Raw genomic sequence first — 57671 nt, 5'->3', positions numbered from 1 at the left:
AAGCGTCGAGGCTGCTGGAGTCGAGCTTGTAGACCGGGGGCAGCGCCGACCAGTCGTAGGCCAGCCCGTGATGCCCCGTTACCCGACCGATGCGCGGATAGATCAGCCCGTGCTTTTCCAGCAGGGGCGCGTTCTTGTGAAACATGTCCTGAATGGTGGTGGTGGCCGTTTTGTGCGTGCCGATGTGCAGGACGACTTTAGACATCACCGTGTTCCTTACCTGTTTTTTGCGCCAGTACACGCAGCGCCATATCACCGTAGACCGAATTCGGCTCCATCACCGCCTTTTCGGCCCATTCGTTCCATGCGTTCACGAACAATTCGCGGCGGTAGGAGCCGGCGATCCGGTGCCGCTTTAACGCGTCGAGCCAGACACCGAAGCGCGCGGGGTTCGCGCCATAGGCCATATGCGCCTGGAATCCGCGCCGCGCGGAGTTGTCCCAACTGGGCATCACGCCGCAGATCGTATTATGGGGCAGCCCTTTGACATAGGCCTTCGACACCGAATTCTCGATCACCTTGTTATAGTCGTAGACCAGCCCGCGGAAGCCGGTGTGCACCTTGCGCCCCATCGTGTTGCCTTCGGGGCCGCCGAACAGATAGTCGTCGGGCGTCACGATCCCGTGCGGCGGCATCTCGATCCAGAAGTCGAACAGATCGTCCGCGACCGGATTCTCGCCGTCGACGTGGAAGCACACCGCACCCAGTTCGACCTCGCCGATGCCCGCCGCGCGCCAGGCCTCGCGCATTCGCGCGACACTGCCGGCCGGATCGGGCATGTCCTCTGGGCGGTAGATGACAAAACGGGGCCGCGTCCCGTCGGGGCGCATGTAGCGCGGATCGTTCATGTATTTCAGGCTGTCGTCGACCAGCGCCTGTTCGAACCCGTCGCGGTAGGTCTGCTCCAGCAGGACGGTCCCTGACAGCCCGTCCCAGTTGCGCCGCCAGCTTTCGTTGGCCCAGCACAGGTAGAACGGGAAATCGACCTCGGGTCTCTCCAGCAGCTTGTCGAGCGGGGTTTCCAGCACGCGTTTGCCGTCGAACCAGTAGTGATAGACACAGAATGCGTCGATCCCCGCGCCGCGCGCCAGTGCGGCCTGTTCGCCCATGACTTCGGTGGCGCGCAGATCGTAATAGCCCAGATCGGTGGGCAGCAAGGGCTGGATGTGGCCCTGGTACATCGGCTGTGCGGCGACGGTGCCGCGCCATTCAGTGAATCCCTTGCCCCACCAGGCGTCGTTCTCGGGGATCGGATGGAACTGCGGCAGATAGAACGCGCTGACGAAGGCGGGCGTCGTCATTTCGCCCGTGTCAGAGCCTGATTTCAGCTGTCCCGCGCGCATCTGCGCCACCTGCGTGGTCTGGCGGATTTCCAGATCGGCGGCATCGGACAAAAATCCCATCGCGCGTTCGAGCGCGTGCGCCAGCGTGCCGTCGACCTGCGCCATTTCGGGATCGAACTGTTCGGTTTGCAGCTTCATCGCGCGCAGCAGATCCACGATTGTGGGCTTCATCCAATAGATTGACCCGGCCGGAAACGACAGCCGCCTGGAAGAGATGTCCACCTCGATCCGGCGCAGCAGGCTGCGCGTGATCTCGAAATTGCTGCCCCACCATTTCGTATCGTTGAAATGCTGCCCGTCGGCGACCCAGAACGAGGCTTTGTCATCGGCGATAAACGTCTCTAAGAGGCCTTGCAGACCCTCATCGGGCAGCACGCCGTCGATCAGATGGCGGCGCCATTTCTCGCCGTCCTCGCGATGCGGTGACTTCTTGGTGTGGATCTTGCAGACCGCTTTGTACCCGGTCAGCGCGCCCGCGTTCACCAGCGCCAGAAACGGCAGGATGTCGCGTCCGCGGTTTTCAAGCGGGACCACGGTGGCCTGTGGCAAATCGGCGCGGATCTCGCGGGCCAGTTCTTCGGTCTCGTCGCCGCGGTAGGTCAGCGTGACATAAAGGTCGTGCGCGATGTCCAGGCTGTCGATCTTAGCTTTGAATTCGGGCCACAGGTCGGGATAATAGATGTGCATCACGATCGCCACATCGGCGCGCGGGCGGTCGGGATCAAAGCGCAGCTTGGGGGCCAGCACTTCCGGCAGCTCCTCGACCTTGGGCAGTTCCTTGGTAATGCGCGCCTCCTTGTGGCCCGAGCGGGCGTAATGCAGGAACGGCGAGGTCCCCTCCGACGCGACGTCCGGATTATAGCGCAGATAGGCCGAGGGCGAGAAATCGGGATTGGGCCGATATCCCATGCGTTCGCCGTAGACGACATAGTGGCGCAGCAGGAAGGGCCGGAACAGCGCATGGATCTGCGGATAGGCGCCGGCGTAATAGACCGGATCGAACAGCCCGCTGTCGCGACCCGCCCTCATCGCTGCGTGTTCCTGTGGTGTCAGAAAGAAGATGCGCGAAAACCGCATCGCGCGCGCCACTGCCGAGCCTGGAGACATGCCTGAATTCCTAAATTTTGACCCGCATAGCAACTCATGCAGGGCGGTGCAATTCGCACGCCGCCCGGCCTTACAACTCAAGCATGTCTTTGTGGTAACGGTGCAGCATCAACATGCCGAACACCGCCGGCACCAGCGCAAAGCCGAACGCATAGCTGGCAGAGGCATAGGGCGCGTCGTAGGTGGCGTAGAACCCCGACCGCATCATCGACAGTACATGCACCAGCGGGTTGTAGAGCAGGATGTTGCGGTACTGCTCGGGCAGCGGATCGATCAGAAAGAAAATCCCCGAAATCAGGAACATGGGCCGGTTCAGAACCGCCCAGAGGCTCGACCAGATCGGGAACATGGTGTTGAGGAAACTGTTGGTCAGTCCGACGCCGAGACCAAGGGCGACCGCCATGCTCGCCGCCAGCGCGATGGCCCCGAAGTCAAAGCTCACCGCCTCGTCGGTCCACCAGATGATGCAGGTGATGATGATCGCCCCGACGATGATCTGGGTGATCGTTTCCAGGATCAGCCGCGCGATCAGCGCGTCGATATAGGTGACGGACGGATAGGCCAGCAGCGGTCTGGAGAACCGGATCGCCGAGGCGATCTTGGCCGAGACGGCCGTGTAGGCCAGAAACGGCAGCATCCCGGTGGCGTAGAACAGCAGGAAACTCGATCCCAGCGGCGGCGTGCGGAACAGAAAGGAGAACACCAGCGCCAGCATCAACAGCCCGCCCACCGGCTCCACGATGGTCCAGATATAGCCACCCGGCGAGCGGCCGTAGGCTGTCGACATCTCGCGCAGGACAAGCGCCAGCACGGCCCGCACCGAGGCCCCCCTGCGCCGTGCGGGCAGGCGCACACCTTGCGGGGGCAGGCCGGAAGATGCCGGGGATGTCGTCTCTGTCATGGCCGTCTCGCGTCGTTTGGCCCCACGGGCGTGTGCCGTTTGGTAAGAGATTTTTCCTTGCATAGCGAGGCGTAAAATCAGATGCATCTTTCAGCAGCTTCTTCTCGCCCGTTACAGGGGCGTGGCCAAAAGGATAGTCCCATCTCACAGCAAACGCCCCCTCCTCCCGCTGCGAATGCGCCTGGTGCCAAACCCGCCCCCGGTCCGGCAAAGGGCGGTCCCAAGGTGGCCGGCCCCGGCCCGGCCAAACGCAAGGGTGTCCCCCCCAGCGCGCGCGCCGCGCGCCCGCGCAAGCGCCACGCCATGATGCTGGCGAGCTTCGTCGTGGTGGTGCTCGTGCCGCTCGCCGTGACCGTGTTCTATCTTTTCGCCATCGCCTCGGACCAGTACATCTCCAGGGCCGGCTTTGCGGTGCGCTCCGAAGAGCTCAACTCGGCCGCCGATCTGCTGGGCAGCCTGTCGAGCGTGTCGGGCACGTCTTCGTCAGACACCGACATCCTCAACGAGTTCATCCACAGCCAGGACATGGTCGAGCGGGTGATGAACCATATCGATCTGGTCGAGGTCTATACGGTGCCCGCCTTCGATCCGGTCTTTGCCTACCGGTCCACCGGCGAGATCGAGGATCTGGTGGATTACTGGACCCGCATGGTAGAGCTGCACTACGATCAGGGCACCGCGCTGATCGAGTTGCGCGTACATGCCTTCCGCCCACAGGATGCCTATGTCATCGCCGAGCGCATCGTCGAGGAAAGCTCGCTGCTGATCAACCGGCTGTCGGCCATCGCGCGCGACAACAACACCCGCTACGCGCAGCTTGACCTGGAAACCGCCCTGACGCGGCTGCGCAACGCGCGCGAGGCGCTGACCAAGTTCCGCTCCCAGAACCGGACCATCGACCTCGAAGCGGCGGTGCAGGGACAGATCGGCATCCTCAACTCGCTCGAACAACAACTGGCCGCCGCCAAGGTCGAGCTGAACCTGCTGCTGTCGGAAGGGCTGAACGACAATGACCGGCGCATCACCACCGAACGCCGCCGGATCGAGGTGATCGAGGATCTCATCGAAATCGAGCGCGCGCAATTCGGCACCGCCTCCGAGGGGCGCGGCGGCGGGCTCAACTTCTCCAGCCTCGCTGCAGAGTTCGAGCGGCTGACCGTCGATCTCGAATACGCCCAGCAGACCTATCTCAAGGCGCAGGCGGGGCTCGACACGGCCATCGCCGAGGCCGAGCGCCAGAACCGCTATCTTGCCCCCTACACCCAGCCCAGCCTGCCGCAATCGGCGCGCTATCCCAACCGGGTGGTCTTCAGCCTGATCACCGGCTTTTTCCTGCTGCTGATCTGGAGCATCGGGGTGCTGGTCTACTACTCCGTCCGCGACCGGCGCTGAGCCATGGTCGAGCTGCGCGGCCTGCACAAGAGTTACCGGCTCAACGGTCTGGAAAAGGTCGTGGCCCGCGACATCAACTTCACCTTTCCCGCGGGGGAAACCGTGGCGTTGATCGGGGGCAACGGGGCGGGCAAGTCGACGATGCTCAAGATGATCGCGGGGTCGGTTTCGCCGGACCGCGGCGAGATCGTGCCGCAAGGTTCGGTGTCCTGGCCCGTGGGCTTTGCGGGCTCGTTCCACGGCGATCTTACCGGCGCGCAGAACGTGAAATTCGTGGCCCGCATCTACGGGGTCGATACCGACGAGATGTGTGCCTTCGCGCGCGAATTCTCCGAGCTGGGCGCGCATTTCGAAATGCCGGTGCGGACCTATTCGTCGGGGATGAAATCGCGGCTGGCCTTCGCGATGTCGATGGCGGTGCAGTTCGACACCTATCTCATCGACGAGATCACCGCCGTGGGCGACGGGTCGTTCAAGGCAAAAAGCGAGGCGATCCTGGGCGAGCGGCTCAAGACGTCGGGCGCGATCATCGTGTCGCACTCGATGGCCCAGCTCGAGCGGATGTGTACCTCCGGCGTTGTCTTGCAAAAGGGGCGGTTTTTCTACTACGCCCGTGTCGAGCGCGCGATCGAGCATTACCAGCACATCATGCGCGGCGCGCTTCCGCCCTGGATGCGCTGACCCGCATTTGCCTCTCCCTGCGATGCGATGGCTTGTTCAGGGGATGCGCGCGCGATAGCTTCGCCCCGAAACCCCGAAAGAGAAACACCCATGACCGATACCGATTTCATTGATCTGCTGCTGGAGAAAATGGCCGACGGCGGTCTGCCGCAACCGGTGATCGATCTGGTGGCGGGCAATGCCGGCCGGATCTACCAAGGCTACACGCTGCACGATCCCCATGACATCGTGATCCTCAACAACAAGATCATCTACCTGCGCGATCTCGCCGATCAGGCGGGGATCACCGACGGATCGGGGCCTGTCCCCGCACCGACGGCCGGCATGATGTTGCAGGTGATGCGCAGCAAGGCGTGATGGATGGTCACGCGCACCTTCCAGACGGTCAATCAGTCGTCGCGATCAAGTGTTGTCTTGTCTGTGCGTGCCGCGTCATCAGATGTCGTCACAGAACCGCCACCAGTTTTCAGCGAAAATTTCCAGCTTGTCCAATGCGCGTAAAAGGTCGGAAATTTCGGATTCCAGTGCTGCGGCAATGCCACCTGGTCCCGCATGTCCTACAATGTTGAAAAACCGCATCCCGATCACCAGCCGCAAAACGGCGCGCTTGTCAGCGCCCTGCCCCAATGCCACAGGTTGCCCGATATGAAACTGCTGTCCGAGGACTGATGTTTCGGCCTGATCCGCCTGCGGCAACAGATGGCTGGCATCTTCATTCAACAGCTCGAATATCTTGCGACACCGCGCCTCGTCCAGTGCCTGTTGGCTGCCGTCCCATTGCCGTGCCATGATCTGGAACGAGATGATGGAATGGCGTGCAAATTGCAGGCTGTGTGATCCTTCTTCGGTCTCGGGCGCGCGCGGCAGGGAGCGAAACGCATTGCTGCGCGCCAGTCTGGCGGTGACCTCTTCGCGGAAGCGGTCCAGTATGTGAGTGCGCAGCGCTTCGGGAACATGGTTCAACAGCTTTGCTTCAAGTAACGCAGGCAACCAGCGGAACGGTGCGCCGAACTCCGGCTCTCCTTGTGTAGCTGGCATCTGCGCAACCCATTCAGCCGACCAGTCTTCAGCATATCCGATACCGGGGCGCATCAACTGGATCACGCCCTGCATACGGTTGCGCAGGGATGTGGGAAACAGCATTGCACCTGAAAACGGTGGTCCGGTCAGGGATTTTGATCCCGACACCTGCACCATCCAGCCCCGTTTTACACAGTCTCCCAGCACGGAATAATCCACACGCATCTGGCAGGCATCCACAACCACATCCACACGCGAGGGGTCTATCGCAACCAGCTCTTCGATGGCGGCGTCCGACGGTCCGGAAAGCCCCGTCTTGGAGCCGATAAGCACATGGGCCAATACCCGTGCGCCGCTTTCAAGCGCCGCGCGCCCTGCATCCAGGAACATCCGGTCCAGATCAGCCATCGCAAGGCGGCTGCCGTCCTGCGCGCGGACAGGAATATCCAAGACATCAATATCCGCGCGGGGCCATATTTCACTGTTCATCTCGATATGCGCACCCGTGGCGCTGACCGGATCGAAATACAGCCCCTTGCCTGCCAACTTTACGCCGCGCCCCGTTTCTTCGGGCGATATCAGGATATTGACCAGCCTGGTGTCGGGCGCGGCGGCCCGGGCCATCTGTACCGCCAGCACTTCGGTGTCCGTACCCGAGGGTGCGATCACCCCGTCGACTTCGCTGGCATCAATGTCGATGAGCTGGGCCAGTTCGCCCACAATGGCGTCCGACAGCGCCGCGCGGGTTTCGTGCAGACCGTGATCTCCCTCGATGATATGGGTCAGCAGATCACGGCGCAGGATATCACAGAACAAAAAACCGTAGTCCGAAATCGACGAGGCGGTAGAGGACGAGAAGTGCACCGCTTCGGGGCGCGGACGTGGCGTGGTGCCGTATTTGTTTTTCCCCGTCACAGCGTCCACCTTGAGCCGTGAATCCCCGTTCGAGATCAGCAGTTTTTCAACCGGTACCTCCAGCGGCAGACCCCGTGCACCGTCCTGTTCGCTGATATGGCCCTGATTGCTTCCTATCAAACCGGACATCCACTCCAACAGCGTGGCACTTGGCGGCTCGAGCGTACCGCCGACCAGCTCTGCAGAAATCCCGCCCGAATTTGCCGACAGCAACATTGCACGATCTTCGAGCGAAAGCTGACGGATCAAGGCCGCACCATAACGCACAAGTGAGGCCAGACGCCGGGTGCTGATCCCGCTGACCTGTTGCTGGGCAAAAGAAGCCTCCATCCCCCAACGGGCAGCAGCAGCCAGGGCGGCCGGGCTGCCGATCAGACTGGGTGGCAAAAGCAATAGATCCGCGCCTTTCAGCCGGAAGGGGAAATCATCTTGCTGACCCAGCGCGATGCTACACGGTGCCCCCGCCATCAACGCTTGCATGGAAGGATCGCGTTCCATCATATTGCGCAGGTGGGCATGAGGTACCAGCGTTGTCGCCGTTTCAAGTCCCAGCTTGGCCGCCGATACAGTACGCGCGCCCATGCGCGCGCCGAATGCATGGTAATCATCGGTCAGGATTTGTGTGCGCGTCGGGTGTGCAGCGGCGGCCGGCACAACCTCTCCGATGTGACTGTCATCTTGCAGATATGACAGCGGTACGCGGCTGAAGGGCAACTGGGTATGGATAATATGACGGGTTGATCTCATCGGCAAAAGTGACCCGCTTTTGCAGATATCCCAGATCATTTCGGGGGTATAGGATATTCCGGGTCGCCAGCTTTTCAGTTCGACCGCCGGATCGTCGTAATCCAGTAAAATCACCGGCACGGCATACAGTTCAAGGGCCCGCGCAGCATGATACCGGTGATGCCCGTCCATCAACGCATGAGCTTTGCTGTCGACCAGCAGGGGATGGGTCCAGATGCCCGTGATCTCGATCTCTTCACGCAGATGTTCGGCGTGGGCCTGTGCGTATTCTTCTGTTGGTTTGATCTTGTCGAAAGGGAAAATCTCAATGCGGTAAAAATGTTTCTTGGTCATGCGATGTCCCATCAGTTTATAAACCTTGCCTTTTGTGTGGGCTTAGCTCTTGCTCTTTTTGCGTGCAAAATTTCCGTCTGGACCAATATGAAGTCCACATTCCGTCTTGTCAGGCGTCCCCGCCCAACGACCTGCGCGTACATCTTCGCCCGGCTTGACAGCGCGCGTGCAGGGCTGGCATCCGATCGACGGATAGCCCTTTGCCTCCAGAGGGTGACGCGGCAAGTCATGCTCGAAAAAATATGAATCTATATCGTGCTTACTCCAAAGCGCGAGGGGGTTGATTTTGATCTTGTCGGTGTCGCGCTCCAGCACCGGGATGGCGGCACGGGTAGACGCCTGAAACCGTTTGCGTCCCGACACCCAGCTGTCATAGCCGCGCAATGCATCTTGCAACGGGAAAACCTTGCGCAGGGTACAGCACATGTTCACATCTATGTTAAAGAGGCTGCCGTAGGGGTCTTCTTTGGCAAGTTCAGTTTTATCGGGCTCTACATTGACAAGGTTGAGGTTCAAAGCCTGTGCAACAGTGTCACGGTATTCAAGCGTTTCACGAAAATGCTTGTGGGTATCAATGAATAATACGTCAATATCAGGCACAAGGCGCGACACATAGTGCAGCAACACCACGCTTTCTGCCCCGAAAGACGATACAATAGCCCGCCGCCCCAACCGCGTGTCACATAAAAGCCCACCCAGGTCGTAGTCTGAAATTTGCGGTAAATATTCTTCCTGTAGGGCTTCGATTACAGGGTCCAACCCACCAATCGGCCAAGCGGGAGACGTCGGGAGTGCCATAGAAATCATCCTCTAAATCAAGATCTCCTGATGAAGGAGAAACCTGATCCTGAAAACCAGGTGTTATGGGCAACCACCGTGCTGCGGCTAGAGCTTGCCACCGTAGCTTGGATCTGTCCCGGCCAACATCTGGCTTGCGGGTATACCGGGACCGCTGTTCAAACCTGCCTTGACCGCACTTCGAAACATATCAAGATCACGCAGCTCTGTATCGCAGCGGCGGGTCCGGCTGCACAAGGCCTTTCGAGCAAATTCACTGATTGATGCATACTTACCGTCGGCAACAGTACGGCGCAATGTCTCGGCCATATCGGCTGGCATCGTAATGATCATTCGTTCGATTGAAGGCATAACGTGTCATATTTCTGATCGACATACATTGAAGTGGTCCGAGCTTGCCGGCCGAAGCTTTGCTGACCTGGTTCGGGTGCAGCCGGTGCTTCGCTGCGACCTCCTGCACGGTCTTGTCGCCCCGCCCCGCAGCGCTTCCAACGCCATCCTGGCCTTGAACTGATCTGTAAAATTCCGCCGCTTTGCCATTTTCGTATCCTTCCGAAAGGGTTGGATACACCTTAGCTGACTGTCCGGATTTTCGGGATCACTTCACTGCGCCCAACCATTGAGGTGTAGCTGATGGAGGGAAAGGGGCGCATTCTACCGCCATCCATTGATAGACAATATATTTCCTATTAACAGGTAGTGAGATTATTTGAGGCGCGGATAGATGCAGATCATCAATGCGAGCGTGGTCGTCCTTAAAAACAGGCCGATGAGCGCACAAGAACGCGAAGGCAAGGATCGGGCTGCCAAGAGCCTACCCGAAAAATATTCGGTCTTCATCGAAGTGATCGGAGACGATGAAGGCGAAGTGTTCGCAGGACTTGGCGAAGCGCGCCCAACAAGAGCGAGCGACGAGACACTTGCGAGTGCGACCCGGTATGCACGCAAGATGGCCCGTTGCCTGGTCGGACGGACGCTCCGGAAAGATTCTGAATCCCCGGTTCGTGAAGTCAATGACATCACGGACGAGATCATCTGCGATATTTCCGGTATCGGGAACAACGGCATCATCGAGCGGCGTCCCAACCCTTCGGTGTGTTTTGCCGCCGAGTGCGCCGTTTTGGATCTCATGGCCAGACATCGCGGCGTTTCCATAACGGAACTGGACGCTTGTCCCAATAAGGGAAGTGTCCAGCGCAATGTGTTCAATGATCCGCTGCGTGACATCGAAAAGCTGCTGCCGGGCATTGACGATGGCAAACAGCTGCAAGGCTGGTTGCGTCTTGGCAGGCGTATCAGCGGTGACGAGGCCGCCGCTTTGATCAACTCCCTGATGTTTACCTTGGGAGACGGATCGCCCGATCTGTCAGGTATCATCCTGAACGCCGGTCAGCGCTGGTCTCCTGCCGAATGGGAAGAATTTTGTGACAGCCTGAATCTTACCGACCTGTTGGCAAAACCGAATGTTTCGGTGGTGGTTGAAGATCCGTTCCCGGAAGATGCCGATACTTTTTATCAGCAGGCTTTTGAAAAGATCGAGGGATCACCGATACGCATCATGCTGTCGGCGCCCGTCTGGGGGCCGGAAAGCATCAAGAAGCTGGCGCCTTACTTGCCCCACGTCGATCTCAAGGTCATTCCGCAGCGGGTTGGGGGCTATCACGACGTTCTGGAGGCCGAACGCGAGGCGCAAGCGCACGGGTTCAAGGGCGGAATTTTCCTGGCCGGCGTCAACGGCACCACCAATCTGAACACCCTGGCGATGGTGTCGCTGGCGGGCGCAATGTGTCATTGCCGCTACTTCTCCACGTCCTTCAGGAAAGAGGATAAGGTGCGTCTCGTGTATCCGCATGCAGAGCTGGATGACAATGTCATCCGGTTGCCAGAGGGCCCCGGCTTTGCTGCGAACCTGTGCCGCTCCGGCGTACGTCGCCGTCTGGTCAGCATCAATGCTTATGATGCGGATGGCAGTATCAGGGCCGGCAGCGCAAGGCGTGCACTTCTGGAACGCGTCTACGATGATCGCGCCTTGCACCCCGAAGTGAGTGAAAAATAGTATCTTCGCTACAGCGATCATAAACTGGGCCAGGTCCAGAAGCCCCAATAACCGTTAGTGATGCCCGAATGCCAAACGAACCTTTCCATATCAGCCGCATCGAACTGGTCGCCTATGACAGGCCAAGTACCGAGACACTGCTCCCCCCTCGTGCGGTCGTAGACGTACAGGGCCGGGCGAATTACTATCTGAAGATGACTGCGTCCCGCGGCGGGATTGAGCGTGCTGTCGCCGTGGAAGGGCTGTTGGGTCATCGCGAAGGCAGACCCATGGTGTTGCGTTACTGGGAGTATCTGCAGACAGTAGCCACCCGATTGATCGGGAGCCGGCTCGAGGAGCCGAATTTGCAAAACGAGGCGCCTGGCAGTGAATTCCATGTGTGGGTAGAGCCCACGGAGCAGTTGATCGACAACGCCAGCCCGCTCAACCTCACAGAATGGCGTAAGATCAACCGTGCGGTCACCAGCACGCAAAAAACGCTGAATCAGCTTTTCCAAATGCTCGAAGAACCCGCATCTGCCGATGCGGATGGCGCAATGGACGAAGCTTTGATGGAAAATCTATTCGCGCGCGCAAACAAGGTACTGTACCTTCCGGAAGCTGAACCGCCCGTCTATACCTATCAGCCGACAGTCAAGGGCGTACTACAGAACGCCTCACCGACGCTGACTCCCAACAGCTCGGACGACACCACGTTGATGATGCCGCTGGGCACCATGGATGCCAAGAGCCACCTGATGGAGCGTGAATGCGTGCGTCAGGGGTTCGATATCTTGCGTACGGGCAAGGGTGTATTTACGGCCCGCAAGGGCGACCAGACCCTCTATTTCAAACTGAGCCGTTCGCCGCTGGTCAGTGTGGATGCCATTTCGCTTTGTACGCACAAAGAGGCGACCCGGGAATTTCTGGCGCCATTGGGGTTTCCAACCCCCCTTGGGCGCATGTTTCCTCCCGGCGACTACGACAACGCCACACGCTTTGCGAACCTGATCGGCTATCCGGTCGTGGTCAAACCCGCCACCGGCGTGCGGGGCATCGGCGTGGTGCCGAACATCCGCAGTGACGCAGAGCTCAGCAGAGCCTTTCATGTGCTCGAGAGCAGCCAGCTGGGTCACGACGACTTTATCGTCGAAAAGCACATTTTCGGTGAGGATTACCGGATCATGGTGATCGGCGGCAAGGTCGTCGCCGCGACGCTGCGCGCACCGGCCAACGTGGTCGGGGATGGCAAACACAGTGTGGCCGAACTGATCCTGATCAAGAACCGCTATCGTCAGGAAATCCCGCATCTCAAGTCGCGCCCTATCAAATTCGGCGAAGCCACGTTGTATCAGTTGGAAAAGCAGGGGCTGAGCCAGCATGATGTGCCGGAGGCGGGACAATCGGTGGTTCTGTCGGGGTCGTGCAACCTGTCGCAGGGGGGCGACAGCGTCAACATACTGCACGAAATGCATCCCAGCATCATCAAGGTCGCCGAGGAAGCCGTAAAAGCCGTGCCGGGGCTCGACTATTGCGGCATCGACTTTCTGATCGAGGATCACCGCAAACCCGTCGGAGAAACCGATCTTGGTATCTGTGAGCTGAACGCCCACGCGGCGATCGGCACCGCCTGTTATACGATGTTCGGTGAACCGGTGAATGTACCCCGCGCGGCAATCGAGGAAATTCTGCGTCAGCAAAAGATACCGCTGACCCCCTTGGCCGAAGACACCCTCGCGGTGCGGGTCGAAATTCGCGGCAAGGTTACCAAGGTCGGTTACCGCAAATGGCTTGAGCGGCAGGCCCGGCGCAGTGGGCTCAAGGGCTATGTCAAAAATGTCGGCCGCCGCAAGGTGGAGGCCGTGCTGCAGGGATCTCTGGTGGGCATCACTGCCCTCACCACCGCTTGCATCCGCGGGCCATCCGCAGCACTGCCGACCTCGGTACACGTCACCCATCTGGATGACGACACCCGGTACGATGACTTCACACTTGAACGATGAATGCAGGAACTCATGAACCAGGTTGACATGGACACACGTATCGACAGTTTCACCAGCCTGCTGGTCAATCTGCCCGACATCACCCGTGAGGGGTTTCTGGTGCATGCCATGCGCATGCCAAGCAGCGCCCAGACGCTGCTGCTCCCCCGTCAATTGGCCTACTATTACACTGAGCTGCCCGTGCGGGCGCCAACCCCTGACAGCGCCAGCGGCGTTGCCTGCAAGCCTGTCGGTTTTGTATGTGGCGTCAGTGGACGAAACTTGCTGCCCACAGTCAACTACTGTCAGGACCTTCGCGCCTGGCGCGCGCAGCTGCAGCGTCAGAACATCAAGGTCGCGGAAGCGGCCTCCTTCTCCGGGCGTTCGCAACGCGACCATATCCGCTACGCGCAAAAGATCGGCTATCCGGTGGTACTCAAACCGGTGATCCGCAATACCCTGTTCGAAGAGACTTTCAAGGACATTGGAAACGACACGGAGCTGGAGCATCTGTTTCATCAATCGCGTGCGTTGAAAAAGCAAAAAGCCAGCGATCTGACCGCATCACCCTACGCCATGACGCGGCTATCGGAAGATCATGTGGATAAGCAAGGGAACAAGTTCCTGCCGCTCAGTATCCGCTACATGGTCGAGAAACAGCGCACCGGCCAAGCAGTGCGCCTGATCCTCGCCGGCGACAAAGTCGTGGCAGCCTTTATCAAGTCGACTGAAGAGGGTGAGCCGTGGCAGCAGGCGGACGCTTTGCACGACAGCTACCTCGCGTTGGGGGCGAAAATCGCCCAGGTACTTCAGGGGATGGCCTTCCTGCGGGTTGATTTGATCATCGACGACCCCACCGAACCGTCAAGCAAATCGAAGGACAACTACGCCCTTGTCTCAGTCTCCGAACATCTCAAGTGCTACAAGCTGCTTGCAGGGCATCCGGAGGCGGCATGGGAGGTTCTGACACAGGTTGCCGAATGCCAGAAACCGGATCTGCAAAGTCAAATCTCGCGGGAGGTGGAGCTTTCAGGCGTTAGCGATGGCCCGCGGCTCAAGCGGGAACTGACGCAAACCGCCATAAAGCTGGGTGTTGATATCGACCTCAAAGAACTCGATCAGGTCACAGGGCGCGTACAGTTCACGGCGTCCGGCCCTCTTTGGGCTGTGGCGGGCCTGACCTGGATGTATGCCAACGGGCTTGGGATCGAAGAAGTTCCCACCAGCGTAACCTGCCAATAATGACTCAAACGGGGATTATCTGTTGATGACAGACATCTTTCGGGTCAGACAATAATCAGCGGCAATCTCGGGTCGTGTACTGACAATGATCTGAATCTCCAAACGCCCAGGAAAACAATATGCCCGACCCCTTCAAGATTACTTTCTGCGGCGACACCAGTCTCGGCTATTTTTACCTTGAGAAAAGCAAAAAGAAGTACCCGGATGCCTACGAGCGTCTGCAAAACGAACCCTTTTCATTCTTCGAGGGTGTCGCGCCGCTGTTGGAAGGCAGTGATGAGGTTATCGTCAATCTCGAAACGGTGTTGACCAGAACTCCGGGCGATCCCATCGCAGGCAAAGAGTACCCCGGATTTGACGACCCCGATGTGACCATCGAAATGCTGAAAAAGCTCGGCGTGACGGCCGTCATGCTTGCCAACAACCACGCGATGGACTTTGGCGAAGATGCAATGGTGAAAATGATCGATCTGTTGCATGCCAATGACATCGCCACCATCGGGGCGGGGCGCACCCTCGCAGAAGCGAGAAAACCGTATGTCATCACCTTGCCGGACTCAGGCAGGAAGGTGCATGTGATTAACGGCATGCGGGCGACAAAGCGGTATATCGCCTATGGGTTCTTTGCGGAAAAGGAAAAACCAGGAATACGCCGCACCCATTTTGCAGCGGTCAAAAAGCAAATTGAGCGCATCAAGACCGAAGATCCGGAGGCCATCGTGGTTGTGAGCCCGCACTGGCAGGGGGTCGATTACCGCGACGTCGGTGACGCCATGAAGGAATGGTGCCGCAAGGTGGTCGATGCGGGTGCTGACATTGTCATAGCGCATGGATCGCACAAGAAAGACGAGGTCGAGGAATATGCGGGGAAAATGATCTATTACTCGATCGGGAATTTCGTATTCAATTCGCCCGGACGGTACAAGAAAATGAATGCAGAGCCGCTGTCGACGGTTGTCACGCTGCACCCCGAAACTCTGGAAAGCGTCGGCACGGATACCCATACGGACAACAAAGCCACCGGTTTCAAGGTAACACCGGCCTGAAGGCGCGTGATGCGGCAGACAGCAAAGCCAGACGCGGAGGCCAGACCGGACGGGCAAACGCCTGTCTTGGGGACCATACCGGTTTGCCGCGATTTGGTCAAAGACGCCACAGGCCCGGACCGCTTCTGAAACGGTCCCCCGCCTGCCGCAGACGCGACCGGATGGTCTCGACATATGTCGGTGATCGGGTATTTTGCGGACTGCCATTCGATCGCTGTGCGCAAGGTTGACGCTTGATACCGCCGACCGACCCGCCCTACACACCGGATGACCGATCTAATAGAAACCTGTGCCAAAAGTGACATGGGTCTTGTTGAAGGAATTGAGATGACCATTGAGCGACGCATCATATGGACGAAGGAAGAGCTGCTGCGCGATTTTCCCGAACTTACGCAGGTTTCCGGACCCGAGCACATGCAGCCGATTGAGGAAGTGAGCAACCGGCATTCGACCGTTCCCGGTCTTCTGTTCATCCCAAAGGCGCGTTTTCAGATGGGGCCGATACCGGACCAAGCAAAACTCATCAAGCGCGCGCTCCTTGAAGGAGCAGTCGCGGCGATCACCGATGAGGATCTTCCCGACTTACCATCCTACGCGCCTGTATTCCGCTGCGAAGATCGTATTAAGCTGGCCCGCCGAATGGCAATAATCGGGCGCGCACGCCTCAAGGGTCACTGTATTGCCATCACCGGCAGCTACGGCAAGACCACAACGCGAGAACTTATCGCCCAGATGCTGGCCTTTTTTGTGCCAACCGAGAGCACGAAAAACAACAATAACTTTGGTAACGTTATTGCCCTTACGCTCGCGTCGATTGCAACTCATACACAGGATCTCGTTTTAGAAATTAGCGCTTTGCGCCCCGGTTCGATCAAACGGAACGTATTGGATGCCGCGCCCGATATTGGTATCCTGACGACAGTCGCGGACTCGCATCTCGAAAACTTCGAGGATCAACAAGCGCTGCTGCGGGAAAAAGCGTCGTTGCTGAAAGAGTGTTCGGGTGCCTATCCCGCCTTAGTCGGGCGGCCCGCTCTCGATCTCGATCAGGAGGGCGATGGCACGGTATTCTCGTCCCTGCCCGGCGGGTATCTTTCGGTCGGACGCGAGGAACGCGACGACATTCAACTGGTTGACATGTCCGATATCGGAAGTGGCGCGATGCGGATCACGGTGCGCGTGCTGTCGGAAACGGTTGAAACGGTGTTGCCTGGCAACAGCATTGCAGTCGCCATGGGGGCCACATTCGCGCTCGGCCTTGCGCACATCAAAGGCCTCCCGCTTGCGGATGCCGCCTGCGCCCTGTCGTGCTACCGTCAGGTCGCGGTGCAACGTGGTGCCAGATACCGGATCAACCCAACGCGGGAAAAGCGCGTCTACGAGGTGATCGACGATGCGCAGAATGCGTCGCCGCCCACGGTGCGCGCCTTGCTTGAATCAATCACCGGACGCCGCCCCCGCCGCAAGGTTCTGGTTCTGGGGGACATGCATGAACTCGGTTCTGACGAAGTTGCAAAGCACCTCGACCTTGCACCGGATATCGAAAAGGCTGGTATCGATCTTCTGGTCACGGTCGGTCCATTGTCAGGCCAACTCAGATCCACCCTGTCCGGGCGGGTCGAGGTGGTCAATTTTGAAGACGTCGACAGCGCCAAAACCGAACTTCTCCCCCTGCTGAAACATGGCGATCTGATTTTGCTCAAAGGTAGTGGCGCCATGAAAATCAACACCCTACGACAAGAATTTTCTATTCCTGCTCGGCAGCGCCTGATCCGCTCCGCATGGCAGATCGAGGAAGAGGTGCGCAGAAGGCGCTGAAGAACAAAGCCCGATTTCCCGAAAGAGGACCCGGGTATTTCCGTGTGTCGGTGTCGTATGCGGGTATGATCTGACAGCTGTCCGTTTTTCGGGTCGCGGCTGTCAGACCGGTTCTTCCGGACAGGGCGGCGGCTTGATCCCTCGAACCGGCTTGCCTCGAACCAAACGAGCAATTTATCGAAACCTTACGCGCAGGGCCGCGTAAGCCCCGAAGGAATTGCGATGACTACCGAACGACGCATCATGTGGACGAAGGAAGAATTGCTGCGCGATTTTCCCGAACTCGTACAGGTTTCCGGCCCCGCGCACATGCAGCCGATCGAAGAAGTGAACAACCAGATTACGACCACCCCCGGTCTATTGTTCATACCGGGTGTGACCAACCGTAAAGTAATGAAAATCGACCAGGAGAAACTCATACAGCGCGCACTCTTCGAAGGCGCGGCAGCGGCAATCACCGACAAGGATATTCCCGACCTGCCATCCTATGCGCCCGTGTTTCGCTGTGACGACAGAAACGAAATACTGCGCCGGATGGCCCAACTTGGACGCGCCCGGCTAAAAGGGCAATGCGTTGCCATCACGGGCAGCTACGGCAAGACGACGACTTGCGAACTCGCCTCGCAGATGCAGGGCTTTTTCGGCCCCACCGCAACCACGACACACAATCGCAATCACACTCACGGAGTCGCAATGACACTGGCGATGGTCGCGCCGCATACGCGTGATCTTGTTCTGGAAATCGGCATGTTCAATCCGGGAGATGTTCTGCAACGTGCAAGACCCGCCGCGCCCGATATCGGTATCCTGACGACGGTAGCGGACTCGCATCTTGGAAATTTCGAAGATCAACAGGCGCTTCTCAGAGAGAAGGCATCGCTTCTCGACGTCTGTTCGGGCGCGCATCCCGCGCTGATCGGGCGTGCCGCTCTTGATCTCGACCAGGAGGGCGATGGCACGGTATTCTCGTCCCTGCCCGGCGGGTACCTTTCGGTCGGGCGCGAGGCGCGCGACGACATCCAGCTGCTCGAAATGACCGATCTGGACAACGGCGCGATGCGGATCACCGTGCGCGTGTTGGAAGAAACGATCGAGGCGATCCTCCCGGTCAACAGCATCGCGGTCGCCATGAGCGCCACCTTCGCACTCGGCCTCGCACACATCAAAGGCCTCCCGCTTGCGGATGCCGCCCGCGCCCTGTCGTGCTACCGTCAGGTCGCGGTGCAACGCGGTTCCAGATACCGGATCAGTCCGACGCGGGAAAAGATCACTTACGAGGTGATCGAGGATGCGCAGAACGCCACACCGCCCACGGTGCGCGCGCTGCTGGGCTCCGTGGCCGGACGCCACCCCCGCCGCAAGGTTCTTGTTCTGGGTGATATGCTCGATCTTGGAGAGGACGAGATCGCAAAGCACCTCGACCTTGCCCCCGACATCGAAAAGGCCGGGATCGACATGCTTGTCACGGTCGGACCCTTGGCAGGAGAGCTCAAATCCGTCCTGTCCAAACAGATCAAGGTCGTCGATTACGAAGACCTCGAAACCGCCAAGAAAAAGCTGCGCCCCCTGCTGAAACACGGCGATCTGGTTTTGCTGAAGGGCACCGGCTATATGAAAATCGATACCCTGCGCAAAACCTTTTCCATCCCTGACCGCCAGCACCTGATCCGGTCCGCATGGCAGATCGAGGAAGAGGTGCGAAAAAAGACCTGACGAGCAGAGCCATCTCTTCGGAGATGGCTTTCGATATACCATGCCTCCCGGCACGCTCGAAGCCAATGGCCCGAGCGGCGAATGCCCGAACGAACATCTGTTTGCGACCCCCACAGCCCCCGCACCAGTCTGCGCGGGCTCACCCCGTGGCAATACCATTCAACGCTCGGGGAAGGGCCAGAATCCGAACAGGGTTAACTTCTAAACACGGGCTCATTGGCAGGCAGGTCAACCTCGCTATCGCAAAAGATCACACCGTCACGGTCTGCGTAGCAGTAGTCTCCTGACGACACTTCAACACCATCAATATCCAAAATTCCGCCAACGACGCCACCTCCGGTTTGCTCTCCCCGCACCGGAAATACGGATTTTGCCATTACACCTATGTCAAAGCAGCCAAGTTCATCAATGTCTCGAACTGCCCCGTCTATAACCAGGCCCGCCCAAGAATTATCAACGGCAATTTTTGCAAGACGATCCCCGACAATCGCAGAGAAGCATTTATCCCGAGCCGAAACTACCAGAACACGGCCCTTGCCTTGTTCTTTGAGAACACTGACGACTTCTTTGTTGTCAGTCTCGACACTGACAGTGGTGACATTGCCTTCGAAAACGGTTCGCTTTCCAAAGTGTCTGAACTCAGACTTGGGAACACGAACCTGCCCTCCAAAGGCATCGCAAATATCAGATGTAGAAGATCTTTCCTTCATTTCCGTTATTTCCTTGAATAACTTACGCCAAATTTCAGTCTTTATATCTCTGCAGGGATTGTTGCATTAATCATGATTTGAAGTGGCCCTATTTTTTCGGACAGGTCTGCAACGGTTTCAAGGTGTATGGGCTGAGGTTTCGTGCTGCGTTTCGTTTTTCCGGACCGGCACAATATACGGCGTCGGGCGTCACCCGATCAAGGGCGGAACGGGGTCGTTTGGTGTTGGAGAATACCATCTGCTCCGGACTTGTATGGAATAGGTCAAAAACCCGGTATCAGAGCCTAATCGGACCCGAACAGATCACGGGTGAAGACCTTGTCGCGCACGTCTTCCAGCTCGGGCGCGTGGCGGTTGGCGATGATCACGTCCACGTCCTGCTTGAACGCATCCAGATCGCGCACCACCGGCGAACCATAAAAGGCGTCTTCCTCGAAGGCGGGCTCAAACACGATCACCTCGATCCCCTTGGCCTTGATGCGCTTCATGATCCCCTGGATCGAACTTTGCCGGAAATTGTCGGATCCGGCCTTCATCACCAGCCGGTAGATGCCCACCCGCGCCGGTTTGCGCGCCAGCACCTGTTCGGCGATGAAATCCTTGCGCGTGCGGTTCGCATCGACGATCGCGGTCATGATGTTCTGCGGCACGTCGGAATAATTCGCCAGCAGCTGCTTGGTGTCCTTGGGCAGGCAATAGCCGCCATAGCCGAAGGACGGGTTGTTGTAATGCAGGCCGATCCGCGGATCGAGGCCGACGCCTTCGATGATCTGCCTGCTGTCGAGCCCGCTCGACAGTGCATAACTGTCGAGTTCGTTGAAATAGGCCACGCGCATGGCAAGATAGGTATTGGCGAAGAGCTTGATCGCCTCGGCCTCCGAGGCATGGGTGAACAGCGTCTGCACCTCCGACGCCACTGCGCCTTGCCTGAGCAGGTCGGCAAAGATCCGGGCGCGCTCCGATTGCTCGCCGACGATGATGCGGCTGGGATGCAGGTTGTCATAAAGCGCCCGCCCCTCGCGCAGGAATTCGGGCGAGAAGATCACCTGATCGGTGTCCAGTTCGGCGGAAATCTGAGCCGTGTACCCGACGGGCACGGTGGATTTGATCACAATGGTGGCGGTCGTGTTCTGTGCGATCACCGCGCGCAGCACCGTTTCCACCGAGGAGGTGTCGAAGAAATTCGTCTTGGGGTCGTAATTCGTGGGCGTGGCCACGATGACGTAATCGGCCCCGGTAAAGGCGTCGGCCGCATCCGTGGTCGCGCGCAGATCAAGCCGCACATTGGCCAGATACTGCTCCAGCTCCGCATCCTGAATGGGGCTCTTGTCCGCATTGACCAGATCGACGCGGCCCGCATCCACATCCAGCGCCACGACCTCGTGGTTCTGCGCCAGCAGAACGGCATTGGACAGGCCGACATAGCCGATCCCGGCAACAGCGATTTTCAGTTTTTGCATAAGGGGGGGCTTTCCGGTGAGTGGCGGCTCAAAATGCAACCATACCCCCGGTGTGCGGCAGACTGAACCGCAAAAGCGTCTCCGGCCCGATTGCCGCCTCCCCCCCCCCGCGTCTAGTACCAGCGCCCGTGCGCTAAAACATGTGCCATGACATCGTAATTGCCCGTCGACGTGCGAAAGATCTGCAGATCGTTAATCTTTGTGGAGGTCACGACGCGGTAGCTCGACGAGATGCATTTGTACATCCCGGACGTTTCGGGACACTCTATGCTTACCCCCAGAACCGGCGGCGCGGTAAAGGGCACGTCAAAGGTGACGTCTACGAAATTGCTGCGGTACATGTTGCTCAGGGTGCCGTCGCCAAACTCGTCGCCGCGCCCCATGGCGATCTTCAGCCGCGCGACCATCGTACCGCAAGCGAATTTCACATAATCGCCCTGTGCCGTCGTGACGGTCTCGGACAGATGCGCGCGGTTGGGAAAGCTGACCTTGCCGGTGCCGGGTGCCGCCGAGAGCGCGGTATGATAGGTCGCGGCGTCGTCGCTGACCTTGAGCCGGAACACGTCGTCCCCCGCCAGACCGATCTCGGCCCGCCCCGCCCAGTTGCTTTGGAACAGCACGCTCGCGGTATCACCGGGGGCGGCCTTGTTGACCACCATCCGGTGGTCGGTGCCCGCATGCGAGAACAGCGCCGCGTCCGAGGCCACCGACAGCCGGTTGACCGCATCCGAGGTGGTGCCGACCCCCAGACCGGGCAGGTTCTGCGGATCGAATTGCGGGCTGGTCCAGGCAACCCCGTCGAACAGGCTCAATAGCCCCTCGTCCGCCACATGGGCAAGCCATCCGGCGCGCGGCGCGAGGAATATCCATCCCGTTCCCTGCCAGACGGCCAGCGTGCCAGCGGGCTGACCGGCCCAGTCGTCCTGTGCCCCTGCCGGCAGGATGTGGCGCACCCCCGGCAGGGGTGCGGCGGGGGGCGTGGATGCGGTGCGGCTGGTGACACCCAGCTGCACCACCGCATCGAGAAGTTGCAGCGCCTCGTTGTGGGTGACGTGCTTCTGGGCCTGGCTGGGTTGCAGATACGGCAGGGCGAGGATCGGAGATGTCTGGGTCATGATGCGCGGTGTCCCTGAAATGGCAATCCGCCAGAGCATCCGCGAGTCCCCTGTAAAAAGGGTGACCTCGGCGGACGTTGCGCAAAAAGCTGCCCGGCCCTAGGTTCGGGGGGAAGGCGGTAGACACGACAAAACCCCTCAACTAGATAGCGCCTATAATATAAGCTAAGAAAAGTATTACTTTATGGCTGAGCAGACATCCTTACCGTTGGGCATTGATCACAAGAATTACATCAAGACCCTTCAGGGAGACGGCAAGAACCTGGCCTGGAAACAGTTCACGGACGTCTTCTGGAACAGCGACGCATTACGCGCCGGGGCCAAGAACGAATTCCTGTTCCGGCGCGGTTTTTTGCGCGACAAATGGGTGCTATACGGCTTCGACGACAACGACCCCGAAGAGTATCTCAGCGATTTCCAGGCGGCCCAGATCAACCAGGCCAACGGCATCTACGCCAATGTCCTTCAGGACCGGATGCTGCTGAACCACACGCTGGCCGATTACTGCGTCGTGCCCAAGATTCACGCCCTGCGCGGGCTCGATGCCCAGGAGGTCGCGCTGAGCGGCGAATGGGCCGCCCACCACACGGACGGTACGGGGCCGGATCTCGAAGTGCTGATAGAGCCGCTTCTGGCGGGCGCGCGCGGCAAGGTCGAGGTGGTCAATATCTCGAACGGCCGGTTCGAGGGTCTGGGCAAGACCGGCGATATGAAGCTGTTGTCCGACATCACCCGCGATTGGTCCAAGGCGGCCCGCCTGCCCTATCTGTTCGCCGACAACCTGCAACAGGGGCCGTTCATGACGGGGCTGCACGCAGGGGGCCAGAATCGCCTGTCGGTCATCCTGACCCGCAATCTCGACACCTGGGATCCGGTGATCTCGGCGGCGACGCTGATGATCGGCACCGGCGCCTCGGACGGGCGGCTCACGCTGGCCCGGGGCGGGCTGAGCGCGCCGGTCGATCTGGTCACCGGCACGGTCGGCGCGGCGGCGGGCATCGGTGCTGAACAGACGGTGGAGCGCCACGACACCCACCCCGAAACCGGGGCCGCGCTGCGCGATCTGGTGGTGCCGGAGTGGCAGGAGATCCGCGCCGCGCTGCAGCGGATCATGGACGAATCCTCTTACATGCGGGTCGCGATGCTGGACTTCACGCTGCTGGCGGACGGGCGGCTGGGGCTTATCGGCCCGTCACAGCTCGACCTGAGCGCCGTACAGGTTCACCAGCCGTTGTTGCGTGACCCGGTGTTTGCCGAAACCATGCGAAAACTGACCCTGTAAAGGGGGAAATGGCCCATGAGCACTGATTTTGTTCCGAACGGATCGCGGCCTGCGGGGGTTTTTCCCGCCGTGCCGCGCGTCATCTACAAGACCAAGCGCAAGAACCTCTCGCACGAGGGGCGCATCGGGCGCATCGAGACGGTCGAGACGCTGAACCTCTTCCGCGACTTCTCGCACGCGTTCAACGCGCACCGGCCCCGGCTCGACCCCGCCCTGGCGGGTTTCCTGCACAACCACGGTTTCCTGCCCGACAAGGGCGCGCTCTACGGGCTGGCCCCGCGCGCCCCGCAGGACCCAGAGGCAGAGCTCGAAGACCCCTCGAAAACCGATACCGCCCCCCCCGAACCCGAACCGCTCGATCCCTGGCTGAGCGATTTTCAAGCGGCGATCCTGCCGCTGGCCAACGGGCGCTATGCGCCCGCGCTCTCCAACCGGCTGTTCTTCTGGCGGCTCTACACCAACACCCTGCCCCTGGTGCCGCTGCTGGGTTCGGTCGAGCAGGGCCACCTGATCCGCCGCGACAGGCGCGCGCAGGGCACCATCCTCGCCCGCCCCATGTTCACGTCGCACAAGGACGCCCCCGAATGGGAGCCCACGCCCCAGGGCGGCGGTGGCGACCGCATCCTGCTGGACCTGCCGCCGCAGGGCGCGGTATCGCAGGTGACGCGCATGCTGGTGATATACGACCCCAAGACCCGCAATCCCGTCATCGTAAGCGCGGTCCTGCTCGAAGGCGCGCTCGACACGCTGGACCGGTCCGGCACCACCCTGACCAGCCGCCGGATCGATGTCGAAACCGGGATCGCCGGGCCCGCGATGCAGTTCACCCGCGGCCTGCCCGTCGCCCCCGAAATGACGGACCCCGACACCGTGCTGCTGTCGAACTGGTGGCTGATGGTGCGCAACGTCACCGCGGGTCTGGTGCGTCTGCCGGTGGGGGTCGTGGTGCAGATCGACCTGCTGCGCACCGCCGAGGAAACCGACACCGTGATCATCGACGCCACCGACCGGATCGATGCCGCCGGCCACCAGATTCACGGTCCCGTCATGGGCGGCGAGGTCGCGGTTCGCTTTATCAAGGAGTTCGGCGTATGACCGCAGGGCATGACCATCTGCACGACGGCCACCACGAGGCGCTGATGCAATCGATCCAGGATCCGGTCACGCTCAAGCACCTGGCGCGCTTCATGACCGATTTCGCCAAGGATCCGGCGAACATCACCGACGAGGACGCAAGCTGGCTCTACGCGCAGGGCTTCCTGCCCGAAAAGATCGAACTCTACGATTTCGAAAAATACGATCCCAGCCTGTTTTTGTCGGATGTGCAGCGCTGGATGACGCGCGAGGTGAACGGCGACTATTCCATCGTGTTCAACAACAAGATCCTGTTCACCCAGACCTTCCGCAATTTCTGCAAGGTGGCGCCGATCACCGCGATCTGGCGCAACGGGCGGATCACCCCCTATGACGACGTCTGGGAAAAATGCACCACCGGACAGTTGACCGAGCCGCGCAAATTCGTGGCCAAACCGCTGGGCGGCGGCGGCGGCGGCGGCGTCTATTTCATCGAGGTCGGCGCGCGCAAGGCCGTGGTGGAAAGCAATGAGCCCGGCCGCGAGCGGTTCGTCCTGCCGGTGCAGGACCTGATAAAGGTTTTCGACGGGGCCCGCGTGCCGTTCATGCTGACCGAATTCATCTATCAGGGCGCGTTCACCAAGGCGCTCTATCCGCTGACGGTAAACACCGTGCGGATGCTGGTGGTGCGCGACCCCGACACGTTGCTGCCGCATGTGGTGCGCACGGTGCAGCGCATGGGCACCTCGTCGTCCTATCCGATCGACAACTTCTCGCTGGGCGGGCTGTCGGCGGAGATCGACATCGAAACCGGCGTGCTCGGCCCCGGCGTCGCCGCCGCCGGACCCTACACGGGCAAATTGTGGGACCATCACCCCAACACCGGCGAGCCGATTGCGGGACAGGTCATCCCGAACTGGCAGGACATCGTCGCGCGGATGAAAAACCTCTTTTTGCAGGTCCCCTATATTTCCTACTGCGGGTTCGATCTGATCTTGATGGACGACGATGTCGTCGTTCTCGAAGGCAACAGCTTCAGCCAGGTGCGCCTGTTCCAGATGCACCGCCCCCTGCTTCCCGATCCTGCTTACGTCAAAGTCCTCAAACATCACGGTATTTACCAAGAACCCACATTCTCCGAAGACGAGAACGAACACCGGGCTGAAGGCCATCACGCTGGCGTGGCTGGCACAGGGGCTGGCGCGCGATCTTGACAGCGATGTCGTGCTGTCGGCCAATCAAAGGCTTGAAGGTAAGCGCACGATCCGTCAGGTCTATCCCCAAGTGACCGCCGACAGCGAGGATCCGTGCCTGCTGACGCCGCCCAGGAGGATAAGCGCCCATAATGACAGCACCGGAAAGCCACGAAGACGATGCACCCACACCGCTCACGGCCTTCCTGCCCCCGGTATCGCCCCTGCCGCCGCTTGGCGCATGGCGCGCCGATCCGGCGCTTCCCGACTGGCTGGTAGCCCCGCATATGGCCCGGCGCGACAGCGCACCGGTCGCGCCGTCCTTTGCCGCCGCTCTCGATGCCCGCGTGCGCCGCGACCGGCTCGAGGAACGGCTGCTGAAACGCGACAGCCCGGGCCGCCTGCTGCGCCGCCGCAAATGGGCGGGCGACTGGATGGGCCGGCACGGCTTCGACAGCCCCGCGACCCTCGCCGGCCCCTTCCCCATCCAGGATCTATCGACACATCTTGAGGGGCGCGACAGCGGCGTGATCAAACCGGTGAACGCCACCAACGCCTGGGGGGTGTTCCCGTTCGAACGCACCGGCCCGTTCAGCTTCCGCAACCTCTTCGACGGCACCGAGCTGCGCCTCGCGGCCCTGCTCGAGGTGCTGCACGCGCCGATGCAACGCTACATGTTTCCCAACAAATGGCAGATCGAAGAGCTGGTCACCGCCCCCGAAGGCGGTGTGCCGGACGATTTCAAGGCCTACGCCTTTGCCGGACATGTGCCGCTGATCCTGCAGGTGCGCCGCACCGACGGCGGCAACCGCTACAAGTTCTACGATGCGGACTGGACCCCGGTCACGACCGGTAAATACGCCGAAACCACCGACATGGACCTGCCCCCGCCGCGCGACCCGGACGCGATGATGGCCTTGGCCCAACAGGTCTCCGCCACCCTCCCGCTGCCCTTCACAAGGGTCGACATGTTCGAAACCACCCGCGGCCCCGTCGTGGGCGAGCTGACCCCCGAACCGGGCGGCTATCACCTGTTCGACGCGGACGTGGACCGCTACCTGGGCGTTTTCTACGAGACGGGGGAGGCGTCAAAAGCAACGTTGGAGGCCGTCAAGAAGGACTGAAGCCTCTCGCGATCGTCACCCTTCGTATATTTCAGCAAATTGTTCCAATCCATCTCCAGGCCAAGCCCCGCGCCGTCCTGTTCGGGCAGAATGTTAGAGCTCCCGACCCAGCGCAGAGGCTCCTTGACGATATATGCCTTGATGTTTGAGCGTGGGCCGCTGGTGATGAAATCGAACATCGGCAATGCTGCCGCGAGACTCAACAGAGTACGCGATGTCAGATCGCTCGTACCGATCATGCCGCCGATATAGATCAGCGTTTTGGGATCAAAGTCTTTCGCTCTTTGCGCAATCTCCATCCCACGCAGCAATCCGCCACATTTTTGCACCTTGATGTTGATCGCGGAGCACCCGCCGGCTTCCTGCAGGGCATTGTAATCCGCAAGGTCCCAAAGGCTTTCATCGGCCATGAGAACAAGATTGATATTTTTCCCGGCGGTTACCTTTTTCGCGAGTTTTTGTAAATCGCACATTTCACGGTAAAAGCGTTTGTGCACCGGTTGTTCCAGAACAACGGTGCCGGCAATCGTTCCTCTCTCCGCTTCATCTGCAATCGCATGAATGAGGTCTGGCGCCGTCTCCGGTGTATATGCCTCATTCATATCCACCCACGCCACCTTGTCTTCACCGGTTTCTTTCGAAACCGAGGTAACGGCCTTCAGGATCTGCAAGTTGACATCGGTGTTCGCTGTTCCCTTTGCACGGCACGCAGGATACCGCTGCAGATGCTTGCGCACAGCTTCAATCAGTTTGGCACCCCCGGTCGGAACCGACATCGTCGTGGCGGATACACCGACATCGGGACGTTGGCGTCCAAGAAAATCAGTCAACGTCATATCGTGCAAATTGGCCCCGGCAATCAGCAGCGCCGAGTCCATACCGGCAAGACTGCCCCGGAATGGTTTCGCGCGGTTCTCATCCGTCGCCATATCGTCAGCCAGCTTTTCGAGCTGCTTCATGATCGCACGAACATCTTCCAGCGCGTCTTCCGCAGAGACCCTGGAGATTGAGCTCGCCAGCACGATATCGCGGGCCTTCGCAAAGAAAGACGCAGCCATCTTGCGTGTTTCTCCGGTCAGAGCCAACGTGCGCGGAGATGCTTCCGCAACGCTTACCTTGCCATCGATGCGTACCGTCAAAATGAAGTTCGAGGAAACTTTCGTCTCGGCCCGTGACGTCTTGAACCCGCGCTTCATCGGGATCTTGTATTGAAAAGCATCAAAATCTTCGATGATTGCTTGGTCGGTGGAGCCTGCCGGGGTCGTTGGCTTCGGGCTGGGGGGTTCATCGAAAATACTCTTGCGACGATCCGTAAGAGGACGGCTTGCAACTTTCTCGACAAACCATTGCTTTTTTGCAGGCGAGCGCCGGGTCGCAGGCGCCAAAGCCTGCATGATTTTTTCAAGCTTCAGGCCGCCTGCGCCTTTGAGAGCCACCAGATCTCCGTGCTTGACTATATTTGAAATCTTACTCGCGGCACCTGACGTCGTCTTGAAATGATGCACTTCCATTTTGCTCTGCAATGCATTGGCGATCTGTTTGGTCATTCCCCCGACGCTCACCAGGACATCGATATTGGCGGCATCGATATCATCGATCAGATCCGCATGCATCGCCGCTGCTTCGTCACCCAGTTCAAGCATTTCTCCCAAGACCAGTACACGGCGGAGGGGGCGACGCAAACTAAGCTGCTCCAACAAGGCACGAACGGATTCCGGGGCTGAATTCTGGGCATCATCGATAACTTCGACGATGTCTTCGCTCCCTTTCAGCCGGATCTTAATGCGTTCTCCACGACGGCGACCCATCTTCAAATGAGGCACCGTTTCGACAAGATCATCCAGATCGCAGCCAAACGCATGTGCGCCCGCCATGGAGAACAATGCCGCATCAACATACTGCCGACCAGAGAAAGGAACCCGCATCCGGTATTCTTTTGCATCCACACGCATCCGGACATCCGTTTCAGAACCGCTCAATTCGGCGGAAATAAGCTGGACCGTATCTTTATTCCCGTGGCCCACGGTAATCGTGTGGCCAATATCCTTCTGCGCGATCAGATTCTCATTCTGCGCGTCATATTCAATGACGCTTCGACCCAGGATGGCGATCTTGTCACCTGTCAGATAGTCCAGCATCGCCACCTTGTCGCGCAGGATATCGTACCGCGAGGGGTAGTTTTCACCATGGGAGTGTCCGATGACCGTCACCATCCCGATATGGGGCTTCACGAATTCCGCTTTGTTCGGAACACTGTTGGGGCGTGTGCTGCACACCTCGATGATCGCACGTTTCGTATCGCTCGGCATCGATGCCAATGTCATCAGGACGCCGTCGATCTCGTTGTAATTTCCCCGCGTCGCAAACGTCGTGCCATCGTAAGAAAGCATATGACGCATCAGATCCTTGGTTGTTGTCTTGCCGACACTTCCTGTGATGCCTAAAATTGTGCCCGATACCCGTTCACGGGCTTTGGTGGCCAGGGTTTTGGACGCTGCGACAAGGCCAGGAACCTGGATAACCGGCGCCTCTGCCGGAAACAGGTCCCGGTCAAGACTTGTCAGAGCAATGGACGCGCCCCGCTCAAGAGCTTTGAAAACATCCGATCTCTCATCTTGTTCCTTGGCTTTCGCAGTGTTCGATCCGCGCGGAATATAAAGCGACCCCTGCTTGCAATAAATGCCGTCAATATCGACCCGCTCGATAAATGCTTGCCTCAAAGCGTCGTTCGGTGTGGCCGCAACACCCAGATCCTTCATGAGAGATTCAAAGTTCCAGAGCTTAGAGCGATATTCTACTGACATTTTTTTTCCACGTTATTTACATCACCCACACGCGTTGGCTCTTTCGATCCGGGCGGATACGTGATCTTTTTTGATGCGCGTTCTGACTCTGCGTGTTTCAGCAGATCCAGGGCCGACTGGTCCCTGATTTTTTTGTCAGAACAGTTCAGCGACACGCCAACATAGATCTCGCCCTCTGCGTCAAAAATCGATACGAGATTTCTTGTGAGGGTTTTCGTCGTTCCCGCCTTAAGACCGATTACATACTTGTTCTTGAACAGCAGATCGTTGGTATTCCTGTAGCTTTCGCCGTTGAACGAAAAGGATCCGACGGAAAAAAGCGATCTGCATTGTGGAAAATCTTCCCACACACGCCGCGCCAAGACCGCCATATCTTTTGCGGTCGTCTGACCGTCGCCGTCGTCTTGGACGTCCACTCTGGCAACGCGGTAGCCGGCTTTTTCAAGGCCATCCGCACAGGCGTTTCCGGTTTTCAGGCTGATCGGTCTTTCCGAGGACGTGCCCCCCTCCATCAGGACCGCTACAAAGGGCTGCATTTCCATGAATTATCCTACCAAAGTATCAACTAAACCCGAAGCTGTTGAATAATAATACAAGTTCCGATAATCGCGCTTTTCTAGCCCCTTCTCACATCCAAGTCTACATCGCCAAGGGCAGTTTCGGCCTCACTTGGCCGCCCCCGCGCGATCAGGGCGCATCCAGAAGCTGTTGCAGTGCCGAGAGGTTGCCTCCGGCCCTGTCTTCGCGCCAGTCGCCGCGCCAGACGGTTTTCTGCGGATCGTCCGCCAGCATCTCGCGCGCGGCATCCCCCGTGGGCAGCCAGAGCACACCCGACAGGTCCAGATCCGCATCCACCTGCGGCACCGTTTCGCCGGGGCGCAGGACGATCCCGCGCCGCGCCGCCGTGATCTGCGGCAGATAGCGTGGCAGATGCGCCAGACAGGCCACGTCCAGCATCAGCATCAGGTCACAGTCCACAGTTTCGCCATAGGTCAGTTCCTGCACCGTTCTGCCGTCGATCGCGTCGCGCAGGGCGGGGTCCATCTCTGCCTCCGCCCCCCCGGCGCGCGCCGGATCGAAGACCGGCCAGTGCACCAGCCCCACGGCGATCCGCGCCCGCCCCGCCCCTGCCGCCAGCGCGCGCGCGGCGGCAAGGGCCGCCCCCTGCCTGCCCAGATCCGCCGCCAGCACGACCCGCAAGGGCGCGGGCACCGCACCGCGCAGGATCGCAGGCACCGCAAAGGGCGCGCGCCCTTTGTAGCGCAGACTTTGCGCGTGCGCGTGGTGATGCGCCTGCGCCCCGCGATAGGCGCGCCGCGCGCCGTAAGCCACGCCCTGAATTCCCAGCGCCGGGTCCGCCACCGCCGATCCCGCGTGATCGCGCTGTACCGTCAGCGGGCCGGTTTCCAGATGCGCCACCGCCCCGGCCCCGAACACATGCCCCATGCGCCGGATCATTTCGCTGTCCGCCGCCACCCGTACCGTGTCCCACCCGCCCAGACGGGCGATCACGGCCTTGCGCCGGAAAAACACCGATGCGGTGTTGCGCGTGATCAGATCGCCGCGCCCGGTCCAGCGCCGAAAGGTAAGATCCGCACCCGCGCGCACCTGTTGCGACGTGCTCGCGATGCAGTCGGGATGCCCCTCCATATGCGCCACGTGCCGCTCGATCCGGGCCGGATGCGCCCAGTCGTCGGCGTCCATCAACGTGACGTAATCGCCCCTCGCCCGTGCCAGCCCGTGATTGCGCGCGCCGTAGGCGCCCAGGTTGCGCTTCAGCGCCAGCACCCGGATCCGCGCGTCGCGCCGCGCCCAATCCCGCGCCAGTGCTGCGGTGCCGTCGGGGCTGGCGTCGTCGATCACCAGAATCTCAAGGTTGCCCCAGGTCTGCTGGCTGAGCGCGCGCAGGGCGGTGCCCAGCGTCGCGCGCGCCTTGTGCGCAGCGATCAGAACGCTGACCTTGGGGCCCGCGTTGCGAGGTTGCCCGGCCTGGGGCGCGGCCGGCTCCAGCCGGTCGAAGGGCGGCAGGTCGTCCGCCCCCCCCAGATCCGCCGCCGCCAGCCCGAAGGAAGCAAACACCCGGTTGAGCCATATCAGCCGCGCCGTCGCGTCAGGCTCCATATTGGCCCGCGCCAACATCGCGTCCGGCCCGACATGGCCCCGGCTCTCGGCGTAGTCGAACGCCGCCATCGCGCCGGGCCGGTCGTCCAGCAGATCAAACGTCATCTGCTCCAGCGTCACAAGCCGGCGCCGGGCCTGCACGTCCTCGACCCCGGCGCGCGCGCGTGTGATCAGATCCAGTGCGCGCGCCGCCGCGCCCGCGCGCAGATGCCAGATCGCCAACTCCCACGCTGCCATGCCCCGCACCAGCGGCGTTTGCGCGTCCCGTGTCAGCTCGTCCAGCGCCGCGCGCGCCGGGGTCTCCAGCCCCTGCCCCCACAAACAGTCGCGCAGCGCGTCGATCCGCGCCGTGCCCTCTTGGTCCAGCACGGCCCGGCGGGTCGGCGCGCGCCCCTCGGCGCGGCCCTGCAACAGATAATGCAACAGCGGGTTGATCCCCCCCGCCGCCACATCCGCATTGGCCTGCAGGTAATAGCCGGTCTCGAACCCGGGTCCGGGATCGCGGCCCAGGGCGGGCCCGTATTTCAGATAGTGCCAGACCGGATGCATCCCGACCTGCGCCACATCGCCGTAGCGCATCACATACCAATCCATGTCGAACAGCCCGGACCGTTCCACCAGATCGACGCGTGCATCCCGTGACAGACCCCTCATGCCTGCATCGCCTGATCCTGCAGCGTGCGGGCGCGGACCCGCGCGCGCACGCTCATCCGCGCGCGTTGGGTACGCGCGGCGTGCAACGCCAGCACCGCGCGGGCAGCGGCCTGTGTATCGTCGGCGGGCACGACAAACCCGGTGTGGCCCGACTGCACCAGCGTCGGCGGCGCGCCCCGGTCGTAGCAGATCACCGGACGGCCCGCCGCCATCGCCTCCATCACCGTGCGGCCAAAGGATTCCGCGAATTTCGACAGGCTCATCACCACATCGACCTCGGCCAGCGCCGTGGCGGGCGTCTCGGCATAGCCGCGAAAGCTGACGTTCTCGGGCCAGGGCCGCAACAGATGCAACTCCACGCTGGCCGGACCGAACAGCGAAAACCGGATGTCGGCGCCCTGCTGCGCCACGATCCGCGCCACTTCCAGAAAATCCGCGATCCCCTTCTTGGCGATATTGCTGCTGATCAGAGCCACAGTCAGGCTCTGATGCGCCAGATACGGCAGGTCGAACAACGCCTCGTCCACGGAATTGGGCCGCACCACGGTGCGCGCGGGTGCGGCCAGCCAGTCCGCCACCGGCTCCGAATTGGCGATGAACCGGTCCGCCTGCGCCAGCAGCCGCGCCCGCAGCGCCTCCGCCGTGTCCCCCAGCGCGCGGCACAGCGCGACGTCCTGTGCCGGCATCTCGCGCACATGTACCGCCGATGGCACGCCTTGCGCGCGCGCCGCCAGCAGCGGTGCATCCAGTACCAGCGTGTTCACATGCACCTCCTGCACATCATATTGCCGGATCAGGTCACGCAATTCCGAAACCGTCTCGGGGGCCGGGTCGCGCAGGGCGTGGCGCCACATCTGCGGTACGACCTCCACCGCCACCGACATTTCCAGCAATGCCTCAAGGTACGCCGGATTGCGCAGTGCGGGCAACACCACCACCGGCGCCTGCCCGCGCCGCGCCATGCGCGACACCACGCTGAGCATGCTGCGCTCCGCCCCGAACAGGGTCTGTCCCGAGGTATGGGCGAACATCATCACCCGTGGCAGGTCCGACCCGGACAGCGCCCCTTTGAACCCCGGCAGCGGATCGCCCTGCCGTCCGTGGCGCTCAAAGTGCAGCAGAGGGTTTTCTTCCGCCGTCAGACCCTGCGCGCGGCGGTAGCCGCCGCTGCTGAAGCGCGGGCCGGGATCGCGGTTCTCGACCGCCCCACCCTCAAGGTAATGGCGCACCGGATTCACATCCGCCAGCAACACGTCCATGTTGCTCAGCCGGTACCATTGCGCATCGAACAGATCCGACGCCGACAGAATGTCGAAATCCGTTTCCGGACCATCCGCGTCCCCGACCCCGATAAGGGCGGGAATGCGAAACGGGCGCTGTTCGGGATGCTGGGGCAGATACAGATCCGCGCGCTCCCCGGCGCAGGCTTGCCAGTACAGCGCCGCATCCATGTAGTCGCGCCGCACGCCGCCGAACTGCGTGCGCAGGTGGGTCGCCGACTGCCCGGTCAGCGATTGCGCCGCCGAACGGCCAAAGGCCAGGGGGATGCCCGCCGCCACCTCGGCGATCGCCTGCGCGCCGTAGGCGGCGATGAGGCGGTAGTAATATTCCGTATCCGCATTGACCCGCACCCGGTCCCAGAACCCGATCTCGTCGCGCACCGTGGCGCGTACCATCAGCGAAGACACGTTGCGGTAGATCCACGCGTCCTCCATCCGCCAGCGGGTCATGTCCAGATCGTCGCTGACCCGCACCCAGTGCGAAACGGTGGCCTGCAGGCTGTCGTCCGCGATCAGACGGCCGACCTGAAGCGCGATCTTTTCGGGGTGCGACCAGTCGTCAGCGTCATGAACCGTGATGAACGCCCCCGTGGCCGCGGCAAAGCCCGCGTTGCGGGCGGGATAGGCCCCTTGATTTGTCTCTAACGCGATGATTTTGATGCGGTCGTCGCGTTCGGCGGCCTTGCGCGCGACGGCGACGGTGTCGTCGGTGGACCCGTCGTCAACCACCAGAATCTCGAGGGCGGGCCAGCTTTGCGCCGACAGCCCCGACAGCGCCAGACCCAAGCCCGCAGCGCCGTTATAGACCGGCACGATCACGCTCACCAACGGATGCGGCCCGTCGGGCGCGGACGCGGCGCTGCCCTGCAACCGGTCGAACCGGCTGCGCGCGTCGCTGCCCGTCCGTGTATCCAGCGACACCGGCACCAGTCCGCGCGCGGTATAAAGCCGGTGCAGATCGTCCGACAGCATGTAGTCGTCCATGCCCAGATGGCTGTGGATCAACAGCCGCGCCAGGTCGAAATCGGGCAAGGGGCCAAAGCGCGCCACACCGGCATCGAGCAGGGTGCCCGCGCGGGGCGCGTCGCCGACCTCCAGCGCCAGCTGCACCCCCAACAGCCACGGACCCGCGAACCGCAGCGGCTGCAAGGGCTCGGGCGTGTCGTGGAACACCGCCAGCGCCGCGTCGGCGGCAACGACATCGCCCGCCTCGCGCCACCACCGCGCGAGGACCCAGCCGGCGGCGGCCCGGTCGCGCGCATTCTCGCCCGCCAGCAGCTCTTGTAGCCCCGGCAGCGCCATGTCCTCGAACCCGCGCCACAGCAGATGGTCGAGCTCCAGCGCCCGCAGCGGCCCGGGCTGGCGTCCCTCGGCACGGCCCATGCGCAGGTAATGATCCCACGGGTCCATGCCCGAGGCCTGCACATCGCCGTAGGTGCGCAGATACCACAGCGGGTCAAAGCTCAGCCGCTCTTCGGATTGAATGTCGGCGGGTTCGGGGAATACCTCGGAGGTCATGTCGCGCCGGCGATCAGCCGTCTTCGTCCGGCGCCACCAGCCGCAGCATGCGGTTTTCGGACTGCCCCAGCATCAGGTAATGCGACAACGCGGGCCACCCCGCCTGCGCCACGTCCGGATTGGCCATGTAATAGTCCAGGCTCGAAAACGCCGGTCCGGGGTCGCGCCCCTCGAAGGCACCGGCCCGAAGATAATGGTCTTCGGGCGCCATCCCCGCCTGCGCCACATCCTTGTAGGTTTCCAGATACCAGGCCCCGTCGAACACCGCGCTTTCTCCCAGCGCCGCACGTTGCTGCTCAAACGTCGGCATCCCGGCGGCGAATCCCTGCTGCGCCACCGCCTGCGCGGCCTGCGCCAGCACCACCGGCACCTCGTACTTGCGGGTCAGCACCCTGACCCGATGCGCCATCCGCTCCTCGAAACGGGCTTCCGCCTCTTCCAGCATCCGGGTCAGCACGGCGATTTCACGAAACCGGTCCTGCATGTCTGCGTTCAGCGTGGCAATCTCCGCGCGCAGCATCTGCTGGATGTCCTCGTCCGGTTGCGCTGCGCCGGTCACCTGTGTCGTCTCACCCATCGTCCGGACCCTCCTGCTGCGTGGGGATAACCGCCCCATACCCGTCATGTACCGCACCGACTGTAGGGGGCTTTCGGAGCGAGGTAAACGGGCCTCCGCGCGCCGGACGCGGCCCGGTTCGGGCGCAGGCACGCGACAGCGCATCGCCGGTGCCACACCCGCCCGACAAGTTGCCGAAGCAGGCCGAACCGCAGTGGCCCCGCCGCGATTTTCATCCTAGAAAGACATTCAGACAGGCACTTTATTTCGGAAATACGGTTTGGCGATGACATTTGACGAACAAGTAGAAACCGTGCGCGAGTCCGGTCTCATCCACAGCACCTGGTATTGCGAGACATACCCCGATGTGGCCATGCTCGGGCTGCACCCGGCGGTGCACTACATGCGCTACGGCGCCGCGATGGGGCGCAACCCCGGCAAGACGTTCCACACCCGCAACTACCTGCGCGCCTACCCCGATGTCGCCCGCACGGGGATGAACCCGCTGCTGCACTACGTACTGCACGGGGTGAAGGAAAACCGCCGCAAATCGCCCGATCCGCTCATGCTCGCCTACCGCGAGGTCGACCGGGTGCGCGGCAAACTGCTCGGTTTGGGCTTTACAGACCCTGCATTGGCCGACATGCGCAGCCTCGCCGACACCAGCGACATCCCCGCCGCCCGCGCCATGGCGCTGCGCGAACTGGCGCTGTGGGAGATGCGCGAGGGGCGCTATGAACAGGCGCTGGGGTTCCTGACGCGCGCCCACCGGCTGGCCCCCGACAGCGACTTCCGCGCCAAACTGCTGACCGTCGAGTTGCTGTGCCATCACCGGCTGGGCGCGAATGACGCGGGCCGCGCGCTGTTCGATGCCGCCGATCCCGATGACATCACCCCCGACGTGATGCTGGCGCGGGCCAATCTCGAAGACGCGCCCGAGGCGCGGCTGGACTGGATCAACCGGGTGCTGGCGGACTATGACATCCCCGCACTGTCGCTGCTGGACGACGGGCCCACGCCCTACGACCGGCTGACCACCCCCGCGCCGCTGCCCGCCGTGACGGACGGGCCCAAGATCACCGTGCTGATCGCGTCCTACGACGCGGCGGACACCCTGCCCACCACCCTGCGCAGCCTGTCCGAACAAAGCTGGCAGAACTGGGAGGCGCTGGTGCTGGACGACGCGGGCCCCGACAACACCGCCGAGGTGGTGGCCGACTTCACCGCCCGCGACCCGCGCGTAAAGTTCATCGCCATGCCCGTCAACGGCGGCGCCTACCGCGCGCGCAACCACGGGCTCGACATCGCCACCGGCGATTACGTCACCCTGCACGACGCCGACGACTGGTCTCATCCGGCCAAGTTAGAGACGCAGGCGCGCTATCTGATGGCCAACGGGGACAAGATCGCCTGCACCTCGCAACAGGCCCGCGCCATGTCCGACCTGCGCTTTCTGCGCTGGACGGGGCGGGGTAATTTCATCATCCACAACACCTCGTCGCTGATGTTCCGGCGCGCGCCGGTCCGCGAGGCGCTGGGATACTGGGACACGGTGCGTTTCGCCGCCGACAGTGAAATGATCCGCCGGATGCAAAAGACCTTTGGCAAGGACTGCGTCAAGGACATGCAGACAGGCCCGCTGTCGTTCCAGCGCGATTCCGACACCTCGGTCGTCGCCGACGATGTTATGGGCATGAACGGTTTCTACTTCGGCGTACGCAAGGAGTATTTCGACGCGCAGCGTGCCCACCACAAGCAGGCCGAAACGCTGAAATACACCAACGACATCGCGAACCGGCCCTTTCCCGTGCCGCCCATGATGCGTCCCGAACGCAAGGAACTGCTGGCCGAGGCACAGCATTTCGACGTGATCTTCGCCGGTGACTTCCGCCTGGCGTCCCAAACCATGTGGTCGGTGATCGACCGGGTGGGCGCGCTCAGGCAGGAGGGAAAGACAATCGGCATCGTCGAGCTTTACGACTATGCCCTGCCCACCAACGGCATCAAGCGCATCCACGACGCGCTGCGCGCCGAAATCACCGGCACCGATACCCGCGTCGTGGTTTTCGGAGAGACCGTCACCTGCACCGAGCTTCACCATGTGTCGGGGCAGTGGGATACACGGTTCGTGCCGAAGATTACCGAAACAGACCCGGGTTAGGGTCTGTTTCGCCTCCGTTCCCGGCGGATCCGCAAAAGCCCCTACCGGTCACACCGCGCGCAAAAGCCTCTCCGGCGTCTCGCGCCCCGAAGTCATCCCCGGCAGAGCCTCCTCTGCCGGGCGGCCCCCAAAGCAGGCGTTCGGGATGTTCCAAAGAAACGCCGAAACCCCTGACACCCTGTAAAGTCTCCCGCAGGGGCGTAAAAACATGTCCGCAGCCATGGTTTTGCTTGAATTTACCGCTAACCTCGTTCCCAATTCCGATACCGCAAGGAGAGCATCCGCCCATGTCCGACCCGTCCTTCGCGATCCATCCCGTGCTTCTGGCAGGGGGGTCGGGCACCCGGCTGTGGCCGCTGTCGCGCAAATCCTACCCCAAGCAGTTCTCGAAACTCACCGGCGCACAAAGCCTGTTCCAATCCTCCGCGCGCCGATTCGCCGGGCCGGGATTCGCGCCGCCCGTGGTGCTCACCGGCGAGGATTTCCGCTTTATCGTCACCGAACAGCTGGCCGCCATCCACCTCAGCCCGCAGGCCATCGTGATCGAACCCGAAGGGCGCAACACCGCCCCCGCGATTTTGACCGCCGCGCTGATGATCGCGGACACCGACCCCGACGCGCTGATGCTGGTCGCGCCCTCCGACCATGTGATCCCCGACAGCGCCGCCTTCCGTGCCGCCCTCGACGCCGCCCGCCCGCGCGCCGCCGCCGGCGATCTGGTGACCTTCGGCATCACCCCCGACAGCCCCGAAACCGGCTATGGCTACCTCGAACTCGCCCCCGGTGCCGATCCGGGCGCGCAGACGCCGCAACCGCTGGCGCGCTTCGTCGAAAAACCCTGCGCGGCCCGCGCCGCCGAAATGCTGGCGGCGGGTCATTTCCTGTGGAACGCGGGCATCTTCTTGTTCTCCGCCCGCACGATCCTCGCGGCCTTCGACACCCACGCGCCCGATCTCGTGGATCCCGCGCGCGCGGCACTGGCGCAGGCCCAGGCCGATCTGGGCTTTACCCGTCTGGCCGCCGCCCCCTGGGCCACGTTGCCCGACATCTCCATCGATTACGCGATCATGGAAAAGGCGGACAACCTCGCCGTCATGCCCTATGGCGCCGGCTGGTCCGATCTGGGCGGTTGGGAGGCCGTCTGGGCCGAGGAAGGCCCCGACGCCAGCGGCACCGTCTGCACCGGCAGCGCCCATGCGATCGACTGCACCGACACGCTGCTGCGCTCGGACACTGAGGGGCTGCAGTTGGTGGGCATCGGTCTGGACGACATCGTCGCCGTCGCCATGGCCGACGCCGTGCTGGTGGCGCGCAAATCCGACAGCCAGCGCGTCAAGGAAGCGGTCGCCCTGTTGAAATCCGAAGGCGCAAAACAGGCCACGCAATTCCCGCGCGACCACCGCCCCTGGGGCTGGTTCGAAAGCCTCGCCATCGGCACCCGCTTCCAGGTCAAACGCATCGTGGTCAACCCCGGCGCGGCGCTGAGCCTGCAAAGCCATCATCACCGCTCCGAACACTGGATCGTGGTGGAGGGCACCGCGCGCGTCACGGTGGACGACGACGTCCGGCTGGTGACGGAAAACCAGTCCGTCTATATCCCGCTGGGGGCCACGCACCGCATGGAAAACCCCGGCAAGCTGCCGATGGTGCTGATCGAGGTGCAGACCGGCAGCTATCTGGGCGAGGACGACATCATCCGCTACGAAGATGTCTATGCCCGCGACTGAGGCCAGAACTGAGGCCAGAACTGAGGGCAGAGGTTTTCTTTACAGGCGCAAGGCAGTAGACGTGCGGGCAAACACCCTCCCGCAGGAGCCGCCATGCTTGACGTCCAGCCCACCAGACTTCCCGGTGTGATGATCATCACCCCCGCCCGCCACGGCGATCACCGTGGTTTCTTCTCCGAAAGCTGGAACGCGCGGGTGATGCGCGACGCTGGCCTCGACATCGACTTCGTGCAGGACAACCATTCGTTTTCCGCCGCCACCGGCACCGTGCGCGGCCTGCACTTTCAGTCACACCCCCACGCACAGGGCAAGCTGGTGCGCTGCGGGCGCGGCGCGCTTTACGATGTGGCGGTCGACATCCGCGTGGGCTCGCCCACCTACGGCCAGTGGGTCGGCGAAGAGCTGAGCTTCGAAAACGGACGCCAGCTGTGGATCCCCGCAGGCTTCCTGCACGGCTTTGTAACGCGCGAGCCCGACACCGAGATCGTCTATAAATGCACCGACCACTACGCGCCCGAGTGTGACGGCGCGGTCCGTTTCGACGATCCGGACATCGGCATCGACTGGGGCATCGACACCACCGCCGCCGTCCTGTCCGCCAAGGACGAGGCCGCCCCTCTGCTCAAGGATTTCCAATCGCCCTTCACCTACGAGGGTGCGTCGTGAAACTGATCGTCACCGGCGGGGCCGGGTTCATCGGGTCGGCGGTGGTGCGTCTGGCGATTCAGCGCGGGCACAGCGTCGTCAACATCGACAAACTGACCTATGCCGCCTGTCTCGATAACGTGGCAGAAGCCGCCAAAAGCCCCGATTACACCTTTATAGAGGCTGATATCTGCGACGCGGACGCGATGGCGGCAGCGTTCGAGACGCTCCAGCCCGACGCGATCATGCATCTGGCCGCAGAATCCCATGTCGACCGTTCCATCGACGGGCCGGGCGCGTTCATCGAGACGAACATCACCGGCACCTACACGCTGCTGCAGGCCGCGCGTGCCTATTGGGAAGGGCGTGGCAAACCCGACACCTTCCGCTTCCATCACATCTCCACCGACGAAGTGTTCGGCTCGCTCGGCGACACCGGCCAGTTCACCGAAGACACCCCCTACGACCCGCGCTCGCCCTATTCCGCGTCCAAGGCTGCGTCCGATCATCTGGTGCGCGCCTGGCACGAGACCTACGGCCTGCCCATCGTGCTGACCAACTGCTCGAACAACTACGGCCCCTACCATTTCCCCGAAAAGCTGGTGCCGGTGGTGATCCTCAACGCGCTCGCGGGCAAGCCGCTGCCGATCTACGGCACGGGCGCCAACGTGCGCGACTGGCTCTATGTCGAGGACCACGCCGATGCGCTGCTCAAGGTGCTGGCCGAGGGCACCGTGGGGCGCAGCTATAACATCGGTGGCGAGAACGAGCGTACCAACCTCGAGCTGGTGCAGACCTTGTGCAGCATCCTCGACGATCTGCGCCCCGGCCCTGCCCCCTACAGCGATCTGATCACCTATGTGACCGACCGCCCCGGCCACGATGCGCGCTATGCCATCGACCCCACCCGCATCCGGACCGAACTGGGCTGGCGTCCGTCCGTCACGGTCGAGGAAGGGCTGCGGCGCACCGTGCAATGGTATCTCGACAACGAAGACTGGTGGCGCGCGCTGCAAAACCGCGAGGGCGTGGGCACACGCCTTGGTACAGGCTCTAACAAGGGATAATTCATGCGCATTCTCGTCTTTGGCAAAACCGGTCAGGTCGCGACCGAACTGGCCCTGCAGGCCGATGTCACCTCCCTTGGCCGCGACGCCGCCGACCTGTCCGATCCCGCCGCCTGTGCCACCGCCATCGACACGGGCGACTGGGATGCGGTGATCAACGCCGCCGCCTATACGGCCGTCGATAAGGCCGAAGAGGAAGAGGCGCTGGCGCAGATCATCAACGCGGACGCGCCCGCCGCAATGGCACGCGCAGCAGCAGCGCGCGCCATCCCCTTTCTGCATATCTCGACCGATTACGTGTTCGACGGGACCGGCACCGATCCGTGGCGCGTATCAGACCCTAACGCGCCGCAAAACGCCTATGGCCGGACCAAGCTGGCGGGCGAGGAAGCGGTGCGCGCTGCCGGCGGACAACACGCGATCCTGCGCACCTCATGGGTGTTTTCGGCGCATGGCAACAACTTCGTCAAGACGATGCTGCGCCTGTCCGAGAGCCGCGATGCGCTGTCGGTGGTCGACGACCAGATCGGCGGCCCCACCCCCGCCGCCGCCATCGCGGGTGCGCTGCTGGAAATGGCGCAGCAGATGAAAACAGACCCTGCAAAGGGCGGAACCCACCATTTCGGCGGCACCCCGCCCGTGTCATGGGCCGGGTTCGCGCGCGAAATCTTCGCGCAGGCGAACCGCCCCGTCACCGTCACCGGCATCCCCACCGCCGACTATCCCACACCCGCCGCCCGTCCGCTCAATTCGCGCATGGACGGCACCGCGTTAGAGACTGATTTCGACATCGCGCAACCGGACTGGAAAGCCGGCCTGCACGACGTCCTCAAGACATTGAAAGATACCAAATGACACTTCCGGAAAAGCGCGCCTCCGGTGCTACACGCAAGGGCATCATCCTCGCCGGCGGCTCCGGCACCCGGCTCTACCCGATCACGCTGGGCATCTCCAAACAGCTGCTGCCGATCTACGACAAGCCGATGATCTATTACCCGCTGTCGGTGCTGATGCTCGGCGGCATCCGCGAGGTGGCGATCATCACCACCCCCGAGGATCAAAGCCAGTTCCAGCGCCTGATGGGCGACGGCAGCCAGTGGGGCATGTCCTTTACCTACATCGCCCAGCCCAGCCCCGACGGGCTGGCGCAGGCGTTCATCCTGGCGCGTGACTTCCTTGCGGGCGCGCCCTCGGCGCTGGTGCTGGGCGACAACATCTTTTTCGGCCACGGCCTGCCCGAAATCCTCGCACAGGCCGACGCCAAGACCACCGGCGGCACCGTCTTCGGCTACCGCGTGGCCGACCCTGAACGCTACGGCGTGGTGGATTTCGACGCCAACGGCAAAGCCATCTCGATCATCGAAAAACCGCCGGTGCCGCCGTCAAATTTTGCCGTTACCGGGCTTTACTTTCTCGACGGTGACGCGCCCGACCGCGCAGCCCAGGTCGAACCCTCGCCGCGCGGCGAGCTTGAGATCACGACCCTGCTGGAGATGTACCTGCACGACGGCCTCTTGTCGGTCGAACGGATGGGCCGCGGCTATGCCTGGCTCGATACCGGCACCCACGGCAGCCTGCTCGATGCGGGCAATTTCGTGCGCACGCTGGAGCGCCGGCAGGGTCTGCAAACCGGCTCCCCCGACGAGATCGCCTATGCTCAGGGCTGGATCACCGACGCGGAACTGCACGACCGTGCAAAACGTTACGCCAAAAACGATTACGGCAAGTACCTCGAAGGGCTGATCGGCGAGCGGAACTGACCGTCCGGCCCAACAGGAAGGCCCACAAAGTCAGTCCAGCTTGCGGATCTCGTCCGCGATCCGCATCACCACTTCATCGAGCAGGGCCGGATCCTCGCATTCGCCCATCACCCGGATCAACGGTTCGGTCCCTGACTTGCGGATCAGCAACCGGCCGGTGTCACCGAACCTTGCCGTGCCTTCCGCAATCGCGTCCTGAACCCGGGGCGATTCAAGCGGGGCCATCGTCGGGGCGTAGCGCACGTTTTCCAAAAGCTGCGGCACCGGATCGAACGTCCGGGTCAGCACGCTGACCGGCAGGCCGCTCGCCTTGAGCACCGCGAGAAACTGCAGCCCCGCCACCAGACCATCGCCGGTGGTCGCGTAATCGGTCATCACGATATGGCCCGATTGTTCGCCGCCCATGTTGAACCCGCCCGCGCGCATCTCCTCGACGACATAGCGGTCGCCAACGGCCGTGCGGCGCAGGGCGATCCCCTGCCCCTCCAGATAACGCTCCAGCCCCAGGTTGGACATCACCGTGGCGACCAGCGTGTTCTTGTTGAGCCGCCCCGCCCGCGACCAATGGGTCGCCAGCAGCGCCATCAACTGGTCGCCGTCGACCACCGCCCCCTTTTCATCAAGCAGGATAATCCGGTCCGCATCGCCGTCCAGACAAATGCCGAGATCGGCCTGCGTGTCGCGCACCACCTGTGCCGCGCGTTCAGGATGGGTCGATCCGCAGCCATCGTTGATGTTGTAGCCGTCGGGCGCCACGCCGACCGGAATGATCTGCGCGCCCAGCTCCCACAACACTTCGGGCGCGGTTCTGTAGGCGGCACCGTTGGCGCAGTCGATCACGATCTTCAGACCGTCCAGCCGCACCCAGTCGGGCAGCGTGGTCTTGGCATATTCCACGTAGCGCCCCGCGCTGCCATCCAGCCGCGTCACCCGCCCGATATTGTCGCTGTCGCCCTCCAGCGCATCGCGCTCGAGGATCGCCTCGATCTCCGTCTCGACACTATCGGACAGCTTGAATCCGTCGGGGCCGAAGAACTTGATCCCGTTGTCGTGGGCGGGGTTGTGGCTGGCCGAGATCATCACCCCCAGATCCGCGCGCATCGAATGGGTCAGCCGCCCGACCGCCGGCGTGGGCATCGGCCCCAGCGCGAACACATCCATGCCGGCGGCGGTGAACCCCGACATCAGCGCGGTTTCGATCATGTACCCCGACCGGCGCGTGTCCTTGCCGATCACCACCCGGTGCCGCCCGTTGGCGGCGGCGAAATACTTGCCCACCGCCATCGCCAGCCGCACGGAAAACGCCGCCGTCATCGGGTGGATGCCCGCGCGTCCACGGATTCCGTCGGTTCCAAAATAGGTCTTGCTCATGGCTGCGCTCCTCGGGCCGGGTTTCGTGCGACGATACCTATTCGACCGTCACCGATTTGGCGAGGTTGCGCGGCTGGTCCACATCCGTGCCCTTTTCCACCGCCGTGTGATAGGCCAGAAGCTGCACCGCCACCGCATAGATGATGGGCGCAAAGGGGCCGCCCGCGTCCGGCATCTCGATCGCCTGCCAGACCCCCTCGCCCGCCTCCGCCAGACCCGCCGCATCGCTGATCATGATGATCCTGCCGCTGCGCGCGATCACCTCCTGCATGTTGGAGACGGATTTATCGAACATCGCATCGGACGGCGCCAGTACCACCACCGGCAGCTTGTCGTCTACCAATGCGATGGGCCCGTGCTTGAGCTCGCCGCTGGCATAGCCTTCGGCATGGATATAGGAAATCTCCTTGAGCTTCAGCGCCCCTTCGAGGGCCAGCGGATACATCGCGCCACGCCCCAGAAACAGCGCGTCGTCGACATGGCCCAGATGGCCCGCGATCTCTTTCACCGTCGTTTCACAGTGCATTGCCTGCCCCACCAGACGCGGCACCGCCATCAGCTGCTCTTGCAGGGCGACTTCCCCCGCCGCGTCCAGATGGCCGCGCTGCCGCGCCGCTGTGATCGCCATCGCCGCCAGCACGGTCAGCTGGCATGTGAACGCCTTGGTCGAGGCGACGCCGATCTCGGTGCCCGCGAGAATGGGCAGCGCCACATCGCTTTCGCGTGCGATCGACGAGGTACCGACATTGACCACCGACACGATGCTGCGCGCCTTGCCCGCGCAATAGCGCAGCGCGGCCAGTGTATCTGCCGTCTCGCCCGACTGGCTCACGAACAAAGCGACCGTGCGGTCCGACAAGGGCGGCTCGCGGTAGCGGTATTCGGAGGCGATGTCGATCTCGACCGGCAGGCGCGCGATCTGTTCGAACCAGTATTTCGCGGTGTGACAGGCCAGTGCCGCGGTGCCGCAGGCCACCATCACCAACCGGTCCACATTCGTAAAATCGATACTCTCCAAAAGAGCCCGCCCGCCGCGGTCCGCATGCGCGCGCCCGCCAAGGTAATAATCGGCGGCGGCGGCCAGAACGCGCGGTTGCTCGGCGATCTCCTTGGCCATGAAATGTTTGTACCCGCCCTTGTCGACGCTGTGGATGTCGATCTCGACGGTCTTGCGCGCCCGCTGCACGATGTCGCCGCCCTCGTCAAAGAAAGTCGCACCCGCGCGGGTCAGCACGGCGATGTCGCCCTCTTCGAGATAGGTCACCTCGGAGGTCATCGCCGCCAGCGCCAGCGCATCGGAGCCGATGAACATTTCGCCCGCGCCCCAGCCCACCGCCAGCGGCGAGCCCTTGCGCGCCGCGATCAGCAGATCGGTCTCGCCCTCGAACAGGAACGCCAGCGCATAGGCGCCCTCAAGCCTGGCGATGGTCGCCTTGGCCGCCGCTTCGGGCGCGTGACCCTGATCGAGAAACCAGTTGCACAGCATGGCGACGGTTTCGGTGTCGGTCTGGGTCTCAGGGACGATCTGGTGGGTGGCCAGTTCCTCGCGCAGCTGGCGGTAGTTTTCGATGATCCCGTTGTGCACCACGGCGACACGGCCACGTGCGTGCGGGTGGGCATTGGCGGTGGTCGCCGCCCCGTGGGTGGCCCAGCGGGTGTGCCCGATGCCGCAGGTCCCGGTCAGCGGCTCGTGCACCAGAAGATCGGCGAGGTTGACCAGCTTGCCCAATGCGCGGCGGCGGTCGAGACGCGCACCCTGCGCCGCATCCACGGTGGCGATGCCTGCGCTGTCATAGCCGCGATATTCAAGCCGGCGCAGACCGTCCACAAGGATCGGTGCCGCCTGGTGTTTTCCGATGACGCCTACGATGCCGCACATAAGATTTCTGCCTTCTTCTCTGAACTCTGTCGCCCGAACCTATGTCCGAACCTAGGAATGTCCGGTATCGGCCCCCCGGGGGATATAGCGCCATTTCCCCGACAAATGCACATGCCCGTATCGGCGGATTTACGCATCTGCGTTACAATCTGAAACCTTTCGCACGCGAAAGGTTTGCGGACCGCTCATCCGCGCGCATGACGCGACACCCAGCCGAGGAACGCCGCGTCGGGATCGCGCAGCGCGCGGCGGCCGCGCGCCTCCCAGGCGGTGTGCCAGTCGGCCTGAAGCCCGTAGACATCCGCCCCCGGCACCAGCGCGCGCGCGCGCTCGAGTGCGGCGGCACTCACCACCGGCATCCGCCCCGGCTCCACCACGGCGCCGCGCCGCTCGAACCGCATCAGATCGCCAGGGGCTTCCGCGATGGTATAGTCGGGCAGCGTGTCCGCGCCGATCATGTCGCGCAGCATCTTGCGAAACACCCGGCGCGGCGAGGCGGAGCCGGATTTCTTCAGGAGCGTATCGACCGACACGGTCCACCCCGCCTGCCGCCCGCAATGCTTGCGCGCCAGCTCGTAAATCCGCCGCTCCAGTGGTTTGCGCAGGGTGAAATACGCCCGGCTCAGAGTCAGCACCGCCTTGTCGAGCACAGCGCGGTAGAGCCATTCGCTGAGCGTGACCGCAACCCAGAGCATCCGCCCGCCCCGCCCCTGCCGCACGATCTGCCAGTTCTCGATCAGGCCGAAGCCGGTGGTGACCTCCTGCCCGCCGGTCATCATGTTGGTGGTGATGCGGGTGCCGGCCAACCGCTCGAACGCGTCGCGCAAGCGGTTGTAGCCATCGCCGGAGGTTTCGCGCGACGTGGCGACCAACAGATCATGCGCCTTGAGCGTCAGTGTGCGGGTGATCTCGCGGCCGGCGTTCTGTGCGGCCATCAACTGGCTGATGCAATAGATCAGGATGTCCTTGTCGTGAATCGTCGCCAGCCCGCGCACGGACGGGGTGACCGTGATGTCGGTGTCGTTGTGGGTATAGCTGAGAATGCGCCGGTCGGGCCGGGTGGAGAGCGAAAACATCGGATGCTCCATCGAGCCGATGTCGTCCTTGGGGGCGGCGTTGAAGATGTCGCACGAAAAGAATGCGCCGTCTCCACGCCCCAGTGCGGGGGTGTTCATCTGCCTGTCCTGCTCACTGCCTTATGCGCTCTTGTCTGCCCGTGTGATCACGGATCTTTCGGCGCGAATCTGCTTCGTGGTTTTAATTACACCCACCCTAAAGTTATCCACAGGCCACGTCCATGCAGGAGGTGCGGCGTGACGTGGTTTCGGAGTCGCCGCTTCGGGGGTTCGGAATCGCCTGAGCGTGGTTTCGGAGTCGCCCTGTCTTGAGAAATACACGTAACGTTCTGGGACTCTTGGAAAAAGAAAGCGGCAGGATCTCCATAACTACTATATAACCTGATATTAACTAGAGATTTGTCGGTCAGGCCTGCGATTTAAGGCCGATCCGCCCGCAAAAACCACGTATTTGCTTGGGAAAAAGACAGCGCAAGCGGTAGATGTAGCTTTAAATATTCCATGTTGCGTGTTTCGTGTTATGTTTGGAAAAACACAACACATTGAGCAGTTACCATGACGTCAGACGCCCCCGAGCTTCCCCCCTATTTCAACATCGATCCCGATCAGGCGCTGGCCGATCTCGGCGATCCGATCAGCGCCGACGGGTTTGCCACCATTGCGCAGAACTGCGCGCGCGGACGGGCCGATCTGGCAGGTAGGGGCCTCGACGAGACCGGGCGCAAGAGCCTGCGGCCGTTTTCAACCTGGGAGATCACCCGCTATCTGATCCCGGTGGCGCAGGGGCATTTTCGCCGGGTGCTCAAGCAAAACCCGCACCTGCCGCAGGGCGCGTCCGAAACTGCCGGCGGGGCCAAGTGGTTCACCTTCGAGGAGGTGCTTCTTTTGCGCGCCCATTTCGCGCAGCTGGGATCGAAATCGAAGGAGTATAAACCCTACCGCCCCGAAGGCCTGCCCGCCAAGATCGTGGCCGTGGCCAACTTCAAGGGCGGCGTTGGCAAGACCTCGACGGCGGCGCATCTGGCGATGTCGGCAGCACTCGACGGCTACCGGGTGCTGGTGGTCGATCTGGATTCCCAAGGGTCGATGACCTCGATCTTCGGCGGCACGGTCGAGGACGAATGGCAGACGGTGTTCCCGCTGATCGCGCGTCACTACGCGACGCACCTGAAGGCGGACAACCAGCTGCGTCTGGCGCAGGGGCTCGATCCTGTCCTGCTCGACGACACGCTGACCGAGGCGTTGGAGGTCGGGGCCAAGGATCTCATTCAGGGGACCCACTGGCCCAACATCGATCTGATCGGCGCGCAGCTCAATCTCTACTGGGCCGAGTTCCAGATCCCCGTCTGGCGGATGCAGGGGCGCAGCTGGAAGCTGTGGGATGCGCTGACCGAGACGCTGGCCGCCGACGGGGTGCTCGACGATTACGATCTGGTCTTCGTCGATACCCCCCCTGCCCTGGGGTATCTCACCATCAACGGTCTGGCGGCGGCGGATATCCTGCTGGTGCCGCTGGGGGCCTCGTTTCTGGAGTTCGACAGCACGGGGCGGTTTTTCGATATGCTGCACGCGACGTTCTCCTCGATCGAGACCGGCGAGAACATGGCGGCGCGTGCGCTGGGGCGGCCCGAGCTGCAATTCGAATGGGATGCGGTGCGCGCGGTGATCACCCGGTTCGACGCGGCACAGCAGTCCGAGATGGGGGCGCTGATGCAGGCCTATCTGGGCGATACCCTGTCGCCACACCGGCAGGACTTCACCGCGCTGATCGGGCAGGCGGGCGAGCAGGCAAGTGGTCTCTATGAAGCGGATTACCGCGATTTCAACCGCGAGACTTACGCGCGGGGGCGGGCCACTTTTGATCAGACCTACGCGGCGTTCAAAAAGCTGCTTTTGGGGATCTGGCGGCGTGATGAAGTCTCTGAATAGGGGCTTAGACCCTGATCCCAAACCTTTCGCATGCGAAAGGTTTCGCACCGTACGCCCTATTGGAGATATATTCGAACAAAGGGTCGAGGCTGCCCCGAAAGCCAAGGAGAGAGATGAATGGCGAAGCGCAAGAGACTGACCCCCGCACAGCTGACCGACAGCGCGCATGTGGCCCCGACCGCCCGTGCCCCGATCGCACAGATTGCGGGTGATGCGGCGTCGGTCGCGGCCTTCGAGGCGTTGCGCGCCGAGCTGGACAGCGCCACCCGCGAGGGCCGGATCATCCGCGCCATTCCGCTGGACCAGATCCACGAGGCCTATCTGATCCGCGACCGGCAGCACACGGCGGACGAGGATGTCGAGGCGCTGTACCAGAGCATCCGCGCCCGCGGGCAGCAGGCCCCCATCGAGGTGGTGATGGTCGAGAACGGCTTTGGCCTGATCTCCGGCTGGCGGCGGGTGCAGGCGCTGCGCGCGCTCCATGCGGACACCGGCGAGGAGCGGTTCGCCAAGGTGCAGGCCCTGATCCGCCAGCCCGCCGCGCAAAAGGACGCCTATGTCGCGATGGTCGAGGAGAACGAGATCCGCGCCAACCTGTCGTTCTACGAACGCGCGCGGGTGGCGGTGCAGACCCTACGCGCGGGCGTGTTCCAAACCGACAAGGACGCGTTGCAGGGTCTGTTCGCCGCCGTCAGCTTTTCCAAACGCTCCAAGATCAAATCCTTCATGCCGGTGGTCGAGGCCCTCGACGATGTGCTGCGCGCGCCGCAGGACATCCCCGAACGGCTGGGCCTCGCGCTGTCGAAACTGCTGGCCGAGGACGAAGGCGCCGCCGCCCGTCTGCGCGCGCATCTGCGCGAGGCCCACGCAAGCGGGACGCCCGAGCGTGAGGTGCTGGAGCGGGCGGTGAACGGGGGACCGGCGTCTTCCGCGCCGGAGAAACCGGAGCCGGTGCAGACGCCGGTTGCCGAGGCGCCGCCCGCGTTGCCCCGCCAGCGTACGTTGGACGGAGGCCTGGAGATGCTGGCGCGCGCGGGGCGCGTGGTGGTGCAGGGGGATGCCGTGGACGCGGAGTTTGTGGCGAAGCTCGAAGCGTTCCTGCAGGGTCGCGGCGGGCGGTAGCGCGTGGTGGTGCAGGGGGCGCGGGTCAGACGACCGGGATCTCGCCGATTTCGGGTGTGCGGTCCGCGATGTAGCGCCCGATGGTGCCCTTGGAAAAGCGCAGCCGGTTCGGCAGGTTCAGCCCGGCCTCGTAGAGCCTGCGGCTGTTGATGCCGATCAGCGAATGCATGACAGGGTCGATCGTCTCCATCGTCAGGGCCGCCCACATGCCCACGCGGTGTTCCCAATAGAACAGGTCGGCGGGATGATAGCCGTGCAGATCCTCGGACGCGTAATGGCCGTTGGTGTACATCGCGCGGAAGCTGCGGATGATGAAGGCGCTCATGTCCTTGTTGGCCTTGCCGTCTTTGCCGCGCACGCCGAACATCTCCATCATCGTCTTGGGGATGAAGGGCAGGTCCTGGTCGCGGGTCTTCATCATGTGAAAGCCGCGCAGGATCTCGCCGCCGTATCCCATGACAAAACAAGGGGGCGCGGGCAGGGGGGCGGTTTGCTCCATCTTCTCGAGGCACAGGGCCATCATCACCCCGCGCGATCCGCGCATGTGGATCCGGCCGGCATTCATGCTGCCCAGATCGAGCAGCGGACCCGCGTTGTCCTCCCTAGGCATAGTAATGGTGTAATGCGGCTGGCCGGTCACCTCGACGATGCGGTCGATGGCCTCGCGCTCGGCTGATTTGAAGTTGAAGTTGGTCCAGGTCACGCCGGTGAAGGGTGTCTGGCGGCGGTGGAAATTGGCGACGATGGAGCGCGTGTCGATGCCGCCGGTGACGGCGACGATCGGGTGGAAGCGCGCGGCGACGTAAGTGCGTGTCGCATCGAGCGCCATGTCGAAGCGGTCCCACATCTGCTCTTCGGTCCCCTCGACACGCTCCTGGTAGGGCCAGAACCGGGTCATGCGGTTTTCGGCGGTGGCATAGAGCGTGTTGGGCAAGAGCCGGTCGATGCCGTCAAAGGCGGTGCGGTTGCCGGGCAGGTAGCGCACGATGCGGTTGAGGTACTGCGGCGAGGCCATATAGGTCGCCGCGTCCTGCGCCGTGGGGATGTCGTATATCATCGCCAGCAGTTCGGGATGCGAGGCGATGCCCTTTCTGTCTTGGGTGCAGAACACCACGGAGCGTGATCCGGCGGGGTCGTTGAATGCGGACACGTCGCCATCGCGGAAAATCAAGGCACCGTGACGCCCGCCCAGATCCATCCGCGCCAGCGTGGCGGGCAGGTCTTTCGTCCGTGCGATCTCGTCGAGGCGGGCCTGAACGCTGCCGCCGTCGTTGTCGAACACATCGCCCAGGACAAGAACGTCGGTGCCCTGCGCCGCGTGGTGCAAAACCGGCGTGTCGGGGGCCACGAGCATAGCCCAGTCGCCGATCTCGTGCAGGGTGAACCGGTCGCGGACGAGTTCTATGAAATCTCCCGAGGCCTGTGCCAGAGCTACTTTGGGCACTGCTACGAACCCGCCCCGGAACAGTGCGGCACCCGCGCGGTAGGCGTCCAGCATTTCGGTGGCCTGGGTGTCGTGCACTTGCATCGGTCGACGCTCCTCAATTCGGCTCTTCAGAAAACCTCTTTGCCCGGATGCAGTGTCTGCCCGGGAGAGATCCGTAAAAACGCCGCAATACCTCACTCGTTACAATATGACTAGAGACCAGTGCGGGCCTGCGTGACCCCGCCGCCCGCCCCTAAAGCCGGGCCAGCAGAACCGCCAGCCAGAGCGAGGCCTGACCCAATGCGCCCTGACGATAGACGCGGGTGTCGCGCAGCATGTCAAAGCGTCCTGCGAGACCTTGGGTACGGCCCTGCGCGAAATGGCGCAACAGCGCGCGGTTTTCGGGTGTCAGGCTGTCCGAGACCTGTTCGAGGGCGGCGATGTTGATGTCGTTCCAGGTGCGGAAGGTGCCGGTGAACAGATGGCGCAGGCGGCGCAGGGTGGCCAGCGTGCCGCGGTTGGCACCGACCAGGTTACCCCCGTGCTGACGGTAGAGCAGCACGGCCTGCGCGTCGTAGATCACCTGCGCCCCCGCGCCGGTCATCAGCTGGTAGACCCACCAGTCGTGCATGGCGATGACATCCGTATCCCGCGCCGCGCGCCGCGCCAGATCGAGGGCGGGGCGGTTGAGCATGATGGTGTTGCCCGCCGCGATGTTCTGCACCAGCGCGTTGCGAAAGCCGGGCGGCTTGCGCGGGCTGCGCGACAGGCGCCGGCCGCGCAGATCGGCGTCACATTCCCAGGTATGCGCGCAATAGAGCACCGGGTCCTCCGGCGTGGCGGCACCGTCCAGACGGGCGACGGCGCGGGCGATCTTGTCTTCCAGCCAGACGTCGTCCTGATCGGCAAAACAGGCCATGTCGATGCCGTCGGGACAGCGGGCGAGCAGGCTGAGGAAATTCGCGCCCGACCCCTGCCGCGGCCCCTCGACCAGCTCCAGCGGCAGGGCGGGGTGGGCGTCCCTGAACCCGGCGAGGATCTCGCGCGTCGCATCGGTGGAGCCGTCGTCGCTGACCAGGATCAGGGCGGGGAGATGGCTTTGCGCGGCAAAACTGTCGAGCTGTTCGGCCAGATTGCCCGCGCCGTTGTAGGTGGCGAGCAGGACGGCGACGGCGGGAGAGGTCATGGCGGGCCTTCGGGCTGTGGGTCGCCAATCTTTTGGCAAGGCCTTTGTCCTATGACAAGCGCAGACGCTGCGCAACGGGACGCGCGCACAGGGGGAGAGACGGCATGGAAATCACAGGCAACGGATCGGTCGTGCGCGGCCTTGGCGGGGCGCGCGGCTTTGGCGAGATCGAGATCGCGCGCAGCGACGACGGCTCGACCCGGCTGTCGCTGGAGGCGGTGTTCGGCGACGGGCTGAGCTATCTGGGGCGCTCTTACGGGGCCGACCAGCTGTGGGTGAACACCAACGGCACGGTGACGTTCGGATCGGCCTTCGCGGCCTATCCCACCGCCACCAACGGGGCGCTGAGCCGGGCCATGATCGCGCCATTCTGGGCGGATGTGGACACGCGGCTGGACGGCGAGGGCGACGAGAGCGGCGGCATCTGGGTGGATGTGAACGCGACGGGCGGCGTGGTGACGATCACCTGGGACGCGGTGGGCGTCTACCGGCGGCGCGCGGACGATCCCAACACATTCCAGCTGCAGCTGTTCGACCGCGGCGACGGCGATTTCGACATTGTCTACCGCTATGACACGATCGGCTGGACCATCGGCACCGGCGAGGGCGACGTAGGCGCGCGCGCGGGGCTGTTCGGCGGCGGTGCGGGCCCGCTGCTGATCGAGACGCGCGACGGCTACGACGTGTTGGGCGATCTCGACGAGCGGCTGGGCCCCTCGGGCATCCAGGGCATGTGGATCTACGAGATGCGCGACGGCGTGGTCGTCAACGTCGAGCCGGTGGGGCAGGACATCACCGGCGGCACCGGCGGCGACACGCTGGAGGGGGGCGCGGCCGAAGACGTGATGGACGGCGGCGGCGGCGATGACCGGATCGACGGAGGCGCGGGCGCGGATGTGATCGAAGGCGGCGCGGGCGGCGATACGATTTCGGGCGGAGCAGGCGACGACACCATCGAGGGCGGATCGGGCGACGACCGGCTGGAAGGTGACGGTGGCAGCAGCGGCGACGGGGCCGGCGACGACGTGCTGCTGGGCGGATTTGGCAACGACCGCGCCGATGGCGGTGCGGGCAACGACAGCATCGGCGGCGGCGGCGGCGGCGACACGCTGCTGGGGGGGGCGGGCAATGACACGCTCGACGGGGGCGACGGCGATGACCGGCTGACCGGCGACGCGGACGGCGACAGCGGCGCGGACCTGCTGTGGGGCGGGACGGGCGACGACACGCTGGAGGGCGGCGGCGGCAATGACCGTCTGACCGGGGGGGCAGGCGACGACATCCTGCGCGGCGGTGACGGCAACGACACGCTCGACGGCTCCGACGGGGCCGATACCATCGACGGGGGCGCGGGCGACGACGTGATCCGTGGCGGGGCGACGGCGGCGGACCTGCGCGACGTGGTCTACGGCGGCGACGGTAACGACACCATCGACGGCGGCTACGGCAACGACAGCCTGCGCGGCGACGTGGGGGCCGACGTGATCGCGGGGGGCTTCGGCGCCGACACGGTGATCGGCGGCGGGGGCAACGACACGCTGACCGGATCGGCCTTCGGCGACCAGATCTCGGGCGGGGCGGGGAACGATTTCATCAACGGCGGCTTCGGGTCGGACCGGGTCAACGGCGGTTATGGCGCGGACGCGTTCTTTCATCTGGGCATCGTCAACCACGGGTCGGACTGGATCCAGGATTTTAGCCACCGGCAGGGCGATTTCCTGTCCTTCGGCGCGGCCACCGCGACGGCGGGGCAGTTTCAGGTCAACTATGCCACGACGCCGGGGGCCGGCACGGCGCAGACCGCCGAGGCCTTCATCATCTACCGCCCCACGGGCCAGATCCTGTGGGCGCTGGTCGACGGGGAAGGCGCGCGCAGTATCAACCTGCAGATCGCCGGTGATGTGTTCGACCTGATTGGATGACCGGCAGGGGGCTTGATTTACCTTTGGTCAATTTTCCAAAGTTGCAAAAAATGAAAATTCAGTGTAATTTTGTTTGAAGATGTAGGTTTATGCCCTACACACGGTGCAGTTATTCATTTCCTTCCGTGCCGGGCGCCGGAAGGCTGCCAGCCCGTATTTTTTGGCATTTTTTCATAAATTGAAATTCTTGGGGGATTTTCACATGAGTTCTGTTCTTCTTTTTGCGGCCAATGACGGCGGCACCGGTGTCGAGACCTGGCTGACCAACGCCGCGGGCACATCGGCCACCCTGATCGATCTGTTCCCCGGACCCGACGCGTCGATCCTATCGACCCTGAGCCGGTCTCTGGATGGTGATGTTTTTTTCGAGGCCAGCAACGGCCAGTCGGGCAACGAGCTGTATACCTCCGATGGCACCGTCGCGGGCACCACGCTGTTCGCCGATGTCGAATTCGGCACGAACGGCAGCTTTCCGTTCACCTTTACGGGCCCGCAACAATCGCTGGTCATCGGCGACACGCTGTATTTCAGCCCGTTCACCACGACCCCGGGCCAGGAGCTGTGGAAAACCAACGCCGATGGCCCGCCGGAACTGGTACGCGACGTCAATCCCGGCAGCAACAGCAGTTTCCCGAATTTCATGGTGGATTTGAACGGCACGCTGCTTTTCAGTGCCAATGACGGCACCTCGGGCACCGAGCTCTACCGCTCCGACGGGACCGAGGCGGGCACGCAGCGCGTGGCCGACATCAATATCGGCGGGGGCGGTTCGTCCCCGTTCATGTCGAAAGACAATATCCTCAACGACACCCTGTTCTTTTCGGCCAACGACGGCACCAACGGCACCGAGCTGTGGCGCACCGACGGCACCACGGCAGGCACCGCGCTGGTGCGCGACATCAACCCCGGCGCCGGTGGCAGCAGCGTTTCGTTCCGCATGGCCGACCTGGACGGCACGCTCTACTTCAGCGCCAATGACGGGACCAACGGCAACGAGCTGTGGCGCACCGATGGCACCGAAGCCGGCACCAACCTGGTGACCAACATCAACCCCGGCGCGGGCAGTTCCTCGATCCTCGGGCTGACCGCGATGGACGACATGATGCTGTTCTTCGCCGACAACGGTTCCAGCGGCCTCGAGCTGTGGCGCTCTGACGGGTCGTCCTCGGGCACCACGCTGGTACGCGACATCAACCCCGGTGCCGGCGGCAGCTTTTTCAATTTCACCAACATCGAAGGTGACGCGTTCACGATGTTCGACGACAAGGCCTGGTTCATCGCCCTCGACGGCTCCAACGGCGTCGAGCTGTGGAACACCGACGGGACCGCGGGCGGCACGCGCCTGTTCATGGACATCAACCCCGGCGCGGGCAATGCCTTTGTCAGCAACCTCGCCGTGGCGGACGACCTGATGTATTTCTCGGCCGACAACGGCACCCAGGGGACCGAGCTTTGGGTGACCGACGGCACCGAGACGGGCACCCGCCTCGTGCAGGACGTGCGCGCGGGAAGCCAGGGCAGCGGCGCGACGGCGATCGGGGTGATCGACTTCAACGTGGCGCCGACGGACGTCACGCTGAGCGGCGCCTCGATTTCAGAGAACATCGTGCCCGCGACCGCTGTCGGGACGCTCGCGGCCACGGATGCGGACGGCGATGCGCTGATCTTCTCGCTGACCGATGACGCGGAGGGCCGCTTTGCCATCAACGGCACCCAGCTGGTCACGGCTCAGGGGTTCGATTTCGAGGCGGCGCAAAGCCATCAGGTGACGGTGCAGGTGGCGGACCCGGACGGGCTGACCGCAAACGAGTCCTTCACCATCAACGTCACCAATGTGAACGAGGCGCCCGGCACTGTCATGCTGGCCAGCCAGCAGTCGGTCGCGGAGAACGCGGCGGCGGGGGCCGTCGTCGGCACGGTGGGTGCGATCGATCCCGACGGGGATGTGGTGGCCCTGACGCTGACCGACGACGCGGGCGGCCAGTTCACGCTGAACGGGACCACGTTGCAGACCACCGGTCCGCTTGATTTCGAGGCGGGCGCGACACGCTCCGTCACGGTTCAGGCGACGGATCCGGACGGTCTGACCTCGGCGCAGACCTTTACCGTCAACGTCACGGATGTCGAAGAAACCGTCGATCTGCTGCTGAACGGGACACCGGGCAACGACACGCTCACCGGTGGGGTCGGCAACGATACGATCAACGGGCTCGACGGCACCGACAACCTGATCGGCGGGGCGGGCAATGACAGCATCACCGGTGGTGTCTCCGAGAACGATCTGCGCGACAACATCTTTGGCGGGGATGGCAACGACACGATCCGCGGCGGTTATGGCAACGACAACGTGCGCGGCGACGCGGGCGATGATCTGGTCGAGGGCGGATTTGGCGCCGACACCGTGCTGGGCGGGACGGGCAACGATTCCATCACCGG

General features: G+C 62.6%; 42 protein-coding genes (1 of these 42 running past the window's edge). 23 read left to right on the top strand and 19 right to left on the bottom strand.

Going from position 1 to position 57671, the window contains the following annotated elements; all coding sequences use genetic code 11:
* The 3 genes from Q1A06_RS18435 to Q1A06_RS18425 all read right to left on the bottom strand — a co-directional run.
* A protein-coding gene (locus Q1A06_RS18435; RefSeq protein ID WP_299567032.1) for a hypothetical protein crosses the window boundary here: on the bottom strand, nt 1-205 show its start. The gene continues 797 nt to the left of window position 1, outside the view; 205 of the gene's 1002 nt are visible here — the first part of the coding sequence; its start codon is at nt 203-205; its stop codon lies beyond the left edge, outside the window.
* Nucleotides 198-2450 carry a glycoside hydrolase family 99-like domain-containing protein gene (locus Q1A06_RS18430; RefSeq protein ID WP_299567030.1) on the bottom strand — a complete coding sequence of 751 codons (2253 nt, stop codon included), beginning with the start codon at nt 2448-2450 and terminating at the stop codon, nt 198-200. Before Q1A06_RS18430 ends, Q1A06_RS18435 begins: the two co-directional genes overlap by 8 nt.
* A gap of 70 nt (nt 2451-2520) precedes the next feature.
* Nucleotides 2521-3351 carry an ABC transporter permease gene (locus tag Q1A06_RS18425; RefSeq protein WP_299567028.1) on the bottom strand — a complete coding sequence of 277 codons (831 nt, stop codon included), beginning with the start codon at nt 3349-3351 and terminating at the stop codon, nt 2521-2523.
* Nucleotides 3352-3576: 225 nt separating this feature from the next.
* Between Q1A06_RS18425 and Q1A06_RS18420 the strand changes: the two genes are divergently transcribed.
* From Q1A06_RS18420 to Q1A06_RS18410, 3 genes are all read left to right on the top strand, one after another.
* Entirely contained in the window at nt 3577-4743 is a 1167-nt protein-coding gene (locus Q1A06_RS18420) for a sugar transporter (protein ID WP_299567026.1), read from the top strand.
* A gap of 3 nt (nt 4744-4746) precedes the next feature.
* Entirely contained in the window at nt 4747-5424 is a 678-nt protein-coding gene (locus Q1A06_RS18415) for an ABC transporter ATP-binding protein (RefSeq protein WP_299567024.1), read from the top strand.
* Nucleotides 5425-5514: 90 nt separating this feature from the next.
* Entirely contained in the window at nt 5515-5781 is a 267-nt protein-coding gene (locus tag Q1A06_RS18410) for a hypothetical protein (protein WP_299567022.1), read from the top strand.
* A gap of 78 nt (nt 5782-5859) precedes the next feature.
* On the opposite strand, the gene Q1A06_RS18405 is transcribed toward Q1A06_RS18410, so the two are convergent.
* From Q1A06_RS18405 to Q1A06_RS18395, 3 genes are all read right to left on the bottom strand, one after another.
* Entirely contained in the window at nt 5860-8439 is a 2580-nt protein-coding gene (locus Q1A06_RS18405; protein WP_299567020.1) for a ParB N-terminal domain-containing protein, read from the bottom strand.
* A 42-nt stretch (nt 8440-8481) separates the two neighbouring features.
* The gene (locus Q1A06_RS18400; protein WP_299567018.1) at nt 8482-9237 is read right to left on the bottom strand and encodes a phosphoadenylyl-sulfate reductase; all 756 of its coding nucleotides are present in this window, start codon (nt 9235-9237) and stop codon (nt 8482-8484) included.
* A gap of 87 nt (nt 9238-9324) precedes the next feature.
* Nucleotides 9325-9570: a type II toxin-antitoxin system ParD family antitoxin gene (locus Q1A06_RS18395; protein ID WP_299567016.1), complete on the bottom strand. Its 246-nt coding sequence runs from the start codon at nt 9568-9570 to the stop codon at nt 9325-9327.
* 391 nt (nt 9571-9961) lie between these two features.
* Between Q1A06_RS18395 and Q1A06_RS18390 the strand changes: the two genes are divergently transcribed.
* The 6 genes from Q1A06_RS18390 to Q1A06_RS18365 all read left to right on the top strand — a co-directional run bounded on the left by Q1A06_RS18390 (nt 9962) and on the right by Q1A06_RS18365 (nt 19073).
* The gene (locus tag Q1A06_RS18390) at nt 9962-11293 is read left to right on the top strand and encodes a hypothetical protein (RefSeq protein WP_299567014.1); all 1332 of its coding nucleotides are present in this window, start codon (nt 9962-9964) and stop codon (nt 11291-11293) included.
* Between the two features lie 68 nt (nt 11294-11361).
* Nucleotides 11362-13275, top strand: coding sequence for an acylphosphatase (locus tag Q1A06_RS18385; RefSeq protein ID WP_299567012.1), 1914 nt, complete (start codon nt 11362-11364; stop codon nt 13273-13275).
* Nucleotides 13276-13287: 12 nt separating this feature from the next.
* A complete protein-coding gene (locus Q1A06_RS18380) occupies nt 13288-14496 on the top strand; it encodes a hypothetical protein (RefSeq protein WP_299567010.1) in 1209 nt (402 codons plus the stop codon).
* Between the two features lie 119 nt (nt 14497-14615).
* Complete coding sequence (locus Q1A06_RS18375) at nt 14616-15542, top strand: CapA family protein (protein ID WP_299567008.1); 927 nt, start codon at nt 14616-14618, stop codon at nt 15540-15542.
* Nucleotides 15543-15809: 267 nt separating this feature from the next.
* Complete coding sequence (murF, locus tag Q1A06_RS18370; RefSeq protein WP_299567006.1) at nt 15810-17360, top strand: UDP-N-acetylmuramoyl-tripeptide--D-alanyl-D-alanine ligase; 1551 nt, start codon at nt 15810-15812, stop codon at nt 17358-17360.
* Nucleotides 17361-17582: 222 nt separating this feature from the next.
* Nucleotides 17583-19073: a Mur ligase family protein gene (locus Q1A06_RS18365; RefSeq protein ID WP_299567005.1), complete on the top strand. Its 1491-nt coding sequence runs from the start codon at nt 17583-17585 to the stop codon at nt 19071-19073.
* 194 nt (nt 19074-19267) lie between these two features.
* On the opposite strand, the gene rraA is transcribed toward Q1A06_RS18365, so the two are convergent.
* The 3 genes from rraA to Q1A06_RS18350 form a co-directional block, all read right to left on the bottom strand.
* The gene (gene rraA / locus Q1A06_RS18360; protein WP_299567003.1) at nt 19268-19783 is read right to left on the bottom strand and encodes a ribonuclease E activity regulator RraA; all 516 of its coding nucleotides are present in this window, start codon (nt 19781-19783) and stop codon (nt 19268-19270) included.
* Nucleotides 19784-20067: 284 nt separating this feature from the next.
* Nucleotides 20068-21234: a nucleotide sugar dehydrogenase gene (locus Q1A06_RS18355; RefSeq protein ID WP_299567078.1), complete on the bottom strand. Its 1167-nt coding sequence runs from the start codon at nt 21232-21234 to the stop codon at nt 20068-20070.
* Nucleotides 21235-21356: 122 nt separating this feature from the next.
* The gene (locus tag Q1A06_RS18350) at nt 21357-22358 is read right to left on the bottom strand and encodes a DUF2793 domain-containing protein (protein WP_299567001.1); all 1002 of its coding nucleotides are present in this window, start codon (nt 22356-22358) and stop codon (nt 21357-21359) included.
* 184 nt (nt 22359-22542) lie between these two features.
* Here Q1A06_RS18350 and Q1A06_RS18345 point away from each other — a divergent pair, with 184 nt between their 5' ends.
* The 4 genes from Q1A06_RS18345 (at nt 22543) to Q1A06_RS18330 (ending at nt 27031) form a co-directional block, all read left to right on the top strand.
* Entirely contained in the window at nt 22543-23640 is a 1098-nt protein-coding gene (locus Q1A06_RS18345) for a sugar-transfer associated ATP-grasp domain-containing protein (RefSeq protein ID WP_299566999.1), read from the top strand.
* Between the two features lie 15 nt (nt 23641-23655).
* The gene (locus Q1A06_RS18340; protein WP_299566997.1) at nt 23656-24735 is read left to right on the top strand and encodes a hypothetical protein; all 1080 of its coding nucleotides are present in this window, start codon (nt 23656-23658) and stop codon (nt 24733-24735) included.
* On the top strand, nt 24732-25928 hold the full coding sequence (locus Q1A06_RS18335; protein WP_299566995.1) for a sugar-transfer associated ATP-grasp domain-containing protein: 1197 nt from the start codon (nt 24732-24734) through the stop codon (nt 25926-25928). The genes Q1A06_RS18340 and Q1A06_RS18335 overlap by 4 nt, the downstream gene beginning before the upstream one ends.
* Before the next feature lie 131 nt (nt 25929-26059).
* Nucleotides 26060-27031: an ATP-grasp fold amidoligase family protein gene (locus tag Q1A06_RS18330; RefSeq protein WP_299566994.1), complete on the top strand. Its 972-nt coding sequence runs from the start codon at nt 26060-26062 to the stop codon at nt 27029-27031.
* On the opposite strand, the gene Q1A06_RS18325 is transcribed toward Q1A06_RS18330, so the two are convergent.
* From Q1A06_RS18325 to Q1A06_RS18305, 5 genes are all read right to left on the bottom strand, one after another.
* Entirely contained in the window at nt 26977-29835 is a 2859-nt protein-coding gene (locus Q1A06_RS18325) for a Mur ligase family protein (RefSeq protein ID WP_299566992.1), read from the bottom strand. The two genes, Q1A06_RS18330 and Q1A06_RS18325, sit on opposite strands and share 55 nt — an antisense overlap.
* Entirely contained in the window at nt 29826-30377 is a 552-nt protein-coding gene (locus Q1A06_RS18320) for a hypothetical protein (RefSeq protein ID WP_299566990.1), read from the bottom strand. The genes Q1A06_RS18325 and Q1A06_RS18320 overlap by 10 nt, the downstream gene beginning before the upstream one ends.
* A 145-nt stretch (nt 30378-30522) precedes the next feature.
* Nucleotides 30523-32610, bottom strand: coding sequence for a glycosyltransferase family 2 protein (locus tag Q1A06_RS18315; protein ID WP_299566988.1), 2088 nt, complete (start codon nt 32608-32610; stop codon nt 30523-30525).
* Nucleotides 32607-35408 (bottom strand): glycosyltransferase, encoded by a 2802-nt coding sequence (locus Q1A06_RS18310; protein ID WP_299566986.1) that lies wholly within the window; start codon nt 35406-35408, stop codon nt 32607-32609. The genes Q1A06_RS18315 and Q1A06_RS18310 overlap by 4 nt, the downstream gene beginning before the upstream one ends.
* A 13-nt stretch (nt 35409-35421) precedes the next feature.
* Nucleotides 35422-35985 (bottom strand): hypothetical protein, encoded by a 564-nt coding sequence (locus tag Q1A06_RS18305; RefSeq protein WP_299566984.1) that lies wholly within the window; start codon nt 35983-35985, stop codon nt 35422-35424.
* Between the two features lie 265 nt (nt 35986-36250).
* Between Q1A06_RS18305 and Q1A06_RS18300 the strand changes: the two genes are divergently transcribed.
* The 6 genes from Q1A06_RS18300 (at nt 36251) to rfbA (ending at nt 43324) form a co-directional block, all read left to right on the top strand.
* Nucleotides 36251-38125 (top strand): glycosyltransferase, encoded by a 1875-nt coding sequence (locus tag Q1A06_RS18300; protein WP_299566982.1) that lies wholly within the window; start codon nt 36251-36253, stop codon nt 38123-38125.
* A gap of 287 nt (nt 38126-38412) precedes the next feature.
* Nucleotides 38413-39852 (top strand): mannose-1-phosphate guanylyltransferase/mannose-6-phosphate isomerase, encoded by a 1440-nt coding sequence (locus Q1A06_RS18295; RefSeq protein ID WP_299566981.1) that lies wholly within the window; start codon nt 38413-38415, stop codon nt 39850-39852.
* A gap of 93 nt (nt 39853-39945) precedes the next feature.
* On the top strand, nt 39946-40518 hold the full coding sequence (gene rfbC, locus Q1A06_RS18290) for a dTDP-4-dehydrorhamnose 3,5-epimerase (protein WP_299566979.1): 573 nt from the start codon (nt 39946-39948) through the stop codon (nt 40516-40518).
* Nucleotides 40515-41564: a dTDP-glucose 4,6-dehydratase gene (rfbB, locus tag Q1A06_RS18285; RefSeq protein WP_299566977.1), complete on the top strand. Its 1050-nt coding sequence runs from the start codon at nt 40515-40517 to the stop codon at nt 41562-41564. Before rfbC ends, rfbB begins: the two co-directional genes overlap by 4 nt.
* A gap of 3 nt (nt 41565-41567) precedes the next feature.
* Nucleotides 41568-42419, top strand: a complete 852-nt coding sequence (gene rfbD, locus Q1A06_RS18280; RefSeq protein WP_299566975.1) for a dTDP-4-dehydrorhamnose reductase — start codon at nt 41568-41570, stop codon at nt 42417-42419.
* Nucleotides 42416-43324 carry a glucose-1-phosphate thymidylyltransferase RfbA gene (rfbA, locus tag Q1A06_RS18275; protein WP_299566973.1) on the top strand — a complete coding sequence of 303 codons (909 nt, stop codon included), beginning with the start codon at nt 42416-42418 and terminating at the stop codon, nt 43322-43324. The genes rfbD and rfbA overlap by 4 nt, the downstream gene beginning before the upstream one ends.
* Before the next feature lie 30 nt (nt 43325-43354).
* Here the strand turns inward: rfbA and glmM are convergent, their stop codons facing one another.
* The 3 genes from glmM to Q1A06_RS18260 form a co-directional block, all read right to left on the bottom strand.
* Nucleotides 43355-44695: a phosphoglucosamine mutase gene (gene glmM / locus Q1A06_RS18270; protein WP_299566971.1), complete on the bottom strand. Its 1341-nt coding sequence runs from the start codon at nt 44693-44695 to the stop codon at nt 43355-43357.
* 37 nt (nt 44696-44732) lie between these two features.
* Nucleotides 44733-46574 carry a glutamine--fructose-6-phosphate transaminase (isomerizing) gene (glmS, locus tag Q1A06_RS18265; RefSeq protein WP_299566969.1) on the bottom strand — a complete coding sequence of 614 codons (1842 nt, stop codon included), beginning with the start codon at nt 46572-46574 and terminating at the stop codon, nt 44733-44735.
* 185 nt (nt 46575-46759) lie between these two features.
* Nucleotides 46760-47749, bottom strand: coding sequence for a replication initiator protein A (locus tag Q1A06_RS18260; RefSeq protein ID WP_299566967.1), 990 nt, complete (start codon nt 47747-47749; stop codon nt 46760-46762).
* Nucleotides 47750-48205: 456 nt separating this feature from the next.
* Here Q1A06_RS18260 and Q1A06_RS18255 point away from each other — a divergent pair, with 456 nt between their 5' ends.
* The gene (locus tag Q1A06_RS18255; RefSeq protein ID WP_299566965.1) at nt 48206-49579 is read left to right on the top strand and encodes an AAA family ATPase; all 1374 of its coding nucleotides are present in this window, start codon (nt 48206-48208) and stop codon (nt 49577-49579) included.
* Nucleotides 49580-49696: 117 nt separating this feature from the next.
* Nucleotides 49697-50701, top strand: a complete 1005-nt coding sequence (locus tag Q1A06_RS18250) for a ParB N-terminal domain-containing protein (RefSeq protein WP_299566963.1) — start codon at nt 49697-49699, stop codon at nt 50699-50701.
* Between the two features lie 25 nt (nt 50702-50726).
* Here Q1A06_RS18250 and Q1A06_RS18245 read toward each other — a convergent pair whose 3' ends face one another.
* Together Q1A06_RS18245 and Q1A06_RS18240 are read right to left on the bottom strand one after the other, a co-directional pair.
* A complete protein-coding gene (locus Q1A06_RS18245; RefSeq protein WP_299566961.1) occupies nt 50727-52229 on the bottom strand; it encodes a hypothetical protein in 1503 nt (500 codons plus the stop codon).
* Nucleotides 52230-52380: 151 nt separating this feature from the next.
* Entirely contained in the window at nt 52381-53313 is a 933-nt protein-coding gene (locus Q1A06_RS18240) for a glycosyltransferase family 2 protein (protein WP_299566959.1), read from the bottom strand.
* A gap of 104 nt (nt 53314-53417) precedes the next feature.
* Here Q1A06_RS18240 and Q1A06_RS18235 point away from each other — a divergent pair, with 104 nt between their 5' ends.
* Nucleotides 53418-55235 (top strand): nidogen-like domain-containing protein, encoded by a 1818-nt coding sequence (locus Q1A06_RS18235; RefSeq protein ID WP_299566957.1) that lies wholly within the window; start codon nt 53418-53420, stop codon nt 55233-55235.
* 202 nt (nt 55236-55437) lie between these two features.
* Nucleotides 55438-57671, top strand: a 2234-nt coding sequence (locus tag Q1A06_RS18230; protein WP_299566955.1) for an ELWxxDGT repeat protein, incomplete at its 3' end; no start/stop codon positions are given.

The sequence above is a fragment of the uncultured Sulfitobacter sp. genome (assembly GCF_947497275.1).
GTDB lineage: Bacteria > Pseudomonadota > Alphaproteobacteria > Rhodobacterales > Rhodobacteraceae > Sulfitobacter.
The sequence above is the reverse complement of the archived record's forward strand: the minus strand, read 5'-3'. Positions and strand labels throughout refer to the sequence as shown.

Bases quoted from the DNA above. Each gene is read 5' to 3' on its own strand.
- rfbC (WP_299566979.1), top strand. From the start codon at position 39,946: ATGCTTGACGTCCAGCCCACCAGACTTCCCGGTGTGATGATCATCACC.
- Q1A06_RS18350 (WP_299567001.1), bottom strand. From the start codon at position 22,358: ATGACCCAGACATCTCCGATCCTCGCCCTGCCGTATCTGCAACCCAGC.
- Q1A06_RS18340 (WP_299566997.1), top strand. From the start codon at position 23,656: ATGAGCACTGATTTTGTTCCGAACGGATCGCGGCCTGCGGGGGTTTTT.
- Q1A06_RS18390 (WP_299567014.1), top strand. From the start codon at position 9,962: ATGCAGATCATCAATGCGAGCGTGGTCGTCCTTAAAAACAGGCCGATG.
- murF (WP_299567006.1), top strand. From the start codon at position 15,810: ATGACCGATCTAATAGAAACCTGTGCCAAAAGTGACATGGGTCTTGTT.
- Q1A06_RS18245 (WP_299566961.1), bottom strand. From the start codon at position 52,229: ATGCAAGTGCACGACACCCAGGCCACCGAAATGCTGGACGCCTACCGC.
- Q1A06_RS18430 (WP_299567030.1), bottom strand. From the start codon at position 2,450: ATGTCTCCAGGCTCGGCAGTGGCGCGCGCGATGCGGTTTTCGCGCATC.
- Q1A06_RS18320 (WP_299566990.1), bottom strand. From the start codon at position 30,377: ATGGAAATGCAGCCCTTTGTAGCGGTCCTGATGGAGGGGGGCACGTCC.
- Q1A06_RS18255 (WP_299566965.1), top strand. From the start codon at position 48,206: ATGACGTCAGACGCCCCCGAGCTTCCCCCCTATTTCAACATCGATCCC.
- Q1A06_RS18395 (WP_299567016.1), bottom strand. From the start codon at position 9,570: ATGATCATTACGATGCCAGCCGATATGGCCGAGACATTGCGCCGTACT.
- Q1A06_RS18250 (WP_299566963.1), top strand. From the start codon at position 49,697: ATGGCGAAGCGCAAGAGACTGACCCCCGCACAGCTGACCGACAGCGCG.
- Q1A06_RS18345 (WP_299566999.1), top strand. From the start codon at position 22,543: ATGGCTGAGCAGACATCCTTACCGTTGGGCATTGATCACAAGAATTAC.
- glmM (WP_299566971.1), bottom strand. From the start codon at position 44,695: ATGAGCAAGACCTATTTTGGAACCGACGGAATCCGTGGACGCGCGGGC.
- Q1A06_RS18365 (WP_299567005.1), top strand. From the start codon at position 17,583: ATGACTACCGAACGACGCATCATGTGGACGAAGGAAGAATTGCTGCGC.
- Q1A06_RS18240 (WP_299566959.1), bottom strand. From the start codon at position 53,313: ATGACCTCTCCCGCCGTCGCCGTCCTGCTCGCCACCTACAACGGCGCG.
- Q1A06_RS18315 (WP_299566988.1), bottom strand. From the start codon at position 32,610: ATGAGGGGTCTGTCACGGGATGCACGCGTCGATCTGGTGGAACGGTCC.
- Q1A06_RS18305 (WP_299566984.1), bottom strand. From the start codon at position 35,985: ATGGGTGAGACGACACAGGTGACCGGCGCAGCGCAACCGGACGAGGAC.
- Q1A06_RS18380 (WP_299567010.1), top strand. From the start codon at position 13,288: ATGAACCAGGTTGACATGGACACACGTATCGACAGTTTCACCAGCCTG.
- Q1A06_RS18295 (WP_299566981.1), top strand. From the start codon at position 38,413: ATGTCCGACCCGTCCTTCGCGATCCATCCCGTGCTTCTGGCAGGGGGG.
- Q1A06_RS18325 (WP_299566992.1), bottom strand. From the start codon at position 29,835: ATGTCAGTAGAATATCGCTCTAAGCTCTGGAACTTTGAATCTCTCATG.
- rraA (WP_299567003.1), bottom strand. From the start codon at position 19,783: ATGAAGGAAAGATCTTCTACATCTGATATTTGCGATGCCTTTGGAGGG.
- Q1A06_RS18335 (WP_299566995.1), top strand. From the start codon at position 24,732: ATGACCGCAGGGCATGACCATCTGCACGACGGCCACCACGAGGCGCTG.
- Q1A06_RS18425 (WP_299567028.1), bottom strand. From the start codon at position 3,351: ATGACAGAGACGACATCCCCGGCATCTTCCGGCCTGCCCCCGCAAGGT.
- rfbD (WP_299566975.1), top strand. From the start codon at position 41,568: ATGCGCATTCTCGTCTTTGGCAAAACCGGTCAGGTCGCGACCGAACTG.
- Q1A06_RS18400 (WP_299567018.1), bottom strand. From the start codon at position 9,237: ATGGCACTCCCGACGTCTCCCGCTTGGCCGATTGGTGGGTTGGACCCT.
- Q1A06_RS18410 (WP_299567022.1), top strand. From the start codon at position 5,515: ATGACCGATACCGATTTCATTGATCTGCTGCTGGAGAAAATGGCCGAC.
- Q1A06_RS18235 (WP_299566957.1), top strand. From the start codon at position 53,418: ATGGAAATCACAGGCAACGGATCGGTCGTGCGCGGCCTTGGCGGGGCG.
- rfbA (WP_299566973.1), top strand. From the start codon at position 42,416: ATGACACTTCCGGAAAAGCGCGCCTCCGGTGCTACACGCAAGGGCATC.
- Q1A06_RS18415 (WP_299567024.1), top strand. From the start codon at position 4,747: ATGGTCGAGCTGCGCGGCCTGCACAAGAGTTACCGGCTCAACGGTCTG.
- Q1A06_RS18330 (WP_299566994.1), top strand. From the start codon at position 26,060: ATGACAGCACCGGAAAGCCACGAAGACGATGCACCCACACCGCTCACG.
- Q1A06_RS18375 (WP_299567008.1), top strand. From the start codon at position 14,616: ATGCCCGACCCCTTCAAGATTACTTTCTGCGGCGACACCAGTCTCGGC.
- Q1A06_RS18260 (WP_299566967.1), bottom strand. From the start codon at position 47,749: ATGAACACCCCCGCACTGGGGCGTGGAGACGGCGCATTCTTTTCGTGC.
- glmS (WP_299566969.1), bottom strand. From the start codon at position 46,574: ATGTGCGGCATCGTAGGCGTCATCGGAAAACACCAGGCGGCACCGATC.
- Q1A06_RS18385 (WP_299567012.1), top strand. From the start codon at position 11,362: ATGCCAAACGAACCTTTCCATATCAGCCGCATCGAACTGGTCGCCTAT.
- Q1A06_RS18300 (WP_299566982.1), top strand. From the start codon at position 36,251: ATGACATTTGACGAACAAGTAGAAACCGTGCGCGAGTCCGGTCTCATC.
- Q1A06_RS18405 (WP_299567020.1), bottom strand. From the start codon at position 8,439: ATGACCAAGAAACATTTTTACCGCATTGAGATTTTCCCTTTCGACAAG.
- Q1A06_RS18310 (WP_299566986.1), bottom strand. From the start codon at position 35,408: ATGACCTCCGAGGTATTCCCCGAACCCGCCGACATTCAATCCGAAGAG.